General features: G+C 44.1%; 67 protein-coding genes and 3 pseudogenes (2 of these 70 running past the window's edge). 16 read left to right on the top strand and 54 right to left on the bottom strand.

The genetic code is table 11. The features are described 5' to 3' along the window. The 8 genes and pseudogenes from LRL21_RS45830 to LRL21_RS30165 all read right to left on the bottom strand — a co-directional run. Window positions 1-274, bottom strand: the 5' portion of a protein-coding gene (locus LRL21_RS45830; protein WP_275900979.1) for a hypothetical protein. Its footprint begins 11 nt before the window's first position; 274 of the gene's 285 nt are visible here — the first part of the coding sequence; the start codon lies at window positions 272-274; its stop codon lies off the left edge, out of view. 406 nt (window positions 275-680) lie between these two features. Beyond that, window positions 681-854, bottom strand: coding sequence for a dihydrofolate reductase family protein (locus LRL21_RS30195; RefSeq protein WP_240419473.1), 174 nt, complete (start codon window positions 852-854; stop codon window positions 681-683). 170 nt (window positions 855-1,024) lie between these two features. Continuing rightward, window positions 1,025-2,017, bottom strand: a complete 993-nt coding sequence (locus tag LRL21_RS30190) for a DUF3231 family protein (RefSeq protein ID WP_240419472.1) — start codon at window positions 2,015-2,017, stop codon at window positions 1,025-1,027. Window positions 2,018-2,402: 385 nt separating this feature from the next. Further along, a complete protein-coding gene (locus tag LRL21_RS30185) occupies window positions 2,403-2,939 on the bottom strand; it encodes a dihydrofolate reductase family protein (RefSeq protein ID WP_240419471.1) in 537 nt (178 codons plus the stop codon). Window positions 2,940-3,162: 223 nt separating this feature from the next. Next, the gene (locus LRL21_RS30180) at window positions 3,163-3,762 is read right to left on the bottom strand and encodes a methyltransferase domain-containing protein (protein ID WP_240419470.1); all 600 of its coding nucleotides are present in this window, start codon (window positions 3,760-3,762) and stop codon (window positions 3,163-3,165) included. A 280-nt stretch (window positions 3,763-4,042) separates the two neighbouring features. After that, window positions 4,043-4,453: pseudogene (locus tag LRL21_RS30175) on the bottom strand (serine hydrolase); the annotation flags it as partial. A gap of 92 nt (window positions 4,454-4,545) precedes the next feature. Then, window positions 4,546-4,935: a hypothetical protein gene (locus LRL21_RS30170; protein WP_240419469.1), complete on the bottom strand. Its 390-nt coding sequence runs from the start codon at window positions 4,933-4,935 to the stop codon at window positions 4,546-4,548. A gap of 62 nt (window positions 4,936-4,997) precedes the next feature. After that, complete coding sequence (locus LRL21_RS30165) at window positions 4,998-5,444, bottom strand: MBL fold metallo-hydrolase (RefSeq protein ID WP_240419468.1); 447 nt, start codon at window positions 5,442-5,444, stop codon at window positions 4,998-5,000. Window positions 5,445-5,497: 53 nt separating this feature from the next. Here LRL21_RS30165 and LRL21_RS30160 point away from each other — a divergent pair, with 53 nt between their 5' ends. Next, window positions 5,498-5,695 (top strand): hypothetical protein, encoded by a 198-nt coding sequence (locus LRL21_RS30160; protein WP_240419467.1) that lies wholly within the window; start codon window positions 5,498-5,500, stop codon window positions 5,693-5,695. A gap of 265 nt (window positions 5,696-5,960) precedes the next feature. On the opposite strand, the gene LRL21_RS30155 is transcribed toward LRL21_RS30160, so the two are convergent. Then, window positions 5,961-7,331, bottom strand: coding sequence for a DUF2334 domain-containing protein (locus LRL21_RS30155; RefSeq protein ID WP_240419572.1), 1,371 nt, complete (start codon window positions 7,329-7,331; stop codon window positions 5,961-5,963). A 392-nt stretch (window positions 7,332-7,723) separates the two neighbouring features. Here LRL21_RS30155 and LRL21_RS30150 point away from each other — a divergent pair, with 392 nt between their 5' ends. The 3 genes from LRL21_RS30150 to LRL21_RS30140 all read left to right on the top strand — a co-directional run bounded on the left by LRL21_RS30150 (window position 7,724) and on the right by LRL21_RS30140 (window position 11,087). Then, window positions 7,724-8,305: a C40 family peptidase gene (locus tag LRL21_RS30150; RefSeq protein WP_240419466.1), complete on the top strand. Its 582-nt coding sequence runs from the start codon at window positions 7,724-7,726 to the stop codon at window positions 8,303-8,305. Window positions 8,306-8,376: 71 nt separating this feature from the next. Continuing rightward, window positions 8,377-9,501 carry an amidase domain-containing protein gene (locus LRL21_RS30145; protein WP_275900978.1) on the top strand — a complete coding sequence of 375 codons (1,125 nt, stop codon included), beginning with the start codon at window positions 8,377-8,379 and terminating at the stop codon, window positions 9,499-9,501. Window positions 9,502-9,584: 83 nt separating this feature from the next. Next, entirely contained in the window at window positions 9,585-11,087 is a 1,503-nt protein-coding gene (locus LRL21_RS30140; protein WP_240419464.1) for an oligosaccharide flippase family protein, read from the top strand. A 269-nt stretch (window positions 11,088-11,356) separates the two neighbouring features. Here LRL21_RS30140 and LRL21_RS30135 read toward each other — a convergent pair whose 3' ends face one another. Then, window positions 11,357-11,518: a hypothetical protein gene (locus LRL21_RS30135; RefSeq protein ID WP_240419463.1), complete on the bottom strand. Its 162-nt coding sequence runs from the start codon at window positions 11,516-11,518 to the stop codon at window positions 11,357-11,359. Further along, entirely contained in the window at window positions 11,493-11,816 is a 324-nt protein-coding gene (locus tag LRL21_RS30130) for a hypothetical protein (protein ID WP_240419462.1), read from the bottom strand. The genes LRL21_RS30135 and LRL21_RS30130 overlap by 26 nt, the downstream gene beginning before the upstream one ends. Window positions 11,817-12,259: 443 nt before the next feature. Here LRL21_RS30130 and LRL21_RS30125 point away from each other — a divergent pair, with 443 nt between their 5' ends. Together LRL21_RS30125 and LRL21_RS30120 are read left to right on the top strand one after the other, a co-directional pair. Further along, a complete protein-coding gene (locus tag LRL21_RS30125) occupies window positions 12,260-13,594 on the top strand; it encodes a PepSY-associated TM helix domain-containing protein (RefSeq protein WP_240419461.1) in 1,335 nt (444 codons plus the stop codon). 14 nt (window positions 13,595-13,608) lie between these two features. After that, window positions 13,609-14,109 (top strand): FixH family protein, encoded by a 501-nt coding sequence (locus LRL21_RS30120; protein ID WP_240419460.1) that lies wholly within the window; start codon window positions 13,609-13,611, stop codon window positions 14,107-14,109. Between the two features lie 73 nt (window positions 14,110-14,182). On the opposite strand, the gene LRL21_RS30115 is transcribed toward LRL21_RS30120, so the two are convergent. The 11 genes from LRL21_RS30115 to LRL21_RS30065 form a co-directional block, all read right to left on the bottom strand. Continuing rightward, a complete protein-coding gene (locus tag LRL21_RS30115; protein ID WP_240419459.1) occupies window positions 14,183-14,704 on the bottom strand; it encodes a redoxin domain-containing protein in 522 nt (173 codons plus the stop codon). After that, on the bottom strand, window positions 14,701-15,456 hold the full coding sequence (locus LRL21_RS30110) for an ABC transporter ATP-binding protein (protein WP_240419458.1): 756 nt from the start codon (window positions 15,454-15,456) through the stop codon (window positions 14,701-14,703). Before LRL21_RS30110 ends, LRL21_RS30115 begins: the two co-directional genes overlap by 4 nt. Next, a complete protein-coding gene (locus LRL21_RS30105) occupies window positions 15,449-16,267 on the bottom strand; it encodes an ABC transporter permease (RefSeq protein WP_240419457.1) in 819 nt (272 codons plus the stop codon). The genes LRL21_RS30110 and LRL21_RS30105 overlap by 8 nt, the downstream gene beginning before the upstream one ends. After that, window positions 16,264-16,821 carry a nitrous oxide reductase accessory protein NosL gene (locus LRL21_RS30100; RefSeq protein WP_240419456.1) on the bottom strand — a complete coding sequence of 186 codons (558 nt, stop codon included), beginning with the start codon at window positions 16,819-16,821 and terminating at the stop codon, window positions 16,264-16,266. The genes LRL21_RS30105 and LRL21_RS30100 overlap by 4 nt, the downstream gene beginning before the upstream one ends. Next, window positions 16,818-18,116 carry a right-handed parallel beta-helix repeat-containing protein gene (locus LRL21_RS30095; protein WP_240419455.1) on the bottom strand — a complete coding sequence of 433 codons (1,299 nt, stop codon included), beginning with the start codon at window positions 18,114-18,116 and terminating at the stop codon, window positions 16,818-16,820. The genes LRL21_RS30100 and LRL21_RS30095 overlap by 4 nt, the downstream gene beginning before the upstream one ends. Before the next feature lie 50 nt (window positions 18,117-18,166). After that, window positions 18,167-18,565 carry a FixH family protein gene (locus tag LRL21_RS30090; protein WP_240419454.1) on the bottom strand — a complete coding sequence of 133 codons (399 nt, stop codon included), beginning with the start codon at window positions 18,563-18,565 and terminating at the stop codon, window positions 18,167-18,169. Between the two features lie 239 nt (window positions 18,566-18,804). Beyond that, window positions 18,805-20,352 (bottom strand): copper resistance D family protein, encoded by a 1,548-nt coding sequence (locus LRL21_RS30085; protein WP_240419453.1) that lies wholly within the window; start codon window positions 20,350-20,352, stop codon window positions 18,805-18,807. A gap of 51 nt (window positions 20,353-20,403) precedes the next feature. Then, a complete protein-coding gene (locus LRL21_RS30080) occupies window positions 20,404-20,613 on the bottom strand; it encodes a c-type cytochrome (RefSeq protein ID WP_240419452.1) in 210 nt (69 codons plus the stop codon). Continuing rightward, window positions 20,603-20,758 (bottom strand): hypothetical protein, encoded by a 156-nt coding sequence (locus LRL21_RS30075; RefSeq protein ID WP_240419451.1) that lies wholly within the window; start codon window positions 20,756-20,758, stop codon window positions 20,603-20,605. The genes LRL21_RS30080 and LRL21_RS30075 overlap by 11 nt, the downstream gene beginning before the upstream one ends. A gap of 19 nt (window positions 20,759-20,777) precedes the next feature. Next, window positions 20,778-21,410 (bottom strand): response regulator, encoded by a 633-nt coding sequence (locus LRL21_RS30070; protein WP_240419450.1) that lies wholly within the window; start codon window positions 21,408-21,410, stop codon window positions 20,778-20,780. Beyond that, window positions 21,302-22,258, bottom strand: coding sequence for a sensor histidine kinase (locus LRL21_RS30065; protein ID WP_240419449.1), 957 nt, complete (start codon window positions 22,256-22,258; stop codon window positions 21,302-21,304). The genes LRL21_RS30070 and LRL21_RS30065 overlap by 109 nt, the downstream gene beginning before the upstream one ends. Before the next feature lie 253 nt (window positions 22,259-22,511). On the opposite strand from LRL21_RS30065, the gene LRL21_RS30060 reads away from it, so the two are divergent. Then, window positions 22,512-22,877, top strand: coding sequence for a c-type cytochrome (locus LRL21_RS30060; protein WP_240419448.1), 366 nt, complete (start codon window positions 22,512-22,514; stop codon window positions 22,875-22,877). A 200-nt stretch (window positions 22,878-23,077) separates the two neighbouring features. On the opposite strand, the gene LRL21_RS30055 is transcribed toward LRL21_RS30060, so the two are convergent. Continuing rightward, the gene (locus LRL21_RS30055) at window positions 23,078-23,458 is read right to left on the bottom strand and encodes a DUF6262 family protein (RefSeq protein WP_240419570.1); all 381 of its coding nucleotides are present in this window, start codon (window positions 23,456-23,458) and stop codon (window positions 23,078-23,080) included. 262 nt (window positions 23,459-23,720) lie between these two features. Between LRL21_RS30055 and LRL21_RS30050 the strand changes: the two genes are divergently transcribed. Continuing rightward, entirely contained in the window at window positions 23,721-24,338 is a 618-nt protein-coding gene (locus LRL21_RS30050) for an SCO family protein (RefSeq protein ID WP_240419447.1), read from the top strand. Between the two features lie 98 nt (window positions 24,339-24,436). On the opposite strand, the gene LRL21_RS46400 is transcribed toward LRL21_RS30050, so the two are convergent. The 5 genes from LRL21_RS46400 to LRL21_RS30025 all read right to left on the bottom strand — a co-directional run bounded on the left by LRL21_RS46400 (window position 24,437) and on the right by LRL21_RS30025 (window position 27,064). Beyond that, the gene (locus LRL21_RS46400) at window positions 24,437-25,204 is read right to left on the bottom strand and encodes a YugN family protein (protein ID WP_338044697.1); all 768 of its coding nucleotides are present in this window, start codon (window positions 25,202-25,204) and stop codon (window positions 24,437-24,439) included. Window positions 25,205-25,275: 71 nt separating this feature from the next. Next, complete coding sequence (locus tag LRL21_RS30035; RefSeq protein WP_240419446.1) at window positions 25,276-26,136, bottom strand: cytochrome c oxidase assembly protein; 861 nt, start codon at window positions 26,134-26,136, stop codon at window positions 25,276-25,278. Between the two features lie 160 nt (window positions 26,137-26,296). Continuing rightward, on the bottom strand, window positions 26,297-26,578 hold the full coding sequence (locus LRL21_RS30030) for a response regulator (RefSeq protein WP_240419445.1): 282 nt from the start codon (window positions 26,576-26,578) through the stop codon (window positions 26,297-26,299). After that, window positions 26,575-26,892 carry a hypothetical protein gene (locus LRL21_RS46910; RefSeq protein ID WP_420832505.1) on the bottom strand — a complete coding sequence of 106 codons (318 nt, stop codon included), beginning with the start codon at window positions 26,890-26,892 and terminating at the stop codon, window positions 26,575-26,577. The genes LRL21_RS30030 and LRL21_RS46910 overlap by 4 nt, the downstream gene beginning before the upstream one ends. Beyond that, window positions 26,786-27,064 carry an ATP-binding cassette domain-containing protein gene (locus tag LRL21_RS30025; protein WP_240419444.1) on the bottom strand — a complete coding sequence of 93 codons (279 nt, stop codon included), beginning with the start codon at window positions 27,062-27,064 and terminating at the stop codon, window positions 26,786-26,788. Before LRL21_RS30025 ends, LRL21_RS46910 begins: the two co-directional genes overlap by 107 nt. Before the next feature lie 311 nt (window positions 27,065-27,375). Between LRL21_RS30025 and LRL21_RS30020 the strand changes: the two genes are divergently transcribed. Next, a complete protein-coding gene (locus tag LRL21_RS30020; protein WP_240419443.1) occupies window positions 27,376-27,780 on the top strand; it encodes a FixH family protein in 405 nt (134 codons plus the stop codon). Window positions 27,781-27,796: 16 nt separating this feature from the next. Here the strand turns inward: LRL21_RS30020 and LRL21_RS30015 are convergent, their stop codons facing one another. The 4 genes from LRL21_RS30015 to LRL21_RS30000 all read right to left on the bottom strand — a co-directional run bounded on the left by LRL21_RS30015 (window position 27,797) and on the right by LRL21_RS30000 (window position 31,250). Beyond that, on the bottom strand, window positions 27,797-28,534 hold the full coding sequence (locus LRL21_RS30015; protein WP_240419442.1) for a sulfite exporter TauE/SafE family protein: 738 nt from the start codon (window positions 28,532-28,534) through the stop codon (window positions 27,797-27,799). A 348-nt stretch (window positions 28,535-28,882) separates the two neighbouring features. Next, window positions 28,883-29,917 (bottom strand): cytochrome c class I, encoded by a 1,035-nt coding sequence (locus LRL21_RS30010; RefSeq protein WP_240419441.1) that lies wholly within the window; start codon window positions 29,915-29,917, stop codon window positions 28,883-28,885. Then, a complete protein-coding gene (locus tag LRL21_RS30005) occupies window positions 29,917-30,285 on the bottom strand; it encodes a c-type cytochrome (protein ID WP_240419440.1) in 369 nt (122 codons plus the stop codon). The genes LRL21_RS30010 and LRL21_RS30005 overlap by 1 nt, the downstream gene beginning before the upstream one ends. A gap of 11 nt (window positions 30,286-30,296) precedes the next feature. Continuing rightward, a complete protein-coding gene (locus LRL21_RS30000; protein ID WP_240419439.1) occupies window positions 30,297-31,250 on the bottom strand; it encodes a hypothetical protein in 954 nt (317 codons plus the stop codon). 240 nt (window positions 31,251-31,490) lie between these two features. Between LRL21_RS30000 and LRL21_RS29995 the strand changes: the two genes are divergently transcribed. After that, window positions 31,491-32,207, top strand: coding sequence for a response regulator transcription factor (locus LRL21_RS29995; protein ID WP_240419438.1), 717 nt, complete (start codon window positions 31,491-31,493; stop codon window positions 32,205-32,207). Between the two features lie 300 nt (window positions 32,208-32,507). On the opposite strand, the gene LRL21_RS46905 is transcribed toward LRL21_RS29995, so the two are convergent. The 4 genes from LRL21_RS46905 to LRL21_RS29975 all read right to left on the bottom strand — a co-directional run bounded on the left by LRL21_RS46905 (window position 32,508) and on the right by LRL21_RS29975 (window position 35,151). Continuing rightward, the gene (locus LRL21_RS46905; RefSeq protein WP_420832504.1) at window positions 32,508-32,870 is read right to left on the bottom strand and encodes a glycoside hydrolase family protein; all 363 of its coding nucleotides are present in this window, start codon (window positions 32,868-32,870) and stop codon (window positions 32,508-32,510) included. Window positions 32,871-33,603: 733 nt separating this feature from the next. Further along, complete coding sequence (locus tag LRL21_RS29985) at window positions 33,604-34,020, bottom strand: NUDIX domain-containing protein (RefSeq protein ID WP_240419437.1); 417 nt, start codon at window positions 34,018-34,020, stop codon at window positions 33,604-33,606. 22 nt (window positions 34,021-34,042) lie between these two features. Then, window positions 34,043-34,438: an HIT family protein gene (locus LRL21_RS29980; protein ID WP_240419436.1), complete on the bottom strand. Its 396-nt coding sequence runs from the start codon at window positions 34,436-34,438 to the stop codon at window positions 34,043-34,045. Between the two features lie 161 nt (window positions 34,439-34,599). Continuing rightward, window positions 34,600-35,151, bottom strand: a complete 552-nt coding sequence (locus LRL21_RS29975; RefSeq protein WP_240419435.1) for a hypothetical protein — start codon at window positions 35,149-35,151, stop codon at window positions 34,600-34,602. A 299-nt stretch (window positions 35,152-35,450) separates the two neighbouring features. Between LRL21_RS29975 and LRL21_RS29970 the strand changes: the two genes are divergently transcribed. From LRL21_RS29970 to LRL21_RS46900, 3 genes and pseudogenes are all read left to right on the top strand, one after another. After that, window positions 35,451-35,672 (top strand): IS110 family transposase, encoded by a 222-nt coding sequence (locus tag LRL21_RS29970; RefSeq protein ID WP_240419434.1) that lies wholly within the window; start codon window positions 35,451-35,453, stop codon window positions 35,670-35,672. A 459-nt stretch (window positions 35,673-36,131) separates the two neighbouring features. Continuing rightward, window positions 36,132-38,018, top strand: coding sequence for a PAS domain S-box protein (locus LRL21_RS29965; RefSeq protein WP_240419433.1), 1,887 nt, complete (start codon window positions 36,132-36,134; stop codon window positions 38,016-38,018). Window positions 38,019-38,437: 419 nt separating this feature from the next. Continuing rightward, window positions 38,438-38,554 (top strand): annotated as a pseudogene (locus LRL21_RS46900) (transposase); the annotation flags it as partial. 180 nt (window positions 38,555-38,734) lie between these two features. Here the strand turns inward: LRL21_RS46900 and LRL21_RS29960 are convergent. From LRL21_RS29960 to LRL21_RS29950, 3 genes are all read right to left on the bottom strand, one after another. Beyond that, a complete protein-coding gene (locus LRL21_RS29960) occupies window positions 38,735-38,893 on the bottom strand; it encodes a hypothetical protein (protein ID WP_240419432.1) in 159 nt (52 codons plus the stop codon). A gap of 66 nt (window positions 38,894-38,959) precedes the next feature. Continuing rightward, window positions 38,960-39,490, bottom strand: a complete 531-nt coding sequence (locus LRL21_RS29955) for a nucleoside-triphosphatase (RefSeq protein ID WP_240419431.1) — start codon at window positions 39,488-39,490, stop codon at window positions 38,960-38,962. A 140-nt stretch (window positions 39,491-39,630) separates the two neighbouring features. Continuing rightward, a complete protein-coding gene (locus tag LRL21_RS29950) occupies window positions 39,631-40,257 on the bottom strand; it encodes a zinc dependent phospholipase C family protein (RefSeq protein WP_240419430.1) in 627 nt (208 codons plus the stop codon). A 386-nt stretch (window positions 40,258-40,643) separates the two neighbouring features. Between LRL21_RS29950 and LRL21_RS29945 the strand changes: the two are divergent. Further along, a pseudogene (locus tag LRL21_RS29945) lies at window positions 40,644-40,754 on the top strand (DUF4023 domain-containing protein); the annotation flags it as partial. A 270-nt stretch (window positions 40,755-41,024) separates the two neighbouring features. Here LRL21_RS29945 and LRL21_RS29940 read toward each other — a convergent pair. Continuing rightward, on the bottom strand, window positions 41,025-41,861 hold the full coding sequence (locus tag LRL21_RS29940) for an N-acetylglucosamine-6-phosphate deacetylase (protein WP_338044696.1): 837 nt from the start codon (window positions 41,859-41,861) through the stop codon (window positions 41,025-41,027). A gap of 1,284 nt (window positions 41,862-43,145) precedes the next feature. On the opposite strand from LRL21_RS29940, the gene LRL21_RS29935 reads away from it, so the two are divergent. Both LRL21_RS29935 and LRL21_RS29930 read left to right on the top strand, forming a co-directional pair. Continuing rightward, complete coding sequence (locus LRL21_RS29935) at window positions 43,146-43,340, top strand: IS110 family transposase (protein WP_240419429.1); 195 nt, start codon at window positions 43,146-43,148, stop codon at window positions 43,338-43,340. 14 nt (window positions 43,341-43,354) lie between these two features. Further along, window positions 43,355-43,648 carry a hypothetical protein gene (locus LRL21_RS29930; protein ID WP_240419428.1) on the top strand — a complete coding sequence of 98 codons (294 nt, stop codon included), beginning with the start codon at window positions 43,355-43,357 and terminating at the stop codon, window positions 43,646-43,648. Window positions 43,649-44,006: 358 nt separating this feature from the next. Here the strand turns inward: LRL21_RS29930 and LRL21_RS29925 are convergent, their stop codons facing one another. The 14 genes from LRL21_RS29925 to LRL21_RS29870 form a co-directional block, all read right to left on the bottom strand. Beyond that, window positions 44,007-44,777: a glucosamine-6-phosphate deaminase gene (locus tag LRL21_RS29925; RefSeq protein WP_240419427.1), complete on the bottom strand. Its 771-nt coding sequence runs from the start codon at window positions 44,775-44,777 to the stop codon at window positions 44,007-44,009. 513 nt (window positions 44,778-45,290) lie between these two features. Then, window positions 45,291-46,202, bottom strand: a complete 912-nt coding sequence (locus tag LRL21_RS29920; RefSeq protein ID WP_240419426.1) for a Gfo/Idh/MocA family protein — start codon at window positions 46,200-46,202, stop codon at window positions 45,291-45,293. A gap of 55 nt (window positions 46,203-46,257) precedes the next feature. Further along, window positions 46,258-46,506 carry a GNAT family N-acetyltransferase gene (locus LRL21_RS46895; RefSeq protein ID WP_420832503.1) on the bottom strand — a complete coding sequence of 83 codons (249 nt, stop codon included), beginning with the start codon at window positions 46,504-46,506 and terminating at the stop codon, window positions 46,258-46,260. 20 nt (window positions 46,507-46,526) lie between these two features. Next, window positions 46,527-46,874: a GNAT family N-acetyltransferase gene (locus LRL21_RS29915; RefSeq protein WP_240419425.1), complete on the bottom strand. Its 348-nt coding sequence runs from the start codon at window positions 46,872-46,874 to the stop codon at window positions 46,527-46,529. 125 nt (window positions 46,875-46,999) lie between these two features. Beyond that, the gene (locus LRL21_RS45825) at window positions 47,000-47,254 is read right to left on the bottom strand and encodes a hypothetical protein (protein ID WP_275900968.1); all 255 of its coding nucleotides are present in this window, start codon (window positions 47,252-47,254) and stop codon (window positions 47,000-47,002) included. Next, window positions 47,161-47,760: a creatininase family protein gene (locus tag LRL21_RS29910; RefSeq protein WP_275900967.1), complete on the bottom strand. Its 600-nt coding sequence runs from the start codon at window positions 47,758-47,760 to the stop codon at window positions 47,161-47,163. Before LRL21_RS29910 ends, LRL21_RS45825 begins: the two co-directional genes overlap by 94 nt. Window positions 47,761-47,776: 16 nt before the next feature. Next, the gene (locus LRL21_RS29905) at window positions 47,777-48,802 is read right to left on the bottom strand and encodes a Gfo/Idh/MocA family protein (protein ID WP_240419424.1); all 1,026 of its coding nucleotides are present in this window, start codon (window positions 48,800-48,802) and stop codon (window positions 47,777-47,779) included. Window positions 48,803-48,852: 50 nt separating this feature from the next. Then, entirely contained in the window at window positions 48,853-50,391 is a 1,539-nt protein-coding gene (locus LRL21_RS29900) for an extracellular solute-binding protein (RefSeq protein ID WP_240419423.1), read from the bottom strand. Window positions 50,392-50,456: 65 nt separating this feature from the next. After that, window positions 50,457-51,332: a carbohydrate ABC transporter permease gene (locus LRL21_RS29895; RefSeq protein ID WP_240419422.1), complete on the bottom strand. Its 876-nt coding sequence runs from the start codon at window positions 51,330-51,332 to the stop codon at window positions 50,457-50,459. 8 nt (window positions 51,333-51,340) lie between these two features. Beyond that, window positions 51,341-52,324, bottom strand: a complete 984-nt coding sequence (locus tag LRL21_RS29890) for an ABC transporter permease (RefSeq protein WP_240419421.1) — start codon at window positions 52,322-52,324, stop codon at window positions 51,341-51,343. Window positions 52,325-52,738: 414 nt separating this feature from the next. Continuing rightward, window positions 52,739-53,830, bottom strand: coding sequence for a response regulator transcription factor (locus LRL21_RS29885; protein ID WP_240419420.1), 1,092 nt, complete (start codon window positions 53,828-53,830; stop codon window positions 52,739-52,741). After that, complete coding sequence (locus tag LRL21_RS29880; protein ID WP_240419419.1) at window positions 53,827-55,551, bottom strand: cache domain-containing sensor histidine kinase; 1,725 nt, start codon at window positions 55,549-55,551, stop codon at window positions 53,827-53,829. The genes LRL21_RS29885 and LRL21_RS29880 overlap by 4 nt, the downstream gene beginning before the upstream one ends. Before the next feature lie 177 nt (window positions 55,552-55,728). Beyond that, a complete protein-coding gene (locus LRL21_RS29875) occupies window positions 55,729-55,962 on the bottom strand; it encodes a hypothetical protein (protein WP_240419418.1) in 234 nt (77 codons plus the stop codon). After that, on the bottom strand, window positions 55,959-56,172 hold the 3' end of the coding sequence (locus LRL21_RS29870; RefSeq protein WP_240419417.1) for a Gfo/Idh/MocA family protein. Its footprint extends 311 nt past the window's final position; only the last 214 of its 525 coding nucleotides appear in the window; its start codon lies off the right edge, out of view; its stop codon occupies window positions 55,959-55,961. The genes LRL21_RS29875 and LRL21_RS29870 overlap by 4 nt, the downstream gene beginning before the upstream one ends.

Genomic DNA, 56,172 nt, shown 5'->3' with positions numbered 1-56,172 from the left:
ACGTACCCTTCGTAGACAGAATAACATCGCTTGTTATCCTAATTGCTTTCTTCAACGCATCGCCGAATGCCACGAAAATCGCCTCATTTATATGGTGTGTATTTCTGCCGTATTCCAAATTGATGTGCATCGTTACCCCACTATTATGCGCTACAGCGATAATTAAAACCACCCCTCCCACACCACAACTGTCGGCGCATGATGACAAGAACAGAGGAAATCTTGGGATGCGGCTAGTGTATACCGCACTGCTCCCGGATCTCGAAAGAAACATGCAAAACATAAACGCTTTTCGTTCCTCGGAAATAGGACCATGTTCTTGTCCAATATCGGAAAAGGGGTCAAGTTCTTGTCTTTGGGTTTGGACAAGAACCTGGCCCCTTAAAATGAAAAAACTGCGCTGGGCGTGGATCCTTATGGCACTATGTTCTTGTCCTCTTACATACACATTATATATGTTGTATTTTCGATCATCAAATAATAAGTTTCTAAAAACCCCTAACATAACAAACCAGCCCTCTCAAATAAGGACTGGTTTAAGCTGCTTTCATTGAGCCGTGCAGGTAAACGGAAGATTAGGCGCCAAACCAACAATAAATCTAACAGTTCTGACTACCGCTACAGCCGGAGAATCCCTATTAAAGTAACGTGCCCTTCAGGCCGCTGGGTCAACTGCACAATTAAGCTGGAACGTAGGTCAACCTGATCACCTTCTCGCCAATTCGATCGCTTGACACGAGGCGCAGCGGCGGCCGCGGACCGCCGAAGAACGGCTTGCCGTGACCCAGCACGACTGGATGGAGATAGAGTCGATACTCATCAACGAGACCGCGCTCCGTTAGACTGTGGGCCAACTCCGGCCCGGCAACTTCAATCTCCCTTCACTTTTGGGACACGAACTCGGTCCTCCGTGCTTTCTTTGTGAAATCTCGCGAATGAGTCAAAATATGTGGTAGCTACTGCTCCCTTATTTTAAATAACACGCTCCCTTTATTGGAACGAACATGGTTTTCTGGTTAAGAACTTATTTATTTAAAAATTTACTACGGTCAACTGCCTCTGGTGGTTTTTCTAACCATCCATTTTCAATCAAGAGATTTGCACCATCTTCCACATATAACATTACTTCCGCTTGGCATTTCAAAAATAAAGCACCAATATCTTTTCTACCGTCAAGCGATATGCCATTGGCATACTCCCTTATTTTCACATTAAACATGTCAACTTTATGAAAAACCATGATTTTGTCAGAAAATGGTGAAACTGTCGATGAAGTCACCAAATGATCTATTAGTGTCGGGGAGGGCAATCCATCCTGAGACAACTTTTCTGTTAATAATTCAATGTGCTTTTGATTAATATCTTTTCCGCGTTCTAGAAATGTTCTTACCTTGTTGTCATTTGCTACTTGAGCAAATCCAATAATAAGTGCTTTGCTTGTGATATCGTTATTTAGATTTCCGAAGATATGCGCAATTTCCAATCCTTGTAGGGGTCTGCTTTTTCCGAAAAAAGAGCCCAGAAACTTTTGACTATGTACAAAATCAACTTTTTCTGGGGGCTGAATAACAGGCGAATTCATAAGCTCATTTTTAGATTCTGAAATCACCGCAACCACGGACTGCAATTTCATTGTATCTTGGACGCATTTGATAAAAAAATCCCGAATATCTCTTCTTGTAACCAATGGAATAGCAATCGAGTAGAGACTCATACCAGCTTTGCTCGCATATTTCATATAATGAAGATAAAACTCATCAATAAACAAACGAGGCGCTTTGAAATTCACGTCACTATCAGTAAACCCAACAGGTATAGGAAAGTCTGCTTGATTAAAGAAAAACTCAATTGTTTGGATATTATTATTGCTTAACTCCAATGCATATTCTAAAGCCACTTTAATCTCGGGATCATCTACATTCTTTAGATAATAATTGAGCATGCACTTTCCCATTGAATTTCCGATATAAGTCGCCCAAAGTTTCCCCATTTCAGTTCCTGTTAGCATGGATTTCATAATACATAGTCCTCTTTTCTAAAGTTTAAAGGTGTAAAAGCATTATTAATCTTACCCAATAAGAAATTCAATATGTAAAATTTATTATTTATCATCAATCATCCCATATTTGTAATCAACCGATAAAAAACTTCAAATTTATCGAGGCAAACTTACGCTTTCAAAATTTAAAGTCCTTGATCTAAAAGACTTTTTCGAAATTGCTTTTTAAATTCCCCATTCAACTCGTTACCCGTTAGAGTTCAATCGTCAATTCCATAAATAACTATGTCATTTTGCATAACTGAACAAATTTTAAAGAATAAGGGATCCTCTGACTGCCGCTACAGCCGGAGAATCCCTATTAAAGTAACGTGCCCTTTAGGCCGCTGGGTCAACCGCACAACTAAGCTGGAACGTAGGTCAACCTGATCACATTCTCGCCAATTCGATCGCTTGCCACGAGGCGCAGCGGCGGCCGCGGACCGGCGAAGAACGGCTTGCCGTGACCCAGCACGACTGGATGGAGATAGAGTCGATACTCGTCAACGAGACCGAGCTCCGTTAGACTGTGGGCCAACTCCGGCCCGGCGACTTCAATCTCCCCTTCATGCTGAGCCTTCAGCCCACGTATGGCCGCTGCGAGGTCGCCCTCGATCAGAGAAGCGTTCGGACCGACGGACTTTAACGTCCTCGACACCACCCACTTCGGTTTGCTTTGCCACGCCGCTGCGTATTCCCGTTCTGGCGCATCCCATTCAAAATGGTCTCCGTCCCAATACCGCATGGTCTCATACATGCGGCGCCCGTACAGGCAGCCCGCCAGGCCGCGCACGTCGTCGATGAAATGACGGAATAGCACGGGGTCGGGCTGAAATGCCGTGTGGTCGTGGTCGACGAATCCGTCCAGAGACTGGTTCAATGCGAAAACGATCTTTGCCATGCGACTGACTCTCCTCCCTGGTTTTCTCGCACATTCATCATCAAGATTACACGTTCCATATGCAGCCTCCTTTATGTCTACATTTTATCATCCAACAGCATGTCCGGTTTCTCATGGATTGCTAATGTGCACAGTCCTTGCCTGACCGAATACAAATTTAATTTAACGAAGGATGGTAAATTAAACAATTCTCCCAATAGCGCAGTAATACAAAAGACTAGAGCTATTTATTGAAATAGAGAATTCTTCTTGCGACATTTATACTTTTATTATGTGACCTCTCAATATATCCCGAAGGGATGTAGCCCCATGACGACAATTGGCCTTCCAGTTCTCTAGACATTTTCTCTTCGCTGTAGGGCCCTAGAATTAATCTCCCTTCTTCAGCAACGTAATTATTAAACAGATGTTCAAAGAAAGACTCTTCCATTTTTTGTGGAACGTAACCTAACTCTTTCACACAAACAAAATCAAACTTATTTTCTGGAATCCATTTAAAGGCGTTACCTGTGTAGAGTTTGTCCTTCCAGTTCGGCAGTCTCTTTTTGGCAAGATGAATCAACTCATGAGATATATCCAACCCGTAAAAATCAACTTGTAACGTATTAATTCCATTTAACCATTTATTTAATGACTCGATTAAGTATCCATTTGCGTACCCGACATCAATGAATGAACCACTCTTAGTAATTATATCAAGAAGCATAAAGTGGTTATGGAAGTAATGTTGTTCGTCACCTCCATGACCGGATTGGGATCTTGGGTTATCAGCTGACAAGTAATGTTCAGTGAAATACGTCTTATTAATTTCGTACCATTCCATTTCTGTTATTACACCTTCATCTAACGCCTTCTGTTATTCTTCAGCAAAATAATACGCTCTGTCAATAATTCGTTTGGATTCCATATGGCACCTCCAGAAATTTCTTGTTTTAACCTTCTGGATTAATTCTATTCTTTAAGCACATATAATTCCCTCTTTTATCCTTTTAAAGGAATTATCTTGTCATTGAATTAACAATCTGCACGTTATCGTAGAAAAGGACTACCACTTGATAGCCCTCTCAGTATTGGACAATAGTATCCTTTAGTTCAATTATTTATTATTCATTACTTCTGGTCAATCCTCGTAAACCCGCATAAACAGCTTCGCATATATCCGTTGGGAAACTGCCTGACATCCCCTCTAGTGCCGTATTTGTGAATGCTACAACGCTAAGCTCTTCCCTTGGATCAACAAACCAAGAATGTCCATAAGTCCCACCCATCCGCCATGTACCCGGTGATTCCGAAGTAATCGCAGCTATAGGGTCTTTGAGTAGGAAAAAGCCTAAACCAAAACCTCTTCCCGGCCAATATGGCATCGTGATGTCGCCAATTTGATTGGTAGTCATTTCAGTGACAAGTGCTTCCGGAAGAATAGGATCTCCCCCTTGCCGTAAAGTTTCCAGTAAATTAAGGAAGTCCCCCGCACTTCCAACCATACCGGCACCACCGGAAGGATAAGCGGACTTTTTCAACTATAGCGACTTTTAGACGCTAATCTTGCATTAGCCGCCAATCGTTTCTAGGGTTAGCGATTCATAACAAGGAAATAAATGGTTACTTAGAAGGGTTTCCTAATAACTTTGATAATGCGTGCGCCACCTCGAATAAGCTGATCTGCTTTTTTTCGGTTAATTCTTACAAGTACAGAAATGTCAGTCGAGTTTTCAACATCGAAGACAGAAAAAATGCGCCCATTAGCGAACAGTACACCCTTCAGCTCAACTTTCTTTCCACGACTAGGTGTTGGAGGCGAATTTTGAAATATGGTACGTTTCACCCCTGCACGAATGAGACTTACTGCTTGTTGTGAAGTTGTCCGGACGGCGAATACCGGATCAATTTCAACTCCAGGTGATTTTGCTTCCACCTCAACAATCAGGAAAAAACGGTTACCGATCTTCGCTATAGAATTCGCTCCGATCGTTACTGGTTGCGATGTTTTTGCCATTTTTGAATCCTCCTCCTCACTTATCATATGAGGGATGGGATGTAATGGAGAGTGGTAATCGCCTATGATCCGTTTTTTTTGATCAGTATGCATAATCTTCGTCTAGCCCGGAGCTTCCTTTTAGTATGTATGGTTCTTCGGCTGTCGAGATGGATGTGTGTCAAATAGACACCCGCGATAGGCGCTCCCTCGGCTGCAATCACATCTTCAGTGCTTGGCTGGGCGTTCATATCGTTGATACCACCATATTTTCTAAGCACCCAGCCAACACCAACTCCACTTGGATCCTCAACAAGACGCTTGCTGACTCCTGTATCCACAAGGAAGAAACCTTTCTCAGGATGGCGAATAATGTGGATATAAATCTTAATAGGTTCTTTACGGTTTTGCAATCCAGCAACGACAGCTTTAGGGTCTTTTAAATTAAGCAAGCCAGAGAGGTCTGCTGCCCATTCAGTGGCAACAGTCTGGACCTCAATTGTTCCAGGAGTGTCAATGAGCGCTTCCATTATATCCCAACAACAGGTCTACCAAGGCGGATCTATATAAAATTGACATGCCAATGGAAATGCAGGTAAAGCAGAAAGAGAAAGCAATAAAACAAGCTTTGAAGCTTCTGATTTCCGATGGGCTAATTAAAGGCTGCGGCCTAAACTTGAATTTGTTTTTTAAAGGTTTTAAAAGACTTTTGTTTGCTATGCCTTTTTTTAGCGAGCATGAAGTATTTTTTACGCTAATAGCTCCATTTATAATAATTTGAACAAACACAGTTTGACTGCCATAAAATGACAAAAGGTAAGGCTCACCCTCGGCATATTCCGTTAGGGTTGCCTTTTCCCTTGTCTCACACCGTACGTGCCACTTTCGCGGCATACGGCGTTCCATCTTTATGTAACGATACTTATTGTTAGCTTTTCTCTAAAATCTGTGATCTTTCTCCAAACCTTAGTACCTAGATGGGAGTAGTCTTCGGTACTGTGAATAAGTGGGTGCAAATCTTTGTGTATGATCGCAAGGTTTCTCACTTACATATAGTATTCAAAGTTGAATTGATACGGGTTTAAAACTTTCAAGTTTCCCTCGTGAATTAGCCAACCGTGTAACTGCATCCGATCCTGCGTCAGTCCGGCTAGCAATATGTCGCCCCCGGGCAGTCGAAGCGTATATAGACTATTCCACATTCCGCCATCAATCTTCCAGCTTCTCACAAGGGAGAAATGATGTCCGTCCGATCCATATCGATCAAGTTGTCCCGAAGGGTGGATTGTCCAGAAGCTGCACGGACCGTCTGCGCTTTTCCCGCTGACAGCCGCAGTGGCGCCGTTGATATAATCGACGTGAGCCCAAACGGTGAACGGGGCTTGGGGCTCGTTTCGCAAACCTTGAAAATGGCCTTCCCTCACTGAGATGTCCCCAGTTTCAGGGTCCCAAAACATGAAATCTTTTTGCCCATCACCATTCGCGTCTTCGACGAGAAGTTTACTGCCACCAGAAGGCAAAGGTACGCTGTGGGCTGGTGTGAACGGCACATAATCCTGTATGGAATAGAACGAGTATCCCTTGGCTCGCAGGCTGAAAACCAGCTTTTGCAGCTGGCTTCTACTACTGTCGGGGTAGCGATATTCGGGTATACCGTCACGCAACATCGGCTCTCCGCTCCGGTCCGTTACGGGAACCAAATATTTGAATTCCATAAATGGATGATAATAAAATGAGGCAATGTTGTTCGATTTTCCGACTCGGTCGACAATCACCTTCTCGTCCTTATTATTAGGAATGTAATCAAACGGTGTCGGAACGTAAGCTGACCCGAGCGTTGAAGCGCCATAACCGTTGATGCGTCGGTTTACATATTGGGCCACAGGTGATTTACTTTTCGTTTGAACGTCGGCTTGATAGTTCAACCCAAAGTAAGAGCGGAACACCTCATCCTGCAGATGTGTGGAACGATAATGGGGCGCTTCCCAAAATTGCGGTTTGAGACCCGCATTATTCAGAATGGATAGCCCCTCCTTTAAACGCTTCTCGGCGTAGCTCACCGACATTGTCTCCTCTACCCCGGGAACATTGAATTCATTGCCTATGCCTGATTCATGCTGATCGTCGTCGCGACGGTCGTTACCCACTTGATGTGTATAGCCATGCATCCCGAGAATCGCTCTCGCTCTCACTGCCTGATGGAGCACCTTTTGATAAGCGGCAACGTAAGGATCCTCACTTTGGTCAAGCTGGACATCGTACCTTCCTCCATTGACCGGCAAATCAATCCATCTCGGCACGACCGCAAGATGGTAAGTCACGTGCTCATCACGCAAATATTCGAGAACTGCTCTTAGCTTCCCAAGCTGGTCCAGCGAAGCGTACTGCCCCCCAGGACCGATGTCCTCAAGTCTCATCAAAACAAATTTAGGTCCTCCTCCTTCTCCTCCCATCCCCGGAATGTGATAAGCGAAAAGAAGCAAAACCAGTAGTTTGGCGGAAAAAGCGTAACGAGTTAGCTTATATTTAAGAATTGGTGTCATTACCCGCATCAATTTTATTTTCCTTATGGATAACATAGATTACTTAGCTCCCATTAAAAAATTATGAAAGTTGTGTTATTTAAGCTACGGTCAATAGAGTTTCTCCCATGAACTAGGTTTTTATCATAATTTTATAAAACGATGTCGTAGCTAATCTTTGAAATAATAATAAACGGTATTCCTATTTACGGCTATAAAACCAATATTTATTCAGAATATATATTCTCATGAAATTTACACTAATACTATCTACAGGAGGTGGTCATATGAACAAAAAATTTTATAAAAATGTATTAAATACGCTATTAGTCCCTACCCTTATCTTTGGGGGATTGACCGCTTGTGGTTATAATAAAGGGTCTAACCCCTACACCACTAACGATACAAGACCCTATAGGGTAAATGAAGCGACTGATGCCGGTCAATGGAAGAAGACTGCTGATTCGATTATTGCAGAGGGGATTCGTTATATAGGGACACCTTATGTCTTTGGTACAGAGAGATTTAATGATAAAGCGTTTGATTGTTCTTCTTACGTACAATATCTTTACGCTAACCACGGTATTCAATTAGGTTATAACTCAAGAGAACAGGCAGTACAGGGAGAAGAAATACCGTTTATAAATTTACGCAAAGGAGATATAATGTTTTTTTCTGATGAAGATTTTCCAAACGAGACAGGATTAAATAAGGTGCGACATGTTGGTATTTATATGGGAGATGGGAAAATACTCCATACATATGAATCAGGAATTGGAGTAATCATTAGTAATATTCATAAGGATGAAAAAGAAGGGGAGTATTGGTATCAAAATTACTTGTTTGCTAGGAGAGTAATTCCAGGTTAACTCCAAAATTGAAGGGTCTACATGTTTTATATTCAATATCACGAACCCACCCGGAGGTATCTATATCAGTGATGAGTATTAAACGGTTGAGTTGGCTTCCGGTTATTCTGTGTATACTTCTTTGTCCAGTCCACGTTCTTGCTGCCGATACTGGTGATGAAACACAGGATATACGCTCTTTTTTAATAAAACTCTTCAATGAAAGAGCGCAGTTTTTAATCGATCAAAAACCGGAAGTTATTAATAAATTATATGATAAAACAGACAGATTTGGCCGGTATATGTATGAGCAGGAACTATTGAGGAGCAAATATATCAATACTTGGGCTGAAAAAAGAGCCATCGTTGTTTCCACCGTGGAAAGCAGCATCCGAATTATACGAATCAAAAAAGAAGGGGATCTGGCAAAAGTTTCGTTAAACCAAAGCTTAAAATTAAGCTATGTGTACAAAGTCGGTAACTACACCCCCCAGTCCTTAGGTATAGGAACTCGACATGGATTGACACTTAAAAAAATCAATGGCGAGTGGTTGGTACATCGTGAATGGTATGCCGACCCGCTTACTGAAAATCCGAATTGGATATCTGAATTCGATGGGTTCCCGAGTCCAACTTTCTTGAAGTCCGAAACAGATACTAAACAAACCGGCGATAAAACAAAGAAAAGATACAACAGAGAACAGGCAGTAAAATATGCCAATAAATATGCGGGGGTCGCATGGGGAGCGGGCAATAATCATCGCTACAACAAAAAGTATTTAGATTATACACATCTGGGGGGAGATTGTACTAACTTCGCTTCTCAAGTACTCGGAGATGAGAAGGAAGGCGGCGGATTGAAAATGATAATGGGATGGCATTACCGTTCATCGGGGAGCCAAACTTGGGTGCGGACGGATTCATTCAAAGACTTCGTATTAAATAGCGGGTACGGTAGACTCGTCGCCAAAGGCTATTTTACAGATGTAGTTAAGCCAACTGAAAAATATCCGAGCGGGGCCATTGCTACATTAAAGCCGGGAGATCTAATTGCTTACGAGATGGATGGGGATGTCGATCATTTTTCAATCTTGGTTGGATTTGACGACCACGGATACCCGCTTGTCAATTCCCATACAGCGGATCGGTACCACGTGCCTTTCGACCTCGGATGGGATAAAAACACAAAATATATATTGATTCACATTAATGACTAACTTGTCTTGCCTCGAATCATATCTGAATGGCTTGTGCAATATGATAATTAGGACAAAGCCCTACAGATATCTGAGGTGAAACTATGAGGTTACCCGAGCTGGCAAAACAGATGGCACTTCGTTCGGGTGCCATTTTCCTTGTAAAGGTAATAGGTTTTTTTGCTCGAATTGTGTTATTCAGGTTGCTCGGACCCGAAGGTATAGGGCTTTATCAAATGGCGTATTCCGTATACGCCCTAATCCTTACCATCATTACAGGAGGATTCCCAACGGCGCTTGCCCTTTCTACAGCGAGAGACTGTGAGCAAGGGTGGCGGTTATTTAATGGTACGGCCATTTTTCTTGCTATGTTTGGCATCATCTTGGGGTTTTATTGCTACACCTTTGCGTCCCCTATCTCTCTCCTGTTGGGTAATGCTCATCTTGAATTTGCCATTCAGTGTATTGCCCCCGCTGTAGCTATCGTACCATTCCTCAGTCTATTACGCGGGTTTCTGCAGGGAATGGAATATTACGGGTATATAGTGGTGTCAGAACTTATTGAACAACTCGTTCGCATTGCTGTGATGATCACTATAGCAACCACATGGTTGCGGTTCGGTATCTCGTATACGGTCGGCGGCTCTATGTTAGGAGCTCCTGCTGGGGCTCTTATATCCTTGATCTTTTTGCTAATCGTATTAATGAGTTCTACGGTTCACAAACTGACTTTTAATTATAAAAGAACTTTCCAGCAGTTGACTATGCCCGGTGTATTTTTGTTTATCCACACGGCATTTTCCATTCTTGCTACGCGATTTATTGTTCCCGTTTCTGATTTTCTCGATGCCCTCATTATTCCACAGCGGCTGCAAGCTGCAGGTTTGAGTGTTTCCGATGCGACTTCCGTTTACGGCATTATTACCGGCATGGCTACAACGATAGTATATATGCCTTCGCTAGTTACATCCGCTTTGGCCTATACGTTGTCGACCAAAGTTACAGCAGATTGGCAAGCAGGACTGCAGGACCGATTCGTTTGGCGTACGAAATCAGCGTTGGAAATCGTTTGGCTTTGGGGATGCGGTTCGGGTTTGGTTTTGTTCTTTTATGCCGGGGACCTTTCGAATTTGATATTTTCCAACGGTTCAGCGGAAATCGGTATTCGTTACTTGGCCTTAGCTCCTCTTCTGTCAGGAATCAGGGAACTTTCCACCATTGCTTTATGGGGAACCGGAGATAAAAACACACCTCTAATTGGGTTAATCATCGGCGCTGTTTGCTCGATAGCACTCAATTATTATTTAATCGCCATTCCAGGATTCACCTATGCGGGAGCTGCCATCGGTATCCTTTCCCTGGAATTGATTGCAGCCTTATGGAATATGAACACCCTAAGAACCTATACCAAAAGATTACTGACAGGGTTATCCTCCAGCACGTTCGTCATTATCTTACTATTTGCCGTGAGTTTATTATTGGCTAAACTGGCATCTCAAGCTTTTCATCTGCCCCACTATGTACAATCTATTGGTGAAATGACTCTCATAAATGGTTGCATGATCCTCTATATAATAATGCGGTTCCTAAAAAAGGAACGTCGTTGAGGACCCCAATACATCCCCCATATCTTTAGCAACGATGAGCTCGCGTTTTTCAAACATGCGGATACCTGTATTTCAGAAACATTGAATCTCAATGTTCGAGATGTTGATTTGCACGCCGGTGTACTGACGAGCATGGATGGGAATTCAGCAAGGACAGGCTGGTTCCTCTGTCCAATGAACTCCTTCATCGATGCCATGCTCTATGTGAAGCAAGTTCGTTTGTTTTCGGATGCAAATGGTTATTTCTTTCCTTCCCCGAAAGGACACGGTTACACGACTTTCGCCATTCCTTTGCTGTACACCCAATACTTGAGGCTTACCGCTGAACCCGTACCCAATTGGTAATCATATACGGCTTTTTTCTCTTCGCCCTTAGAGCTTGACTCTTTGACGGGATTATTCGTGTTATGAATTGAAATCGTTATCGACAATGCTGATCCCCTCCTCGTTTGGAGCAGGAGGAGTTACTGGCTCCTGTGGTTGCTGTCTTGCCCACTTATCCATCCATTGAATCACTTCCATGCGCTTAGACCATGAAGCCTTCAAACTTTTGAAAATGGATGAATGCATGCCTAACCGGATTTGACGGGCGGCAATCCACACCTCCCGTGGCAACCGAAACAAGGAAGCTATAATAAGACGTTCTTCCGGTGTTAACGGACATCGTTTTTCGTAACCGACAAGAAACCCATTCATGTTCGGTACAGAAAAATTTGTAGTGTTGTTCAAGGTTTTGGCGACTTCATAATAAGCTGAGCCACGTCCTCCTATATATTTAAATGTAATTATTACTATTATGTTATCCTCGATTTGAGATAGCGTCAATCACCATTCGCAATGCTACCTTAAAATTCAAAAAATCGTTCATGTTGACAAATCAGTCACTAACCTTTTAGTGAACATATTGTGAACACCGTACGATCGAAATGACTCTTTGTAGTCATTTTTTTTTGCCTATTTGGAAGCTATAATTACTCTGTTCCAAGCTTGGCAAAAGAATTTAAAACTGTTAATTGCCTTGGCTTGCTTCAACTTTTAATGAGAGGATGTCATAAACTTGTCAATGCCAGCTCCCAAGCTTCCAAAGACAATCCCAGATGAACCACAACCTATATTAATTCCCAAAGGAGGAAGAACAACAAGCCAAGACCGCCCGCCTCACCAAGGGCTCTATGTATGGCTTAGTATGGCGATGGCATTTTTTTGCCGGGATCATCTTCGCCCCCATCATTGCCTTACTCGCTATTAGTGGCGGTATTTATTTGTTCAAGACGCAAATTGAAAACCAGCTATACGAGCATTTATACCAGGTAAGTGCTGTTGGCTCCTCTACCCTTTCATTGACCGAGCAATCCAACCGCGTGAAGGAGGCTTTTCCCGATGCACAAATCAGCGCGGTAACGGTGTCGGATGATCCCAAACAATCCACAAGATTCAGCGCCACCGTCAACAAAGCAGCCTCTACCGTGTTTGTCGATCCTTACAAGGGTTCCATTATAGGGACGCAGAAGTCGGATGAAACTTTTATGGCTATAATAAAAAAGCTCCACAGCCAATTTGTTGTAGGTGGCGATGTAGCTAATCGGCTTGTGGAGCTTACCGCATGCTGGACACTTATTCTGCTCATTAGCGGACTTTATTTATGGTGGCCCAGAAATCGGGCTGACATTTGGGGAACCATACTGCCCAGACTGCGCGGCACCAATAAAAGAACATTCTGGCGGGATGTGCACGCTGTCCCTGCGTTTTGGCTGTCCCTGCTTATCGCGCTTATTATAATGGGCGGGCTTCCTTGGTCTGGCGTGCTAGGCAATCAGATCAGTAATTTTGCCGCCGCAACGAACACATCGACCCCTCCATTCGCCAACAACTTTATGGCGAAACCTTTATCTAATGCCCCAGTTACCAAGGATGTGGCTGAGAATGTACCTTGGGCTGCCGAGAATATTCCTGTTCCTTATTCTACAGCAGGACAAAGCACTGCCTTGGCTTTGGAGGATATAATAACAGTCGCCCAACTGAAGCGTGTAGCGCCACCTTATACCATATCCATGCCTAAAGGTGAAAAAGGCGTTTATACCCTATCAGTTTCAGCCTCGAACCCTGTCAACAATGTAACCATGCACATTGACCAATATTCGGGCCATGTGCTTTCTGATGTCCGCTTTACGGATTATGGTGCCACTGCCAAGTATATTTCCTTAGGGATTGCGTTTCATGAGGGGCACCTGTTTGGATGGCCTAACCAACTACTCGGATTAATTGCCTGCTTGGGATTGCTGCTAATTGTAATTAGCGCCTATACGATGTGGCTGAAGCGCAAGCCTGGAGGAAAGCTAGGTGCCCCGCCTAAAGCTAAAAACCCTAAGCTAGTCCGCAATTTGGGTATCATCATCATTGTGTTAGGGATCATCATGCCTCTTGTTGGTATTTCTATCATTATTGTTTTCTTGCTTGACCGATTTGTTCTAACACGAATTCCTGCATTGAAGTCATGGTACATGTAAAGGAGAGCTCGAGCATGAAATCGATATACACAAGTTTGGCTGTGGTTGTGCTGCTGCTGTCCGTAACGGGATGTTCACTTACACCTACCATCCGCAGCGGCACGGCGGATGGTATCAATCCACAGCATGTGAAAGCGGAGTTTGTTCTTCCGGAGCGCATAGCTCCGCATACGGAGGCTTCTCTACGTGTTAAGGTGACCGATAAGGGGGTTCAGGTCAATCAAGGAGCTCAAGTTGATTTTGAAATTTGGAAATCAGCCGAAGGCAACCCGTCCAAGCTGCGTCTGTCCCCAGTTTACGAAGGTGAGGGCGTTTTTAAAGCAGCCTATACCTTTGATCAGGATGGTATCTATTACTTACGAACCTATGTGACATCCGGCGACCAGAGTATTATGCCAGCCCAACGATTTATTGTAGGCAAACCAAGCGATGCAGAGCTTGCACAATTTGTGGGCAAATCGTCAAAGCCTGCCGATAAAACCAGCGAGAATGCTGGAGGCGGAAGTCACCATTAGCTAAACTTGATTTGGGATAAAAAAGAATCGGCCTCGCTCACTGTGATAGTGAGTTGGAGGCCGATTCTTGTATTCAGGGTTCAATCGATTTTAAATGCTCAACTATAATCTTGTCATTAGGCAGCTCGCCGGCAACTGCTTTAACTAGCCTACCTTGCTTGTCAATGAGAAATGTTGCAGGAAGTCCTGTTACTTTATAGCTTTGTGCAGCCTCACCACTTGGGTCCAACCAAACAGGAAAATCAATCCCTAGTGTTGTCAGAAACTCCCGCGCAGTCCCTCTGGACTCGCCTACATTTACCGCGATAATTTCTACATTCGACGTATTTAATCGATAAGCTTTGTTCATACGGGGCATCTCTTCAACACAGGGGGTACACCAGGAAGCCCAAAAATTCAGCAACACACCCTTTCCCCTATAATCGGACAGCTTTATACTGGCCCCATCCAATGTGATAGAGGTAAAGTCCGGAGCAGGGTCCCCCGGCTTGAGGCTATGAGCCAGTTTGGGCTGCGGCTGAAACAAGGTATATATCAAAGCAGCGCCGATAACAACGATCACCACCAAGGTAGTCCATTTACGCCATTCCTTCATGGCTGAACGACCTCTATTGCTGACACGGACGGATCGGGGTAAGCAAACAGCTTATCAAAGGCTGCAGTTAAACCATAAGAGCCGTAACGCTCGATTAACGAGGCTGTTGTTCCCTGCTCAGCGACCTTACCCTCCTTCAGGAAAATAACATAGTCGGAAATCGATTCGGCAATTTGCAGCTGGTGAGTAGAGAAAATAACTGCATGGCCTTCATTCTTGACGTACCGGATCAGCTCAACAAAGGATCCCATCCAGTAAGGATCCAGACCGTTTGTCGGTTCATCCATAATAAGCAATGACGGCTTAGCCAAAAGGGCTTGAGCAAATAACAGCCGCTGCCGCATTCCTTTAGAAAAGGAGCTTACTTTTGAGCGTCGTACTTCCAGAAGACCAACCAGCTTTAATACTTCGCTCACCCGTGTAGATGAAACCTTGCGCAAGGATGCCCAGAAAGCTAAGGTTTCCTCGGCGGACAAGCCTTGCCCAAACAAATATTCGTCCGGCATGTAGCCGATTTGCTGTGCATATCCCTTACGATCGTGCTTCCACGTCTTGCCTTTAATCCAAATCTCGCCTGCTGTGGGCTGCAGAATGCCTGCAACCATTCTGAGCAGCGTGCTTTTTCCAGCGCCATTGCCCCCGCATAAGGCAAGTACTTCCCCTTGACCCAGACGTAAGCTTGCATCATGGATGATCCACCGTCCTCCCAGCTCCTTGCGGATGCCAGCAAGCTCCAGCACATTATTATCCACGCGACCGACTCCTCTCCCAAATCAGGTTGGCAAAGCCAACCGAGAGCCCAATCCATACCAAACAGAGAAGAACGAATATCCAGGCACCTGCAGGATGCTTGATCCACTGAACCCATTGATAGTACTCGGGCCCCAGTACTGCCCCCCCGCCAAGCTTGATAACAACAAATAGTCTTACCAATTCAGCCGGGTTGATCATCGTGAGTGCGGTTAACGCTGGCTTGATCCAGATATAGGGCAGCAGTCCGAGCATAGCGATCAGAAGTGTCGGCCAACCGATGATGGCAAAAAACCAAACCGTGACAGCAAAGGTCAGCGCCTGCCAACGGTTGCGTGCCAGTGTATCAAGCACAAGGGCGATCGCCAAAAACAAAAGTACCAGGCCTGTAGTAAAAGAAAAGAACAGTCCGAAAGCATCCGCTGTCAGCCCTTTGCCAGTCATGAACCCAACTACTCCTGTAATTCCATAGCCAAATGCAACAATGCTCAGAAGAACTGTGCTCAGACCGATGTATTTGCCTACAACAAAAGACACGGTTGATATGGGATAGGTGGACAAGAGCTGCCAGCTTCCCTCCTCTTTTTCTGCTGTAAGTGAAAATGCCCCGAGCAGCAGCGTCATTAAAGGCAGTAAATACAGAGTTAAATTAAGCATAGAGGCCGTGGTACTTGAATAACCCCGGGAGAAATACTGGACATTAATGACAAGCAGCGACAGGCTGAACAAGGTAAACAAAACCATAAAGGAATAGGACCAGGGATTGCGAAAGCCAATTTTTACTTCCCGAAGCGCAATGTGAAGGGTGCTCATTTACCGTGCATTCCTTTATCGGCGTTCCCGGCTTCAGGCTTTTTTGTCGAGCTGTCTTGCATTTTATGGGCTCCATCCATATCCATGTGCATGGTATTGCTGCTTCTTTCCCAAGTGTGTGTGCTTAAATCGGCTGCAGTCATCAGCTTGCCTTTCTTTTGGCTGCCAATGAATGCTTCAGCATCACCCTTGCTCTTAAAAGAATAAATCCCATAGGCCATTGGCGTTTTAAACGAGGGATGAAATACGTAGCTGGCCTCTTCGAACTTGATCCAATCCTTGGTATTGTAATCTCTGACAAATTGGGCTCCAATACTGTCCACACTATTTTTTTGCTTCCATTCATTCATGCAGCCTAAATCATCAAATTTAAAGTTTTTGCCTTCCTTTGTCGTTAACTGAACGGCATAGGCATCATCTTTAACCTGCATATTACAAATGACACAAATGTCTACCTCTTCGTTAATGGGAAGAGCTTTATATTCGCTTTTGGCGCAAGCGGAGAGAAAGAGAACCATACATAGAAAAGCAGCTGTTGCAAATAAACGTTTCATCTTTGTTTAACCCCCAAAAAATAAATTGTACTTACAGAAAGAAGCAGAAGCAGCAAGGAGATGAGCAGCAGGGCACTAGAGCCTGAATCATCGTTATTCGCCATCATGGACTGAGCAGGCTTCATGAGAGGATTGAGATCAGATGACCAGTCGGAGTCCTCCATTACCGACATACTTTCGAGAAATTGCATGCCCGGAGATTGAAAAAAAAGCTGATAGGCGGCATTTTTGGAGGTCAAGGCTTGGAAAAACGGGTTGATTGGGTAGGGAAGTTCACTAATTCCATCTCCATTCGTATCGATTCCGCGAAATGCCTCCCAGAAGTTTCCCGAAAAGCTGTTATTTTGGCTGTCAGTTGCCTGGGCTTCAATCACATTGCCAATAAAATCATTCGCTGTAAATCGATTGGATTCGGATTCAATAAATTGAACTCCAACAAAGTTGTGGTGCACTTCATTATCCTCAAATTCATTATTAAAGGATTGTTCGATATACAATCCAACCCGGTTTCCCTCCACCTTGTTATTCCGTATACGTGAGCTTTGAACATCGAAAAACAGCAGACCCTGCGAGTTGACACTCTCATTTTGTTTAATAAACGTGTTGTCTCTGATTTCTGCCCCTTTGACTCCCATCACCATCGCACCTGTGATATTGAACATACCGGTATTGCCTTTGACGAAGGTTCCTTCGGTGTACATACAGTGAACACCATATCTGGAATGATCAACTTGATTTTGTTCAACACGATTTCGGTTGCTGCTTTCCAAGTAGATGCCGTCAAACATGGAAGAGATCGTATTTCCTATTATGAGATTGTCATGAGCGTTAAATAGATCAATTCCGTTACGCTTTTCTGTTAGCTTGCTGGTGCTGGAGTCCTGAGAGGAACGCTGGATTGTGGTATCCCTGATTTCATTAAAGCTACCATCCTGAATCATGATGCCAAACGCTTGCGTCTGAATATGTAACGAATCCAAGACATTTCGATTACTTGCCACTAATACAGCACTTGTTTCTCCCTGGCCCTCCTGAATAATGGATATCCCTTTTAGAAGAACATGATCGGCTTCAATCCGGATAGCTGGTCGATCTTTAGCTGAATTTACAAGAGTTGCCTGTGCTTCAGAGACAATAGAAATCGGTTTTTTCACAATGATGGCTTCATGGTAGGTATCTGAGGGAAGATTCAGTACCCCACCCGCTGTGGTAGCATCGATCAGTTGCTGCAGTCTCCCTGACGAAGGCGATTCTGCTGCATAGATGGAGTTCTTTGCAGAATCCCATCCCCACATGCAAACAAAAAGGGCTAAGAGTATAGGCAGTACTCTAATTAATGTCCTATTCATGTAACAACGAGCTGCTTTTTCTTGGTCACATGCATATCCTCCCGATACAAGTGAACATAAATGGTGTAGGTGCCTGGTTTATCGAAAGTCCACTCGGCTGTATAGCCCCCTTCGCCTATCGGTTTGGCTTCTAAATACTCTGGAAGCACGTTCGTCACAGGCGAGCGAATGTCGAACTGAACCGTTGCTCCATCTTGCTTCTCCAGTCCCGTGACCTTGGCTGTCAGGATCATCTTTTGCAATACGACCGCAGTTGCCGGCTCCGACACCAAATCGACTCTAATCGCTGACGGATCCTCTCCCTGAGATTGTGCTGATGAGCAGGCTGAAAGCATAAACAGCGCTAACAGGATCCACGTTGCACGTTTCATATAATTGAGCATAATTGCATCCATCCCTTAACCATCTGATATTGTCCAGATTCATAGAATTTGGAACGGTTAACTTCTTTTCGCCGTAACTACTCCACTCGGGCCCTGCAATTCATTATAACCATAATTTTCAATTGTAGCCTATGACTCTTAAGAGCCATCTGTGGTGTGATTTTGAACAACATTGTCACAAACCCTTCAAACTCGGTTAATATTATCCACCACCAGACTGATGCACTACATGAAAATGGAAGCTACACTTCCTAAGGAACCCTTATTATTTTGTCATAAGGATGAGTCTGCCCCTTTTCATCTTTAATGAGTATCGACAGGCTCCATTCTCCCTTCTCAGGCAGCATTTGACCATTGGCATCGTAGGTGTATTTATCAAACCCTTCGTAACCATAAGGATCAGGCCCCCCTGTTCGATAGTTAAAAGGTATAATCAAGCTAGTGTCCGTTTCAGCTTTCCTGGCCGTAACATTAACGTCAACCGGGGCACCCATTCCAGTTGGAAGCCACACGTCGAGTCGGAACGCTTGAGTATTCTTCTCATCAAAGCTGATTCGCATGGACATATGAGCTTTATCTCCCATCACATGCCAGTACACGGGTTCCGTAGCAGTCACTTTAGCAGGAGGTGACGTTGTAGAGAGCATTCCGGCACATACAATCACTGCCACTGCCAGCACAATTTCCAGACGAAGACCCCAAACGAATTTTTTGAGCACGTTCAAGTAATCTTCAGGCTTGGTATCCGCTGATTTCCTCATCATGGGCATTAACACCAGTCTGTGAAAGGCTCCAATAACAACGATCAATAACAATAGAACTGTTTTGGTAAGCACCAATAGTCCAAATTCAGTTTGAACAAGGGAATAAAAGGACGTTAATCGCATACAGGCAAGCGCGATCCCACTAATGGACACGATCAATATAGCTGGAAGCGCAATAGCGGAAAATCGCTGGATCAGGTTATTCACGTTTAAATAAGTAGCTTCGTAATAATCCAATTTACAGGTTGCAGACCATATTCCGACCAATCCGCCCAACCAGATTGCTGCTGTCATTATGTGCAAAGTATGGGACATGACCGCATACAGGACCCCCGATTCCGAACCATACGCATGACCGGTTAAAGGGTAGGTAATAATCAGAATCAAAGCGATGATAGCTTTCATACCCAGAGTTCCGATAGATTCACGTTTGGATGTATAGGTTACTACAATCAGCAACCCAGCCAATGCTGGACGTATCCAAGAAACACTGCCTATTAAGGTGGATGTCAGCAGCTTCCCAGCTGCGCATAGGATACTTTCATTTCCTAATCCGCTTAATTGTTCAGCCAGCATCCAGACATGCAGCACACCCGATACAGCAAATACGGCACCACCAAGAAGATACAGCTTAAGCTCATTATCTCTGGAAAATAAAAACGATGTATAGCTCCGGGCATATCCCCAAATTCCATAACGGAAAATAAGAAAACCAGATAAACACATTACAGCAAGCACCTCAAGGATTCGCAGCAGATGATAGACTGGTGTCCGCCACTCGCCAATATGTACTCCGGTATCGTGATGACTATGGTCATGAGCTGAAGCTTTAGCTGTTTCCAGATGCTGACGCAGTTCAGGAGTTGGGGTCCCGAGCGTATTGCTTATGGAGGGTGTATTCGGGATCGTCTCGATTGTGAGCACAGCGTCCTCTAAAGGACAGGAGCGCTCCATATTGGCATGCCCATAAGCAAACGAGGGCAGTATCAATAGTAATAACATGAATCCGCCCAACCATTTCAACCTTTTTAGCATTCTGGTTCCTTCCTTTCAAACAAACAGAGCCACCTACTCGATGTTATATCTTTATTTTTTAATGGATAGCCACTCGACAAGGGATTCCACATCCGCGTCCTTCAGCTTTCCTTTGAAAGCCGGCATGCTGCCACCGCCATTTTGTACTTTGGCTGCGATTTGCTCTTTGCTCAGCCTGGGCCCAACCTGCTGCAAATTGGGCCCAAGGGTACCCTCCAGCTTATCCCCATGACAGGAAATACAATTGGCTTTATATAGCACCGCCTTTGTCACCTGCTCCTGTTGCAGCTTGGGCCGATTGCTTTGTATCCGTCGTAGGCCCATTAGGACTATTTGTGCTTTGGCAGGCAGATAAGCCATTTATCAGTAGGAAGCCCGCAATCAGTAAACTCCATAGCTTTGCCATGGATGCTCCCCCTCTCCATTTATAATCTCCCCTTAAACCAGCCCTTGTCATAGGCATATCTCATCAATTGAACACGATTGTCCAGATGAAGCTTGTGCAATATATTTTTTAGATGATTTTTGACAGTATGCTCCGATATGCCCAAAGACACGGAGATGTCCCGATTGCTGCTCCCTCTGGCTACATATTCGAGGATTTCCTTTTCGCGCCCGGTAAGTGGGGATTTCTCTGGGATCGTATCTTTGATGGTAGAGAACTCTTTAAGCAGCCGAAGCGCCACTTCTCGAGACATCGGGGCTTCATCAATAACGACAGCATGCAGATATTCATGCCAAGAGGCCGGATTCAAATTTTTTAATAAATAGCCCTGAGCTCCTTTTTTTATGGCCTCGAATAAATCGGTAATGCCATCCGAAACCGTGACCATCACAATTTTCACATACGGAAATTTTTCTTTAATCAGCTTGGTTGCTTCAAGACCGCCCAGCTTGGGCATGTTAATATCCATCAAAATCAGATCAGGCATCCAGGTTTCGGCAAGAGCTACCGCTTCCTCTCCATTGCTGGCCTCACAGACAATTTCAAATTTGGGATCCACCTGAATGATCCCCTGCATGGCCTGCCGTGCATGTTTATGGTCATCAACCAGCATAATGCGAATCGGCTGTGTCGTAGAGCCTCCCTCTTTCCTACTTCCATGATGGTATAACCATGTTCCTGTTTAAATTCCAGATACCAGCCCATTTCGTGTGCCCGTTCCTTCATGATGGTAATTCCAAAGCCTTTCAAGCTATCCAGGCTGTCCGAAACAAAGCCTTGTCCATCGTCTTTAACTCTACAGGTCCATCCCCCTGGCTTTTCTTCCCCTGTGATCCAAGCCTGCTTGGCATTTGCATGTTTGTATACATTGATCAATGCTTCCCTCAGTGTTGCATAAAGCTCCACTTTTTCTTTCAAGGAGAGCTTTTCGTCATGAAGACGCCAATCCAGCTTAGCTGTAATGCTCGTGTCGTTCTTGAACTCCTTCACCAGATTGTGAAGCGATTCCATCCAAGGCAACGATTTCAGTACGGGTGGATAACGTAAATTGGCTATCGCTTGGCGCACATATTCATTGATCTGATGCACGGTTTTTCGAAAGCTCTGGTAAGGCTCCTGTCGATCCTTAGTATCATCCTGTTCCAATCGGTCAACTTTGACGGCGAGTAAAAATAACGACTGAGCAATCCCATTATGCAATTCCTTGGCAATTTGCTCGCGTTCTTCCAGAGCTGCCTTAGCTGCTTGCTCATGCTGCAGCTGCTCTTGCAAAAATTCCATCATGAGGAAAAGCTGTCGGAGTAAGGTCATGGTCACTAAAAAAACGATCAGTGGAGCCAACCAATTTCCAAGCTCCATGGATATATAGGGAAGAAGATACGCGTGACGGATGTATTCCCATAACCCAATCGTCAATGTGGGTATAATTAAAATCAAGCTCTTGATGTTTTTGTACAACATATGCAGACCTCCTGAAAATTTTGCGGAGCATGTATCCACCCCTACCTACCCTGAATCGGATGGCAGGAGCTCGTATCTACCTCATTCATTCATCTAAACATATTTTCCCTTAAAAACCTATGACCCGGAAGGGTCATTTGGCAACAAGCAGGTTGGGTTTTGCAATCCCATATGACTATAAAGTGCTATATACAAGCATTTCAACGACATGCTAGAATACCCGTGAAAAACTTGTCCTAAGGAGGCGTCAAACATGTATAAATGGACAATGGCAGGGATTTTAGGAATTGCTTGTTTATTAGGTGTGGGTGTGCTGTTCTCGGAGATTAATAATCGTCAAGGGGAAGCCAAGCAACAGGCTGCCGCCCCCAAGATGCCAGAAGCTCCGCTCAATGCACAAGCGGCCGAGACTATTTACAAGCAGTCGTGCATTGCCTGTCATGGAACCGATTTGGAAGGAAAAGTAGGACCTAATTTGCAAAAGGTTGGCGGCAAGTTGACGGATCAACAGCTCTATAAATTGGTGCAGAACGGAAAAGGCGGTATGCCTGCATTTAAAAGTTCACTGAAGGATGACGAAATCGCTAATCTTGCTCGCTGGTTAGCAGAGAAAAAATAATGAATTCATGGACTGCTGACATAGGCAGTCTTTTTTTATGTAAATGATCAATACCAGTCACGATTTGGACAAATTCATAAGGCAGTCACCTTACTGCAGGTGAAGATCTCCAGCTTCAATAAGACGCTCCTGCCCGACAAGAAAAGGCTGAGGTTTAAACCAACCAACAGCCTTTTTTGAATGCTATTATTTATCCAAGATTAAGAGGTAACACTATTTGATGAACAGAGCAATAGTTCCCTTAGCTTCTGTATTTCCTTCCAGAGCCGTTCATTTTCTTGCTTTAAGCTCTTATACAGTGTCCCCTCTGTCTGCTGCTCTTCCGTCTGCCAACGTAGACTTTCGATTTTATGTCTAAGCTCTGTATGTGTGTATAAAAAGGGTTTGGACACGCCTGCTTCAATCGAAACGGTATTAAAGTTTACGGTTTCTTTTTCCTGAACTAACCGATCAATCGCAGCTTCAGCCTTTTGAAAGGCTAGTAAGGTTTTTTGTTCACTGAATTTTTTGATGCCGTCTGTATTTCGATGGCTCTGCCTTGCCCTTCGGGCAGGCTTCTGCTGAGCATTTTGCAAGCTCATGCTATTCAAGATAACCATCCTCCCTCATGTTCTGTCATTCTTCACTCTCCTCTCTTTATTATAGCCAGTACACCCATGAATAAAATGGCTACAAAGAGTCAAGTTTCCATGAATTTTGACAAAAGTGTGGACTATGAAGCAAAAACGTCAGCTCTCTACCGATCATCTAGCCCTTTGGAGTCATGGGTTGAGGCGCACCCCTCATGCTATAATGAGAGCATTTCAAGGATCTACCTATATGACTGAAGAAAAGAGGAAGCTCATGAAAGTATTTTTTGAAAAGTATGGCTTTAAAATGTTTGTCACGCTTCTGCTCGCCGGTCTGGTCGTCTCCGTTTTTTTTTGGATTAATCAAAGTCCGACCCTGCCTGTACTCAAGCAGGCTCCCAATTTTACATTGAACGACCTGGAGGGAAAAAACGTTCAATTAAGCGATTCCAACGGAAAGGTTCGATTAGTGGAGTTCATGTTCACCAGCTGTCCGGACATTTGTCCGATGACGACTTTCAATATGGTAAAGCTTCAGGATGAGCTCAAAAAAAGCAGTCAGTGGGGAAGTCAAGTGCAATTCTTGTCCGTCACCTTCGACCCTCTCAAGGATACACCCCAAGTGTTTAAGAAGTACGGAGACCGCATGCGAATCGATTATAGTGGATGGACCTTACTGACCGGAACTGAAGCCGAGACAGCGGAGGTTGCCAAAAGCTTTGGCGTGCTTGTACAAAAAATGCCCGATGGCCAGTTTGTCCATACGGTAACCTCTCTATTTTTAATTGATGGCAGTGGTAAAATTCGTAAAATATTTGCAATGGGAGATCAGATGGACAATCAGGAAATATTAAAATCGATCCGACAAATAGCCGATCCAGCATCTAAATAGCCTGAACTCGATTGCAAAAAGCCGGATAAACGATAATGAGTTCGTTTATCCGGCTTTTTGCATTTAATTTCTAGAGAGCTATTGTATATCGTTGTACCTTAGTTTCGAGTATAGTGCGCATGCTGTCCTAACGCTTCACCAAGCTCATAATCAAAATGATTCCTTGCAGATAAATCATCAAGCGTTATGATCCCCAAAAGCTCACCATTTTCTACAACGGGAAGTCCTCGCAATTGTTCTTTCACCATAAGCTTGATGGCTTCTTCCAAGGGAAAGTTTGGCTGAACACTTCTCACTTTTTTTGAAATAATTGCTTCTACTGTGGTCATCCCCGATTGCTGCTCCGCATAACCACGAATTGCCAAATCACGTTCAGTCACCACACCAACCCATTCCTTCCCATCCACGACCGGAATAAAGCCTGTATGATACTCTTTCATCTTGTGGGCTGCATCAAATAGTGTTGCCTCTCGTGTCACGGTAACATAATCCGTCGTCATCATTTCCGCAACATGCTGTTCCGTCTTTAACAGCTTATAAAGCTCATACAATTTGCGTCTGGACATCTTGAGGATAGATTCAGGTATCGGTGATTGGTAATCAAGTCCATGAGGAAAAACCGTTTTTCCGATATAGGCATCTTCCAATACCAAGATCGCATAGGGTGACTCCAGCTTGCCCTCAATCGCCCTTGTATTCAATCTCAAAAAATAAGTGCCGTCCACAGCTTTCTCCTCCAGCTTACAATCGTAGGTCGCTCGAGTGTACTCCCATTGCCAGCGAATAAATCCGAGACTTGTCGTAACTTCATCCAAATAAGCGAGATCGCTTTGAATCCCTTTTATTCCTGCATCCTCAATAATCATAGGTTCAGCTCCTCGTATGAATAGCATCAACAATTCACAGTAGTTCAACTACCGTTCCAAATAAACGCGCCTTAAGCACTTGGCTCCAGCAGAGGATCATCATGGTCCTCTTCCTTGTCTTTTTCCTGCGCGTACCATCCATAAAATACGTAGCCTAATATACATCCGTAAGCCAATTCCTGAATAATTTTCATGACGACTCCGCCCAGCTGTTGATCCATAAGTGGGGTCAGCCAGGAAATATTAATAATGGGCTTCTCCACGACTAATGAGTAGAAGGGAAGACACAGCAAATGCGAGGACCCCGTATAGGTAGAATAAATCAGCTCATCGGCAAAAATAATTAATGCACAGGCGGGTGTCAACAAAAAACCATTTATGAAAATATACCCCATTTTCTTGAGATTGCTCATGTAGTTGATAACTCCCTCAGGACAAAACACTGACCACCACATGCAAAAAGATGAAAAGAAAATAAGCAGATGCAGCACATTATGAAGAGCATAATTAGACATCGTAGCATCAAAAATGATCGGAATATGGTAAAACGAAAAGGAACCGTTAAACAAGATAATCGCAATAATCGGATGACTGAAAAAGCTAATAATCCGATGCAACACGATGGGTTCGGTTAATTTGGCAAAGACATGTTTGGGTAAACCTCTGTACAACAGAGGTGGGACGATTAAGTATAAAACAGACTGCTGCAGCATATGGCTGCTAAACCAAAAATGACCCAGCAAATTAAGCGGTCCGCCAAGGGCGAAATAAAAACAAAAAAGCCCGGACAAAAAGCTCAACCGACTTTTGAAGCTCACTTGATTACCCAAGAATCGTAAATAAAAGGTAACAAGGATTACCATGATAATGAATAACTCGGGGCTGAACATAGCACGAAATCCATAGGTCTCCAACAACTGCCTAATATCCATGTGTATCTGATCTCCTTTTGGTTGATCATTATGACCATGGTTTATTTTACACGTTTTACACCATCCTTCCTATGGCTCTAAAGTGCTATACACCGGGCATAATCACTTTAAGGCCTATTTTTCGCTCAATTCAACCGGTAGGAAAACGCTTTGAAATTGCCTATAGCACGATAATACCCAGTTTTTTGGCGTTATCCTTCCAAATATCCTGCAGTGTTTTTTGCGAGGTATCAGGATAGGTTCGTAGCTCAATTCTTGTGCTTTTAGCGATGGCAGCAATTCCCTGTCCTTGTGGCATATGAAGATTGTCAATAATCAGATCCGGTTTGAGCGCAGCCAATTCTGCCACCTTTGTCGGAGTTAACTCTTCCGGACCGTATTCACCGATAACCTGATAACCCAACCATTTGGCAACGGGAGTCATATATATCTGTGCAATCACTTTTTTTCGGAAACGTTTTGTTTCATGTCGGCCTCTTTAATGGTATTGAGACGCTGCTTCTGTCCACCTGACAGGTATCTGCAATCGGAATGTAGTTGACCAGCCAACCCTACTGTTTCAAGCATGCTTAAGGTTAAATTCTTGTCTTCTTGAGTCGGCCGATGCATGTAGGCGAATGAGGTTACCCATCTTCCAAGCAGTACGGCCTCAAACACCGAAATTGGAAATTGCCCTTTCCCCTGATTTTGCGGCACATATCCCATCTGTGATCGTGCCCATCTTTTGTCCTTCTGCGAATGGATTTCGCGACCCAAAATACGGATGAAGCCAGTTTGTACTGGAAGGGAGCTGCATGAGCGAACGAAAAAACGTCGTCTTCCCTGCCCCATTTGCGCCTAATAGCGCCACCATTTCGCCCGCATAGGCTTGAAATTGCAGCTGCTCCAAAATCATCTTTTTTCCATAACCTGCATGAAAATGTTCCATCTCAACAGTCAGTTGCTTGATAACCCCAGCCTCCCTAAACTACTTTTCAAAAGTTTAAACACTCGAGTACTACTCTACTAGAAATAGAAAATGAGGAGTATGACTATTAAGTGCTATTTGCCTGCATAAATAAATCTAAACTGTGAAATTTGAGCACTCTTCATGTGGCCTGCTCTTAAACCCGCATTTCATATGACTACAAAGAGCTATTCTATTGAATATTTCGTGAATTGAAGTAACCATTATCTTGTATGTTCTTACTGTTCACCTCATAGGTATGAAAGAACAGCACATTGGAAAGAAGGGCTAACATGAACAAAGCTTTAGTCGTAACTTTACTTATCTGTATAGTTATTGCCGTTATGCTGTTTCAATCTGGACGTGACATGACCATGGCAAAAGACACCTATCAAGACGAATTCATCCGAATGGACATTGCTTCGGAGCAGGCTTCTGCTCATACTATGAAAGAAAGTTCCTTTACCCTAACGATTACCAATATGACGGGAGAACCCTTCAGCGGAGCCAATCTGGAAGTCGTGCTGTCCATGCCCGGTATGTTTTGTGGATCATTTCCGGCGAAGGTCACTGAGGCGAAGCCCGGATCGTATGTCGCAGTCGGGATTCCTGTTATGCGTGGAGAATGGCAGGCTGAAGCACGCCTTCAAACAGATGACAAAACAAGGCGTGTGATTTACCCCTTCATAGTCGATTAAGCTCATTTTACATATATTACCATATCCATGGATGCACGGTAGGAATCCAGCCATTCGCACTGATGCCTTTCATAAATGACAAGAAACCCATGAGAAAAGCGAGGAAAAGACCAGCCTTTCCCATGCTTTTCCGCCACTTCTTGCGAATACTGCCAGCTGAAATAGTTGTCAGCAGCAATATGGGAAAGGTAGACAAACCAAAAACAAGCATGATAATAAAGCCATCTATCCATGAACCGGAGGCTGCTGCGTTCATTTGCATGGCGTAGGTTAAACCACATGGAAGGAATCCAAGCATCAGGCCAGTGAGAAATACAGCAGAAAGCTCATAGCGCAGGCGCAGTCGAGCGATCTTTTCTTGGAAATAAGTCTGTCCCGGCAAGTTTTTGGGATGAGTAAACAGCGTGTAGCGTCGGAAAGTCCACAGCAAAATAAGAATTCCACCGAGCATGCTCGCGATACCCTGAATGCCGACGAATTTTCCGGCAATATTCACGAAAGAGCCAGCCAAACCCATTCCACACCCTATCAGCGCGTAAGTCGTGACTCTTCCGGCATTGTAGGCCAACACGGATTTCATAGGGGAGCCTTTTGCATTAAGAGCAAATGAAGCAACGATACCACCGCACATGATAAGACAATGAGGTGCACCCATAAACCCTGAGAGGGCAACCATCACTATAGAATTAGCAGACAAAGTCAAGATATCTTCCTCCCTAATTAAAACGTTAAATTTCCAGACATTGTTCGCCATGCGTAATAGATTCGCATATACAGATTTCGCTTGTCCATTCATTCTATGAGTGCATAAGTAAGATCAGAATGACTCGAAAGGGCTAACCATGTGTTTGCTACCATTAGATCCGTTGCATTTTTTCCGAAGCAAACATTAAAAACAACCCCTTTCATCTCGTGTAAGGGATTGTTTTAAGTTTTAATTATTTAATTTTTGACTATACTCCCTAAATTGGACTCGGACTTTTGGCGTCATACGACGGTAATTGTTCTGTAATACATATACATTCCACAGTGGAATTTGTATGTTCCTAATTCATAATTTCACTTTGTCTAAGTTACCTGTAAAATCCTTGATCTTGCCCACTCACTTGCTGAGTGTACGAGGTGCTACCTCCATGTATGGAGCCAAATACAGCTCCCTGACCTCATGTCGGATCCAACTCATTAATGAAACTACAATCAGAAGAATCGTTAGCGATGTAACAAATACTCTTTTGTTATCTTTTTTGATAAGCTTCAGCAGCAGCCAGCATAGAACCATAGCTAGCAGTATGGACAACAGCAGTAGACAGGTATGAAATAACGAGCCACCCATGAACATACTACGTACGTGTTTGTCCATACTGACCAGGAGCAGCGGACCGGCAGCCAATTGCAGTACTGTAAACAGTGCAGCCATCTTTTTGCCGTACAAGGCGTATTCAAACCAGACGGGATTATTGCCTTTGTCTTCAGCCTGCTTTCTGCTTCCCCAGCCATACATGAACATCCCCATAACCGCAAAGCTTGCCGCGATAAAATGCATATACCGCTGCCAAATTGTCGGGATCGTAAACAAGGAGCTCCAGAAGCCGCGTGACTGAGTCCACAGCTCAGGCTGCAGCATCGACGCCACATTAGTGATGAACAGCAGTGGCACAAATAATAGTATGACCATGCCAAGCAGACCGAAGGCCAGATGTAATTTTTTGCGATTTCTCCAACGCTCCCAGGTGAATTTATACACATATAAAGATAGAAAAGCAATGATAAGCAGAGGAATAAGCGCCAGCCACATTTTACCGATCAATATCGTAGAAGGGTAAAAGAATTGGGTATAGATGGCGCTTATAATCAAGAGTGGAGCAACTCCGAGAACCACTGCCATACTTTTGAAAATCGAAATTTGGGTAGCCAGTTTAGACGCCAATTTATCGTATACTATATTTTTCCTGAGGATTCCTTTCACTTCGTTGAACACAGCCGATACCGTACCTGCTACCATGATATTGACAAAAATAATATGAAGAATGAATCCGACCACGATCAAGACTTCAAATAAAGGAAGATCCCCCGGCAGCGCAAGCCCGAGATCATTAGGAACTGGAGATTTGGCGTTTATCCAAGCATGGGTATTCATCACTCTATTCCTCCTTCTTTATCTTTATTGCTTTCTGCTACCATTTTATGGATATAGGCAGCTAGAGCTTTTGCTTCTGCATCATTCCCTGCAAAAGGCGGCATTACCGGACGAACCTCGCTCAAGTGCGGTATAAATGCGGCAAGCGCATCCTCGCTCCATCCTTTAGCTTTAACTGTCATGGCACGAGAACGGCGTACGCCATCGATACTGTGACATACAATACACTGCATACGAAACAGCTCTTCTCCCGCCTGAATTTTATTTTCTTCCGTAACTTCTTTTACCTTTGAAAAAGCGGAGTTCTTCAACACGCCTTCTTTCTTGAGAGTCTCAACCTCCGATTTTAATATCCCATTGGCATACATGTAATTATAGATCACATAAGGCTTGCGGATATTTTCCCTGACGATTCGAATTCAGCCAGAAGCATTAGCGAGAACAGTGCGGTGAATACCGTTAGAGCAACAGACATTTTTGATTTTCCTTCGAGCAAAAGAACACCTAGAAAAAACATCAGCAGCAGGCCCAGCAGGTTGATGAAATTAAAGGTGATATCGCTGAGTCCGGAGCCCCAGACCACCAGATCCTTGGCCTTTTCAGGCAGGCTGTTCAAATACCAGATACCAAAGATCAGCATGAGCGGAACAGACAAGATCAGCCATTTCCCATAGATTTTCAGCGCGATATGACGATCCTGCTCTTGCTTGACAAACCACCGGGTTAGAGGTGTAAGCAGCGCCACACCTAAAGTAATCGCAGCAAAGGTTCGAAATAAAGTTGAGGGGACCCAGGTCGGATTAAAGAATGCACTCCAAAATGATAAGGTTTCAGCCCAATCGCCGGGGTTAATCTGCGCAGCCAAAATCCCAGTAATGAGCACTAGAGTAAGCCATGACATCACACATAGGGCAACACCCGTGCGTATATGCAGCTTTTTCTTCTCCCCACGCCAACGATCCCATGTATAAAAATACATCAAAATCAGAACAACCTCGGAAACGAAAACCAACCATTCCGTAAACCAGGCCCAATGGAAAATGCGAATCAATGCTCCAATGGCATCAGGCTCAATGATGGTTGTGGTAAACCATATGCCCACTCCTGTCATTGCACCAGCCGTTGTCGTAATAATCAAAATCCATTTACTCAGTCTTCTTGCAAAAGCCTCCAGCCGTTCGTTGCCTCTCTTAAATGCAACAAATTCAATCGAGACCATCAGGATCGATCCGCCAATTGCAACGGCATGATTAATCATAACGTGAAGCACAGCCATCATCCCGATCAGGTTTCCATTCCCCAGCCATCCAAAATCAATCGTCGGAAAATTCATTACTCCCACCCCTTATAAAAAAATCAACCCTGTGCCGTAATTCGACAAGGTTGATTATAAGCGGTTCAGTTTTAATCAAAATGACTCCTTAGTGCTATGATTTCGAAATCTGAGTGAACAATTGATACTGTTCACAAAGCTTCCACCCTTTGTTCAAACTTTTGACTAAGAAGTAACTCGTTTGAGTCATGTGAAATATCTATGTTCAGGATAAAATAAATCCCATCGTGAGGTGAAAAGATGACGCAAATGACGTATAAAGTACTGATTGCCGATGATGAAGAACGGATACGTAAAATAATTCGTATGTACATGGAGCTAGAACAAGCAATCGTTGAAGAAACACATAATGGAGAGCAAGCGCTGATAATGGCAATAGATACCGACTATGATCTCATTATTATGGACAGGTTGATGTCCGGTCTTAGCGGCTTGGAGGTCTGTCATATGTTGAAGAGTATCAAAAATACACCCATCATCCTACTGACAGAAAGAAGTGATGAAGCAGATCGTATTTTAGGTTTCCAAGCTGGTGCAGATGATTGTGTTTGCAAACCGTTTAGCCCCAGGGAATTGCTTCTCCGAGCCAAAGCTATTTTAAAACGAACGATTCCAGAACAATTTTGGCTGCCCGCTCCCTTCCCCAGTGGCCAGATCGTCTTTCCTAATCTGGTCATCGATCACCATGCACGTCGGGTACTCGTAGAAGGCGAAGAAATTTATCTCACTTTAAAAGAATACGAACTGTTACGATACTTTTCACTCCATGTAGGAAAAATATGTACACGAGAACTGCTGCTAATGGAGATTTGGAACTATGAGGAAAATGGGGATCATCGAACTGTAGATACACATGTGAAGCGATTAAGGGATAAGATGCATAAAGTATCACCAACTGCGGCTTCTATGATTCGAACCGTTTGGGGCACTGGCTATCGTATGGATGACATTACATGATTATACTTAGCACCGATCCTCTGTAATTATCTGCAATCGGACTATATTCTTGTCACCCGACAAATATTAATTCTTTCATCACAGTATGCTTATTTTTTCTACCATGATTCCTCTCACCACAACTACTAATGAATCCATGTTCGAATTCATGAACAGCAAGCATATATGGTACGCGAGCATAAGTATGACTTATCATAAGACTTCTGCAGCTTCTCCGCAAGCGGCAAGGGTGCGACAGGCGCAACGACAACACAGCTCTTTCATTCACAGAGGAAAGAGCCGTGGAGTCCAGCCGCTGGATTATCTGGTGAAGACTGCCCCGTGACGCACTCCTTTGGGAAGTGATACTTCTTCGCTTACGTTCTGCCATGTCTTCAGATCATAGGATCGGTATGCCCCATAGTAGTGGTCCTGGAAACCGTCAACCAGCATCATCCACTCCGTTGCGCCGTCCCGTTCGATGGCATAGAGCGTTGGTCCTTCGGTTAGTGGAGCCGTGAGCAGTCCGGGTGCATCCTGGACATCCGGACGATCACTGCCGTCCTTGGCGAACAGGCAGGATCGGATCGCCTTGAAATCAGTGCCAGGCTCATTCACCCCGCGCTCATCCTTGAAGAGCATAAGATAAGACTCGCCAAGATCCGCAACGCAGGCATCGATCACATTGTAGCCGGGATCAAAGAACAGTGACGCCTCGGAGAACTTTTCAAAATCAGTTGTTGTGACCGACCAGATCCGATGATTGCGCGGTCCTTCGCCAACGGTGGAAGACCAGATTACTCGGTATGCCTCAGCCCCTTCATCGTAGAACACCTCCGGCGCCCATGTGTTTTGGGTCTGTGGGAGCTGCTCCATCACCGGGATCAGCTTCGTGTCCTTCCAATTCAAAAGATCTGTGGATCGCGCATAACCGATACTACGGCTCCGCCAGCCGTCGGTCCAGACGAGGTGATAAATACCGTCACGTTTTAGCCAACATAACCAGAAGCTTCCCGTTGAGAACGCTCAAGGCACGCAAAATCAATCTCCTTCGTCGCTTGATGTCCTCGAAACGGTTCAAGCGGCGCCCAAACGAAAAACGTATCCCGTGGCAAATGGAATATCCAGAGATACAGCCGGGAACGAATGGAAGCTGACTGTGAGCTGGAAAGATCCGGCGCTTGAAAGGTCGAAGAATGCTACAGTACTTGAATGGAACGAGCGGGAGTACATAAAGAAAAAAAGTACTCCTGTAATCGCCTTTAAATATTGTGCAAATTTTGAACAAAATGAGCCCGTTGAGTTTTACCATATAAATCGACAGGTACCAGGGTTTGTAGCCGACAAAGTGCGACAATTTATTTGTCGGAAGTCAACATCATTATTACATTGAAAGTCGCTTAAATTGCGGCTTTTTTTAGTTATGTAATAAGGCGTGATAGGGGGCTTCAGAGACAGACTCACGCCAAGATGATCCGTCGCGCGCCCTGGCGAGATTGGCGATCAGCTCAGCACGGGTCTGGTGTGCGTGCGCAGCCCAAGCTGGCTGTCCGGGACCGCTGTGCCATGACTCGCTCAACTGTTGTCGATAGTATCGAAACCGTACTGGTCGTACAGCCGCGTCACGTTTCGTGCCGGTCGCTTTCGATACCCCATCGGCGTTAATATTTAATTCTTCATTGCATTCGCGTAGAATAGTATCTTCAATTGTCTCACCTGATTCTTGCCCACCACCTGGCAAAGTATAATAAATGCCTACTTTATCAAGTTTTTTCTTAATAAAAAGTAGCTTATTATCATATTCAATAATTGCTTTTGCTGTATTCCTAACCAAAATGTTCCCTCCTGTATCGAAGTCACTCAACTATCACATATCTAGGGTAAACATGGAGATGATAATGACACACGTCTTGATTACCAGCAGGCTCATTATGTTGCCGCGTAGAAATCCCATCACATCTAAATGTACTTTTCATTGCAAACGCTGTAAGCTGAGCCGCACGATGAATTTCAACAGCGTAATCCGCAGGGAGTTCAAAGATGTTCTCGAAATGTTGATTAGGAACAACAAGTACATGTCCTTTATTGTTTGGCCACCATTTGCTAGCTATAAATGCCGTTACCTTTTCATTCTGATAGATGATATCCCTTTGTTTTGTTCCCTGATGAGGTCGCTCGATACCCCAAACACGACAAAATGGACACTCGTATCCTTCGGGCCTATGTGAAAATGATGCTGTCATCTTTCTCATTCAACTCCATCCATATTTATCCAATAAGTTATTAGATGCAGACAACTTCTGTTCGTTGCGTTATTCTGCCCTTTTTACTTTAATATACAAATGAGGAGCTGCCGCGAAGCAAGCCCCTCAACTATAGTGCCCGTTCGTAATAGTGGGGGATAATTACTTGGTTATTTTTTTCTTGCTCGGTTATGATGAACTTCATTGTGGTAATTCGAATCTTCTCGCTTGTAACCTTGTTCGCGCGCGTGCCGGACGGCCAGTTTAAGCGAGCCGCGCAGCATGGTCCGCTTGTCGATCGCCATCGTTTCGGTCACGGCAATCACGTACAGCTCAGGCGCTTGACCCCGACCCAGCATTTCGTAAGGCAGTTCGCCGTCTTTAGTGACGTGACGGCAGCGAAGCGTGCGGGTTTCGTCGTTATACCCATAAATGACGCCGAAGTCAGGTACGAACAGATCCCATGCCATTACAGGAATGCCGTGATCCAGACTCCACTGGATCAACTCGAGCGCACGTTCCAGCTGCTCCGGTGACGGTGGCATCGATGTCGGGCCTCCCTCATATCGGGTAATTACCTTTAGGGACATACCCACATACAATACATTTGCATTCTCAAAAACTATATATATTCCAGTAACATCATGATCTATATGTCCAAGACAACTTTTCAGGGTGAAGCTGTATTTTTCTAAATAAAGTGGGAAAAAGTATCGTTGCATCTAAATAATCACCTTAAAGGTTTTAGTATTGAAAGTTTCTCGAATATTTTTTGTTGTTTTGTTTTCATCCTTCGGGTTATTGAAAATCATAATAGTTACTTTCTTCATAACGCTTACCTTGTAACTTGATGATGTTCGGGACCATGATCCCGAATCGCATGCGATAATGTGGACGACAAGAAGGTTAGGGGTTCCCGGTGAAAAATATAATGGGAGTGATTATGTGAACCCTGTCATTGGTTTGGATGTGTCCAAAGGGGTAAGTCACGCGCAAGCTTTTGCAGACAGAGGAACGCCCTATGGAAAGATTTTTCGTTTTAATCATGATTCTTGGTGGACTTGCGTCTTTTCTTCGTTATGCTCAAGATTTAGAATCTTTTACTGGGAAACGTGCGGCAGTCGTATTAGAGGCAACGGGTCGTTATCATAGTCCAGTTGTTCAATTCTTGGATGAGCATCAGTTTGTGCATATCGTCATTAATCCGTTACTTTCACACCAACTGAATGTTAGAAACGGTTAGGCTGTTTGCAGCCAGGAGGCATAAAGCTTCCAGCGACAAGATCATGCTTACAAGCTGAGGTTTAGAAAATTCCAGCTTCAAGGCTAAAATGAACTTGACGATCGGTAGGTAGAGGGATACCATAATAGTGGGACATCTCCTTTATCCGGAAATTGTGGCATCGCAACCAACAATTTCTTCATTAAAGGCGGATCTCCTCTTTATGTTTAGTCATTCGACGAAGCTTCTAAAAACTTTGCCTTAACTCGTTTTTGTCGACAACATGATTTTTGCAACACTCAAGTATATAAGTTTGAAAGTAATACTCAATTATTAGGACCTGTTTCGATAAGCAATAAAGTGGGTAAATAATATTGAAGTTATATTCATTTATTTTTTTTATTTTACGATATTGATAAGACCTTCAAAATAGGAGGTCTATTTTTCGCGAAAACATTACCTTACACTATGGAGGCCGCCATGCATCGCGTTAACCTGAACCAGGTTCAATTCAACCAACAAGTGTTTGATCATGCTTCCTTCGGGATCGCACTTGTTACACCAGACGGTATGATTTTAACAGTAAACTCCGCCATGGAACGGATCTTTGGCTATTCCAAAGCAGAGTTTAACGGCATGAGGTTAGAAGACCTCTCCCACGATAATGATGATATCAGAAATATTCACGATTTTAAGGCACTTATGGGTGAAAAAACGGAAGTACAGGTCGAAAAGCGGTTTCTCACAAGGATGAGCGACTACATGTGGGGATTGCTCTCTCTCAAGCTTTTCATCGACGAGGCGAACCAACCGACGTATTACATCTGCCAAATCATTGAAATCACAAAGAAAAAGGAATCCGAGCAACGTCTTCAGGAATCCGTTGAGCGGTATACGTCTCTCAAAAAATACAACCATGACAGCGTCATCTCCTTTGGCCTTGACGGCCGAATCATTAACGCCAACAGTATGTCGGAAAAGATAACAGGCTACTCCATCGAATCCGAGTTGATCGGTATGAAGCTTGCAATTCTAATTGGACAGGAAAACGTCCAGAACATTCTGGATAGGGCGCTGTACGATAATTCGGTTGAGCAGCACATAAACACGCTTGTCGCCAAAGACGGTGAAGTCATCGAAGTGCTTACCAGTATTGCACCGATTTTTGTGAACAATCAAAATATCGGATTCTATCTCATATGCAAGGACATCTCCGAGCAGAAACAGTTGATGCTTGCGAAGGAGACCGCCGAGTCCACGAACAAAGCTAAAAGTGAGTTTCTGGCCATGATGAGCCATGAAATCCGAACCCCCATGAACGGGGTGATCGGCATGACGGATATTCTGCTTGACACCACGGAGCTCAATGAAGAGCAACGAGGCTATGTGGAGATCATCCGCAAAAGCGGGGATACTCTGCTCAATATTATCAACGACATCCTTGATCTTTCTAAGATCGAGGCAGGCCGAACAGAGCTGCAAGAGGATACATTCGAACTGCGCAAATGCATCCAGGAGAGCTTCGCCGTCATTTCCATGAGAGCCGAGCAAAAACACTTGGAGCTCTCCAGCACTATAAATCACGGTGTTCCTGACTATATTTACGGTGACGCCGAACGCTTAAAACAAGTGCTCCTAAACCTGCTCGGCAATGCAGTAAAATTCACGCCCAAGGGAAGCATATCGGTAAAGGTAAAGCTTGGAAAGGAAGATCCCTCCCTGTTGACATTTACGGTAACTGATACGGGCATTGGGATTGATCCCGCGCAGCTCAACGAGATTTTTGAACCGTTTGCGCAGATTGACAGTTTTATGATGCGCAGGCACGAAGGCACTGGCCTTGGGCTTGCCATCAGCCGCAGAATTATCGGCATGATGGGCGGCGAGATTTACGCGGAGAGTGACGGTAAGAACGGCTCGTCGTTTACTTTCACTATCAGGCTTAAGAAAGCAGTGGCACCTCCCAACCAAGAGGTTCACATGGACAAGAGTCATACGGCACGAGAGGCGAGCATTTTGCTTGCTGAAGACAATCATATCAACCAGCTGGTGCTGACCAAAATACTTGAAAAAATGGGTCATAAGGTTACCACCGTCACAAACGGCTTAGACGCGGTTCAAGCAACGCGCAAAGAGCCGTTTGATCTCATTTTAATGGATCTGCACATGCCGATTATGAACGGCTTCGATGCGATGAAGATGATAAAAGAAGAGCTCAAGGAGAAAAGTCCGCCCATCATCGCGGTCACGGCCAATGCTTTGAAGGGTGATCGTGAAAAGTGTCTCACTTATGGGATGGATGAGTATATCAGTAAGCCTGTAAAGCGTGAAGTTGTCCAAAAGCTATTAAACCAGTTTGTGAAGTAATATAAAAAGGCATAACGTCTCAGGCGTTATGCCTCTTTATATTACTTCCACCGTTAATTAATATTTGGATAAAATAATTCTGCCAGTCTGTTTTTCCAGATACATGGAAATATCCACTTTTCCATCAGTTGACCGCAATTGTACTATGCTGCCAGTTACTTCAATGAAAACCAGAGAGCAGCTGCCGCGGCGATCTGCTCCCTGGTTATTTCACTATCGTATTCGTTCGTATAGCTTAGCGAGTACGACAACATAAGTATACATAATAATTAATTACATAACTAAAAAAAAGCCACAACTTAAGCGACTTTTAATGTATCAATGATGTTGACTTCCGACAGTTGTCGCACTTTGTCGGCTGACAAGAACTTTATCCGATAACTGACAAGAACATTGTCCGATTAGTCCTCAATGTAGATAAAGCTGTCGTCATAGATTTGGCTCAAGCCTATCACACTTGGATCAGCGAATGCTTTCCCAAGGCCATACGGATTGCCGATCGGTTCCATGTCCATGGTTATATCATTGAGGCCTTATAGGAGGTTCGTAAATCGCTCTATGAGGGTGCCCAAGCGTGGCAACCTCATAGAGCCGCTAACACTTCCATAATATGGTCTTTGATTACCTTGGAATTGGTCCAATCCACTTCTGTAAGTGCTGTCGAACAAAAAATTTTCGTTGCATTTTCTAACCAGCGTGCTTGTTCAACATGGTATCTAGACCCCAGCAGACTTTCCGGCAATTTTGTCCAAAATCCCATGCCACTCCCCTGCACCTTCTAGACCTTTCACTGAACGAGGCATTTTTTCATAAGCCGAGCGAAAATGCTCATCATCCGTCTCACCATTTATTAAATGCATCAACCGCGAACCCATAAAAAAACCTCCATTGCACCATATTCTGTGGTTGTGCTACTGAGCACTCGATACAGATAAATTTATTCACTTGAAAAACTTAAGAATATCACTTGCTATTATTTCTGTTGTCAACTCACGATTTTCTTCACTCAGATGATAAAGTCTTATCCCAGATCGTTTCTTTATCTTGTCAATGCTCGGATGGCTATCCACACAAATTGTCCCTAAAATCATATGTTTAGAACTCGAAATAACTTCATAGATCATTTCTTCAAATGGAGCGGATAACATTTGCATGAAACCGATCTCGTCAATGACTGTAATCTTCTTTGTATTTAACGATAGGCTCACTGCCTTTAAAGCAATATTTTCAAAAGCATCTATATCAACCCCATATCTCCCTACTCTTACCGAACTTTCACTATCAACACTTGCAATACATACAGTCTCACCATTAAGCGTTATGCAATTAAATCCAGTACGATTTGTAGAGTTACGTATTTCTTCAGTGTAAAAACCACCAAAATATTCGTGACCAATTTGTTGAATGATTCGCTTTATTGCTGTTGTTTTTCCTATTCGAGGTTTCCCGGTTAACAAAAAACAAGCTTCCAACTCTTCACTCCCCCTATATATAAATAAGATAAGGAAAAAATATAAAATATCAGTACAAGAAGATATTAAATTATTAATGATTAAATTATTCTGCCAGTTACTTTAATGAAAAAGCAGACCACCTCCGCAGTCTGCTCTGTTCAACTATAGTTCCCGTTCGTAAATAGCATATTGGACAAAAACACCATACTCTCGTCAACCGACCTGTTAATATAGTCAATGATTTCAAAGTTATTGTCATTAAACAGCTCCAGCGTTTCATTCATAAGGTCTTCATCAATTGTAAAGTCCTTTCTCAGCAAATCTAGTAAGGCAGGTAAGTATTCGCTGTTATATCCGTCAATATTCACGGTAGGCAGTACATGCTGATGAAGTTTCAGAGAATATTGTTTTGTAATTCTTCCGTTTAGTCTTGTAAAATCACGATATGCGACTAGTGCTTTATCCTTCAATTGCTGAGGAGATGCGAATCCTACGATTTTTAAATATAGTTCCAACCAAACTACATCCGAAATTAAGTGACATAAATAGCCAAGGTAAAAGGGTTTATTCATAGTATCCTTGTAAGTATCATAAAAGCGAAAGTAGTTGATACGACTTTTTCCACTTGCATCAATATTCTTAAAATGTGTTACTCCTTTTGCCACACCCATGAGCCCATGTATATCAGGTGCTATCCCCCCGAGCATAAACTCGTTCCTGTTCTCAATACCTAACCTATCAGCTAATAGAGATGAAATACAATAGTGCATGATTCTTGAACCCATCTGTATGCCCCCTTCTTAAGCTATAGACACTGTATTTATTTGTCTTATCCATATTCTGATAAACATGGATATATTTCAATAGTCGTAAACTAACATGTTAATGACAATAAGATAATAAATTGTGTTGTATCTAGGTCCATCACAGTTGAGCGACTATTGCTCCATTAAACTGCCCAATAGCTTAATCCCGTAGGGAGTTTTCGTATACCTCCTTTTCACTTCAAAGTAGACTCGTCGGGAATGAGATAATGTTCTTGTCAAAATCGGGAATGGGATCAAGTTCTTGTCATTTGGTTTTGACAAGAACTTGATCCCATAAAATAAAAAAACCGCGATTTACGCGGCAACTAATGAGATAATGTTCTTGTCACCCGACTCACGATTTCGTCGAGAAGCTGCACGAAACACAGAAAAAAGCGGAACAAAACAAAAAACACCAAGGTAAAGGAACCCTTGGTGACAAGCTGCCCAATAAACAGCACAGTACTAATAAATAGTTCTGTACGAAGCCGCGAACCTGCAGGGTCGCGGCTTTCTTTATAACATAAGCGTATTTATAAGTTTTCAGCGGAGCTGAAGGATTCTTATGTTTCAAGAAAACCTACATCTGAAACGCGGTCGCTCATCATCGAAAGGCCTTGATAGAGGTTTTCTTATCATATACAAGTTATATACTGCCAACGAAAGACTTTATTCGAGTAGGCTTGGGCTGGGCGGATGCTTTTCTTGTATCCCATCATGAACGGAGCATCCTATGGCACAGCCAGTCAGTTAGCTTCAGATGCAGCGCCGTCATATACAAGACGCCCCTGCTTATAGGTTTTGATGATCTCGATACGGTCGTCATTTTGCCGGAAAATAGCCAGATCCGCCGGCGCTCCGGGCTGTAAACCAGCCGAAGCCTGGAGGCTCATCGCCGTGGCCGGACGCACGGAGGCCATGTCCCATGCATCGGCCAACGAGGCCAATCCGCTGCGGGTCACATGCTCAATCCCCCAGGCGAGCAGTTGCGCCGATCCGGCGAGCAGCTGCGGATTGGCAGCCAGGTGAAGCCGCCCCTCCGGTGTCAGAATCACCTGACCGCCAACATGCGTTTCATACTCACCCGGCGGCATACCGCACAAATAGACGGCATCACTGACGATCAATGCCCGTTCGCCCTTGACGCGGAAAGCCGATTTCAATACGGAATCCGGCAGATGAAAGCCATCGGCGACTACACATGTCCACAGACTGTCGCAGGCGAGCTGCTCCCACAAATAGTTGGGATGCCGGGGCAGCATAAGGTGCGCGCCGTTGCCCCAATGAGTGGACATCCGTGCTCCAGCGTCCGCTGCCGCAAGGATTTGCTCGTTGGAAGCCGATGTATGACCGATAGACACCGTTACTCCCGATGCCGCGCATTTGGCGATAAAATCAGGCGCTTTCGGCCATTCGGGGGATAAGGTAATGATCCTGATTCGGCCGTCAGCCGCTTCCTGCCAGCGCTGAAACAGCTCCCAATTCGGCGCTTTCACATAAGCTTTGCCGTGAGCGCCGCGCGGACCGTCATGCGGTGAAATAAACGGTCCTTCGAGATGGATGCCTCCTACAGACAGATCCACCAGCGTACTGCGCCTGCACGCTTCGGAAATCGATCGGACGGCCTGCTCGATCTCCGCGTCGCCGTTTGTAATCACGGTCGGATAATAGGACGTCACTCCCTGACGCCATAGTGCCTCAGAAATGCGCTCCGTGACATCGGCCGGAATTGGCGACTGATTGAAATCCAACCCCATGCAGCCGTTAAGCTGCAAATCGACTAAGCCCGGTGCGATTCGAGGCAGGTCGGTGTCGGTTTCCTCGACCTCACTGCTTTCTGTCTCACGGACAGCTGAGATCACGCCGTTTTCAACCGCTAACTCTATAGAAAGTCCGGTCCGGTAATGACGGCCGCGGACTGTAAAAATTTCGCTCATCATGTTCCCTCCTAAACTAAACGCCCTATCGGGCTCAAACTTTATTGAAAAAAAAAACCTAGTTTATTTCGATCTTAACCTGTCAACAAAGATAAGAGCAGGACAGGAAAAGTCGATAAGCTCAATGTGGTACGACCGCGACACCTAAACTGAAATACATCGCCTTGAGATCAAACTAGTGTGAGCTATGAGCCACACCCATCAAATTAAAGGCTTTAGTCAGGCGATTGTAGCCCTGCGGAAAGGATGCCTAGATCGGTGCAGTTCACTTTTGGAAAATTAACTTTTTAATCTAAGGAGACTTGGGGCTGTTCCTCGATACCCATTACAGGTACTTCACAGGTCGTTACCCTACTCTCACAAGGATAAATGCATTTCGGCAAATTGCCTTATAGCAACCGTCGTGAATGGCATTCACAAAACTGACGGTCCTTGCTTTCTTTGTTCCTTGTAACCTAGCTATTCATATAATCATTAGTTGCTTCCTCTGAGCCTGTGGGCTGGATACCGCCATCGTTCGGTATAGCGACTTTCCTATGGGACAATTGTACTTCTCGCCACCCACTCCAACGTTTGTTGGACCATATGTTTCCATATGTTAAGTCTATAGACTCGTACATTCGGTAGTTCGTCAGACCTTTTGATCATTCTCACCGTAGATTATTTTTCAGCCGTCCGGCATATCATTTGGCGTACCTTCTCTTTACGAGTGGCTTTGGCCTACTTTCTGCCGACTTCACCTGGCTTCATACGATTGCCGTTGCCGCGCCAAACGCATGCAGGAGTATTAACGAGATTGTTTCAGGAAACAAGGATCCTTCATTCCAATCTTCGGTTACAAAGTTAGGCTCTTGAAAGCCCCTGCATTTCCGTTTTATAACACTTTGAGCGTTACTACGTTATAGCAGAACAAATCGCACATCCCTTACTTTGAACCCTATCAAGAAACAACTGGCCAATTTGGATACCATTCCCGGCGTCGCTCTGAAAACTGCCCAAATGATCGTCGCTGAAATCGGAGTGGACATGTCTATCTTCCCCACAGAGGCTCACCTTTCATCGTGGGCTGGTTTAAGTCCGGGCAATAATGAGAGTGCCGGTAAAAAAAAAGTTCACACATCTTAAAAGGTAATGCCGCTTTGAAAGCTGCGCTAGTCGAAGCTGCATGGTCAGCCAGTAAAACTCGAAGCTTTTTAGGTTCAACGTTCTGGTCTATTGCCTCAAGACACGGGAAAAATAAAGCTGTTGTTGCGATTGCTCATAAAATGCTCGTGATTGCCTACCACATCTTAAAGACGGGTGAACCCTACAAAGAACTCGGTGCCGATTTCCAAGCCAAACGCAGATCCGTTACTCATGAAGAACTTATGATCAAACGACTTCAGAAGCTCGGGTACTTGATACAAAAGTCGGAAGATCCGTCATCAGCTTAAAGTGAGCACTTAAAACTCTTCATGCTGTAAGCTTGATTTTTAGCTTGCCGGGTATGTCTTTGTCTTTTTTCTACCTGGTACTTTTATACGACCATGCTAACAAGTAAAACCCAGTTAATGTAACTGTCGCGCATGCTCTTGCTCTATCTATCCATAACCGGCTGCTGCACTTCCTGCTCCGTACCCGTTTCAGCTGAGCGATACACATGCTCCAGCGCGGCAATCACACTGCGTATCGCGGATCGCTTCAAAATGCCGGTCCGAAATAATACCCGCGCCAATGACGGCTGTTCTCAAACTCTTCATTTCCATGAGGTCCGCGCTCCTTTCAGGCTCCATCATTCCAATCCAACACAAGTTACACACCGTAGGAATCCTTATCCGCATACAGCGTGCAATCATCATGTTGGCGAAGGATGCTGGCCGGACACGCTGTTGAGATCGGGCCGTGCAGCGTCTGTTTCACCGCTTCTCTTTTCAATGGACCCGGCACGGAGCAAAATAAATGCTTGCCTGAGGACAGCGCTGGAATCGTCAGCGTCAAGGCATGCGTCGGCACCTGATCCAGCCCGGCAAAACAGCCGTCATTCACCTGCTGCTGGCGGCACTCCAGATCCAGCTCAACCGGCTTCACCAGCAAAGGATCCTGAAAATCGGCAAACGGAGGATCATTGAAGGCGATATGCCCATTTTCCCCGATGCCGAGGCAGACGATATCAATCGGCGCTTCTGCAAGCAGGCGGCTGTAGCGCTCCGCTTCCTGAGCAATGTCCCCCGCGCTGTTAATAATATGAACCTCGTCCGGCTGTACCCGATCGAATAAACGATCTTTCAGAAATTTGCCGAACGCCTGTGGGGCGTCACCCGAAAGCCCGATATATTCATCCATATGAAAAACCGTAACACGGCTCCAATCGAGTCCGTCCATCACCGCCAGTCCGGCGAGCACTTCATTCTGCGACGGGGCTGCCGCAAAAATCATCCGCAGTCTGGGCTGGCTGCCTAGCAGTTGTTTCATTTTTCCAGCGACATCCAGAGCGGCCTGCTGCCCCATAGCTGCTCTGGTATCGAACACTTTTACTTTCAACTGATCCGCGTTCGTTTCTATGATCATATTTGGCCTGCTCATGTGACGATCTCCTCCCGAATTTGAAAAAATATCAATCTATGAAATCATGCGTCCGGCCACCGCCCGCCGTACTTTGCTTAAGGCCATTATACGTTTTTCCGCAGCCATTTATATGACGAGATCGTTCGTTACAATACGTTGAGGTTGTAAACACGAAACGATGTAAATTCGATGTAAAAGGTGCGAACGTGGTCATCGTTACTTAGAGGAGATGTCCCATCCTGGTGCGGCCTACAGAGGAGTTACAAGTAGGTTAACAAGAGGAAGAGTATACTTGTAAACGAAAATCACAATCAACCATATATTTCCATTTAAAATTTAATTAGCCATTCTACATCAGAGAGGACAGGTGAATTATTTTCGACCTGCCCCGTTTTAACGGGGCTCTGAACTAAAACATGCTCAAAACGAATTCATAATACGAATTATCCGAGATCGTTAGAATAATCCCTTCAACTTTCCAGCACATTATCAATCTAATTAGCTGAATGCAAGTTGTCGCTTAATTAGTCTTTATAAGCTTACTGTCTTACCCGTTGCCCGGCTATCATTGGCCGCTTCCAAAAAGCGAATAATTTCTAATGTTTCTTCCGGATCGACTGGAGAAGTCCCACTGTGAAACATGGCGACAGCCATTTCTAATAAACTTGCATAAACGGGCTTAGGATACTTGCTGCAGTCGACGAACTCCGATTCCTTGGTACGATGGATGGCGGCTCCCATCGTCATATTTCCAAGCCGATTACCACGAATGGTTCCAATCCGTCCATCTGACCATTGGCCAACAACAAACTCATGGCTCTCATTCGTAGCTGCTGTTACCTGCACGCAGCCTTTACCCAATATACGATACAGCATTTCAACTGTATGGATGCCATACCAGAACAGCCCTGGCTGTGTCGGCTGAAGCTCTGTTGGTCCGTAACAATCGGCCCCGATAATAACATCGTCTGTATTTCCGTTTAAGGCATCAGCTATCCCAGTGGAGTAACGCAGCGAAGACGAGCTCATGATCGGCAGCTTGTATTCAGCTGCAAGACGCATGATTTCCTTTGCCTCTGCCGTTGTCGTTGCAAAAGGCTTATCAACAAATACCGGTTTGCCATAAGTTGCAATCCGGCGGAACTGCTCCAAATGAACACGCCCATCGACAGAGGTGAGCAATACCGCATCCGAACGTTCTGCCACTTCCTCAGGGCTATTTAAGATTTGTACCCCATATTCATCACGAAGTGTGCTTGTAAACCCTTCGACTCGGGAATAGCTTAGCTCAAAATCTGGCGATCCCCCAGGAAATGCATAAGTAACTCTACCACCTGGAATATGGTACTCCGTATTCGGATCATTTAAAAGCCTCGTAAAAATACTACTGTGGGAAGTATCCAATCCGATCATTCCGATAATCAAGGATTTTGTTACGGTCATATCGCCCATCCTTTCCGAATCCATTTATAGTTATTTAGCTTTGTTGAGCACGGGATTAACCTTTTTCAGCACCTGATGTACCATAAATTCCTTGTGGAAATCCTGGACATCGATTTTCACCCAAGTACATTCGCGTGAAGCCACGCTGCACTGTAAAGCCATGCTTTAATAAGAGAACTTTACCAAAGTCATTCAAGCATGGCATATCAAGCAATATGGTTTTGCCAGCTACCTCGCACATAAAAGCTTCAAATAAGACTTCAGCTGCCTGCTCGCTGCTTGCTATCCAAGGACCCGCTTGCACTGCATTGTAGCCTTGATGTGCTAACAGATATCCTCAGTAATTGGGATAACATCCGCTTTTGTGAGTTGTTTTACTATGCCTGCCACGCCTTGATAACGCTCCAGCTCATACTCTTCCGCGAAGCCGAGTGGCACATAAACGGTTTTGCCCATAGGTGTGGCACCAAGCTTTATGCAAGTTACCCCGAGACCCTGTAAATACGCAATAGTCCGTTTCAGTATTGCTTTGCCGATCCCATAACGGCGCAGATCGGGATGGACTAATACCTTCCCAATCCATCCGAGTTTAGTTCCGTAGCGGATCGCCGTAGCTGTTCCTGCAGCGCGACCATTGATTTCTGCAAGGAAGCAACCAGGCTCATATGTCAAATACCCCTGGCAATCGGCTTATACCTGGTGGTTCCAGCCTGCGATATTCTTCAATTCCATCGCAAAAGGAATATCAGCTTCTGTCAGTTGGCGAATGACTAGCTCGTTTATTTGCGCTGCCTGCTTCACCCCTGGCCATCCGCTCCTTTAGACAAGGACTTATGATGCTGTTCTATCCGCTCCAAGTATTGGAGGGCACTTTCGACCATAATGTCCAATAGCTTGGCGCCCTTGGCGGCTGTACCGCTTTCCGGGAAACCCCAATACCCGTCTTCCGACAAATCCATCACGTCAAAATAGTCCATGAAATCCTGGGGATGGAATTCCTTATCGGGAAGCTCACGAATCGTGCCCACATATTCGGGGTGCAGGTGCGGCATGATAGAGGTTTCTTTCTCCCCGGCATGAATACGTGCTGCTTGTGTGTGAACACTTCATTTTGCCGGTCAGCTCCAACTGTGGTATGGATCAGAATCGTTTCCATACCCATTCCGCTATGGTGGCGATCATTCAAATCGCGGTTAAGCTGTCGAATGGTTGGCTTCAGAATCCAATTACCGCCATGCCCATTAATGAGAATATACTTTTTGAATCCTGCTTCGTGAAGCGATTCAGCGATGTCTTTTACTACAAGGGCAAGTGTGGTTGCTTTTAAATACACGGTGACTAGTGCTTTTTTGTGTTCAATGGAGGAAGTCACTGCAAGCACTGGCAGCAAGTAAGCGTCCAGTTTCTCAGCCAATCGGGATGCAAATTCAGATGAAATGATCATATCCATGCCTACAGGAAGATGACTTCCATGCTGCTCCACGGCTCCAATCGGCAGCACCGCTATCGTCGGATTGTCTCGTTCAAAATCAATACGATTGTTATATACGGTTAGCATTGCTGTCCTACCTGCTTTATACCAAGCTAATTTCTTTGCCCGTACGCGCGGATTCATAGATAGCCAGAATGAGGTCTACGGATTTCCGCCCTTCCTCGCCTGTTATCAGCGGATCCCGATTCTCGCGAATCGCTTGAATTAAATCGTCTACAAGCAGAAAGTGACCGTGATTGGCTATTTGTTTCGGGTCATCCTTTGAGCTTAATGTGGAAGGTACCTGTGGCATTTCTTCCTCGCTATCGGCAAATTTCCATTGTTTGAAGCCCAAATCGTCAAAAATGATCGTTCCATTTTCGCCGTGCAGCTCAAACCGTATTTCCTGCGCAGGATACACCGAAGTCGTCCCCTGGATGACGCCAAAAGCTCCATTTTTGTACTTCACAACGGCTACGGCTGTATCCTCAACTTCGATCTCACGAACCAAGGCGGATGAATAGGCAAAGACGGATTGTACATCTCCCATCAGCCATTGAATCAAGTCAATACCGTGTACGCCTTGATTCATTAGCGCCCCTCCACCGTCAAGCGCCCAAGTACCCCGCCAACCCGCACTTTTGTAATATTCAGGGCTGCGATAATATTTCTGGTAGGCATCACCGAGCACCAGCTTGCCTAACTTACCGTCATCCATCGCTTTTTTCGTAATGATTGCTGCAGGACTCACCCGGCGCTGGAATACACAACCAAGCTTTACTCCTGCCTTACGGCAAGCAGCTGTCATTCGCGTCATATTGTCCGCTGTAATTTCCAGCGGTTTCTCGCAGAGCACGTGCTTACCGGCTTCAGCAGCCGCAATTACGACCTCGGCATGATAGCCGCTCGGAACGGCAACAGTGATGGCATCGATATCATCACGCTTAAGCAATTCCTGGTAATCCTCATATACGTGGGGAATGGCGTAATCAACGGCCATCCGCTCAGCCTTTTCCAATTCAACATCCGCAATGGCCACAAGCTCCGCTTCGGAATTGCCTGTAATCGCTTGAGCGTGAGTTGGGGCAATAACACCACCGCCAATAATACCGAACCTCATTTTATTCATTTTCTTTTTCTCCTCTATTTCACAAATTGGATTCATCTATACCCCTACTATTACTTTTTCACATTCTGGTTATACCATTCCGTTAATTCCTTGATATATTGATCTCCACCCTGCTTGCGCCAAGTGGCTACAAATGTGTCAAAGGATTCGAGCGGTGCACTGCCGAGTAAAATTTTAGCTGCTGCTTCCTGGAACAGATTTCCGTTATAATCGATATCAGGATTTTGTTGAAGGGCTGGCAATTGCGGTATGATCGAGAACGGATTCGGCAGGCCTTCTTTGGCGGCTGTAGCTAATGTTGCCTGCAGGAAATCATACCCTTCTTTGCCAAGCTTCGCCTGATTTATGGGTGCAAAGCTTTCCAGATAGTACATCGTACTCAATCTCCAAAGTAAAGTCTTATCATCCGTATCCTTTTGTTTATCATATTTGTACTCATTTCCTTCTTTTGTATACGTTACTCCTGGGATGCCAAGGTTTGCGAACGCTTGACCCTCTTCGCTGGCCAACCAATCAAACATCTTAATGATGGCCTCCGCATTTTTGGAGGAGTTCATAATGAAGTATACTCTGCCTACCGGACTCTCTGATACGCCAACCTTTCCTGTATACCCTGTCGCCCGCGGAGTGGGAATCGCGACCAGCTTAGCGCCTTGTCCCGGATTCGCTGCTTCCAGCTTAGCTTGCCATGAGGTCCACGCTTCTCCAGGTACATGCACGAATAATCCTGCAATATTGCCCATTACCTTGGGAGGTGTTTGTTTGTTAACGAACATTTCATTGTCTAATAGCTTCTCATCCAGCATGGTTTTCATGAAAGACAACGCCTTCTTCATATCCGGATGAATGAAATCAGGAATGATTTCCCCATTGACTTCATGGAAGTTATTAGGGGATAGCCCATACATACCGAATATGTTATCTCCCCAAGACAGTTTTTCTCTCATAATGAAGGGGATTTCGTCTTTCTTTCCGTTTCCATTAGGGTCTTTATCCCGAAATGCACGTAACATGTCTAACAATTCCAGCTCATTTTTGGGGTTTTCCTTGATTCCGACTTTATCCATCCAATCCTTACGGGCGTAAAGTATTTTACTGGAGCCCAGCGAGCTTGGCATCGGTATTCCCAATATTTTCCCTTTTTTGGATACGCCAGCCCAGGCAGCAGCTGGAATTACCTTTTTTAAATTCGGTCCGAACTTATCTAATAAATCATTTAATTCCATGGCTTGGCCGCCCGTTATCGAATCCATCTCTGCGATCGTATTCAGCAGGATGATATCAGGGATTTGGCCGCTCGCCACTCGAATGCGAAGCTGATCTTTATACTGGGCGTGAGGCAGGAAGGTCCAATCGAGAATGGTGTTTGTTTTATCTGCCAAGTACTTGAAGGTAGGTATGTTCATCGTTTTTTCTGCGGGTAGTGGAGAATTATTGTCCGAGCTGAACATGGTAATCGTTGGTTTAGTGACAGGTGCTGGCGCATTACCTGTTTGCTTCGTGTCCTTTTCAGTCCCCGTTGAACAAGCTGACAATGCCGCCATAATGAGTGCTGTGCTCAGCAAACTGATTGTTTTAAACTTTCTCATTCTTGTCGCCTCCCTATTTGTATTGTTTGTTATATTTTAACAGGCTTTGACCCCTGGAATAACAGTTATTCCTTGACAGAACCTAACAAGGCTCCCTTAATAAAATGTTTTTGCAAGAAGGGATACAACAAAACAATAGGCAAGGTTGCCAGAACGATGGTTGACATTTGTACGGCTTCAGGTAAAATACGCAAGTTGGTATCTGCCGTTGCGGCAACGGATTCCGTATTCGATTGAGATATCAAATTGTAGATGTAAACCTGTAAAGTATGCTTAGTTCTATCCGTTATATATAGCAGAGGAACCATGATGCTGTTCCAGTGGCTAACGGCGTAAAATAGCAACATGGTAGCCATAACGGGCTTGGATATCGGTAAGGCAATCTTCCACAAGCTTCCATACTCAGAAAGCCCATCGATTTTGGCGGCATCAAACAATTCTTCGGGTAAATTTCTAAAGAAGGTCAGGCATATGATCATATTAAATGCATTTACTGCCACTGGAATGATCAAAGCTGCATAAGTATCAAGCAGCCCTAAGCTTTTGACCACAAGATATGTGGGGATGATGGGCGCCTGGAAAACCATTGTAAATATAATAAACAATAGAATCCCTTTGCGGCCCTTAAGGAATGGCTTTGACAACGGATACGCTGTAAGCACAGTTAAAATTAAATTGACAGCGGTACCTACAGTGACGATTATTATGGAGACTCTCAAGCCACTCCAAAACGCGTCATTCTGCAAAACAAGCTGAAGGTTGTACAACGTCCATTCTTTGGGCCAGAAGTAAACTTCCCTCCGCGTCAGCGCATTGACTGAGCTTAGCGATCCCGCTACAACATGGAGTAAAGGTGATATTACCGATAAACAGATGGCCAACAGCAAGGAAGTGTTAAAGATATCAAAACTTTTTTCGCCTAACGTTGACTTATATTTCATAGCTCCTCCTAATATAAACCTTCTCCTGATATGGCTTTGCTGATTTTATTGGCAGTTACTAAAAGGATAAAACCAATTACCGATTTGAAAAGTCCGATTGCTGTGGTCAAGCTGTATTGGCCTTGTATAATGCCTGCCCTGTAAGCATACGTATCAAGAATGTCGCCTGTCTCGTAAGTAATAGGATTGAGAAATACATAAATGTGTTCAAAGCCAAGGTCCAATACATGGCCAATTTTGAGAAGCAATAAAATGACTATGGCAGGAAGCAATCCGGGAAGCGTAACATGGACAAATTGTTTCCAACGGTTCGCACCATCCATTCTTGCAGCTTCATAAAGGGAGGGGCTAATTCCGGCCAGGGCTGCCAAAAAAATAATGGCACTCCACCCCATCTCCTTCCACATGCCCGAAAGAACAATTAAGGTGCGGAAATATTCAGCCTTCTGCATAAATTGAATGGGCTCCATGCCCAAGCTTACAATGATTTGATTGATGATACCGGTTTGTGTAGAGAACATCATATAGGACAAGCCGAATATCAAGGTCCATGATAAGAAATGGGGTAGATAGAGAATCGTCTGAACCGTTCGTTTGAAAAACATATTTCTTAACTCGTTTAACAAGCAAGCAATAATTATGGGTGCCGGAAAGGCAAACACAATTTGATACAGGCTGATTAATAAGGTATTCCTAAGCAATCTGCCAAATTGCGGGTAGGTGAAGATCTGGTTAAACCATCGCAGACCCGCCCAGTCACTACCCAAAATACCTTTAAAAATTTTATAATCCTGAAAAGCAATTACACTGCCTAAAAGCGGGACATATTTAAATATTAAAAAATAGACGAGTCCCGGAATTAACATGATGTACAAGGCACGATGCCGCGAAAGTGACTTAACCCATGAGTTTTCCGGGGTTAGCCTTTTTGTCGGTTCCTTGTTAACCTGTTTGCTAACCTGTTTGTGAACCGCTGTTAAAGTATTCCCCAACTGTAACTTCCCCCTTGTTAGATTCATTTAAATTCCCTTGCAAAACCATGTTATTCAGGATAAATCCTCATCCGTTTACTTAATCTTATTATAAATCCTGCTTATTTGAAGCACTACCCAGAGATCTTCCGATTTAGCTGGGTAATATTCAGATTATTAAAAAAATTCGGGATGCGGGAGATTTCCTTACATTAAAAGAAGTTAAAATCGTTTTGTAATCGCATACAATCAAAAGAGGAATACCCAACTGAACTTGTGACGCCGCTTTCAAAGAAATAAAAAGAGCGAGTGTCAACAATTTCATGTCAGGATAGTTTTCACGAATAATCTTTTCGGAAGGTATATCGAGGTGAAGAGACACGTGCTACAATGATGGAAAGATTTATAAACGGGGCGGTTATTGGGTTCCTGGATTTATCTTTTATCCATTCTTTTTTTGAATTCCATTGGACTCATCGAATAATATTTTTTGAATAATTCTGTAAAGTATTCGGTATTATCGTAGCCGATTTGGTTGGCGATTTCGTAGTTTTTTAAGGAAGTATTCAATAATAAACTGCGTGCCATCTTCATTCGTACGGCTACAATGTAATTTAAAATGGTCATACCGGTTTCTTGTCTAAATACGCTGCACATATAATTTTTACTCATATCCACTACGGCAGCCAACTCCTGAAGGCTGATTTTTTTGGCAAAATGCTCCTCAATATACGCTTTAATTTGGACGACGCATCTGCTCGTTTGATCATTGCGGCAATTTTTCATGGCCCCCATTAACAAGAAGGCGCCCTCCTCTAATCTTCTTACGGCACAAAGCCGAAAATATCCTCGTACTTTGTCTAAGGATAACGTCTTGTCTCCAATCCCCAAATCATCTCCTTCATCCAGGATGACATCACTATTAGTTTTGAAGAGTTCCTCAATTAATGTTCTTAACCACACGTTGGATAAGGAGTTAAGTAGGTGGTTGTCGTTGCCCACCCATTTCTCAAATACTTCGACGGTTTCCACGATAAGAAGGGGCATCGTTTCCATGTTTATGGTTTGCACTTGTTCGATCCACCGATCAATCCATTGCCGGAAATAGGGCAGCTTTTCTATAAGCAGTTGGGTGGAATCACGATGTCTTACCTGAGCTTGTTTCTCTACAGCCTTCTGTAAGCACGATATAAATTGCTGTTCATCTATAGGCTTTAATATATAGTCAAGCGCTTGGAGTTGAATAGCCAGTTTGGCATATTCGAAGTCATCATAACTGGAAATAACGATATTTATCATCCATGGACAATGCTCATTTATATATTTAATTAGTTCTAAACCATTGATGACCGGCATTCTGACATCGGTAATACATATATCAGCAAAGTTGGATTGTAACCATTCAATGGCTTTTTGTCCGTTGGCAACGGCACCGCTTACGACCATGGTCTCACTGAATTGTTCGACAGATTTGGTGATGCTTTTGCGAATAATTGGGCTGTCATCCGCAATAAGAACCCGGTTCATAATCTATGCACCTCCTTAGGGGACCCTTGTCTGTAGGGAAATATAATATTTACAAGCACTCCACTTTGGCCAGGTCTATTTTCCACCCATACCCCTGTTTCTGCGTCCGAATAATACATCTTCAGTCGATACTGGACATTCAGTAAACCAACGCTTGTTAATTGCTTATATTGATTTTCAGAAGGTGAATCAGAGAGAAGCCTTTGTAGTTCCTCAAGCTTATTTGGTGTAAAGCCTGCGCCATTATCGGTAATAACAATTTTAATATAAGCCTCTTTCCATATTTGAGCGGTAACACTGATCATGACGGGCTCCCCAATGACTTCGTACCCATGCTTAATGCTATTTTCAACGATAGGTTGAATGATTGCCTTTAAGCACGATATCTGCTCTAAGAATTCAGGATGTTCAATAACGAACTTAATATCATCCCCATATATGATTTGAATGATGTGAAGGTAATTCCGTAAATGGTTGCATTCATCTTTTAAATTCACAACGGTTTCGGAGTAGTTAGAGGTATATCGCAGCATGTTAGATAAAGCGACTGTTGTTTGCCTGATTTCCAGGTGATCGACTAAATTAGCCATGGCATTAATCGATTCAAGAGCATTATATAAAAAGTGAGAATGGATTTGCGACTGCATGGCTGAGAAGGCGGCTTCCATCTGTAAGATGCGGGCTGATGCCAGGTCTTGAATCGAAGTTTCTATCTGTTGCAATAACTGATTGTAGGAAATGGCCAGGTCAGCGACCTCATCGTTTCCTTCCACTTTTACACGCAGGTCAAATCTACCAATTTGAGTCATTTTAAACATTAAACGAAGGGTTTGCAATCGCCTTGTAATCGACGTGGAAACGATAACGGTCAAACAAATTCCAAAAAACAAGCCTATTAGGGCTATATAAACCGTGGCATTACCTATCCTATCGATAGCTTGTGCCATATCTCGGTATGGAACCAATACGATAAGCTTCCAGTTCGAATAAGGAATTGTACGAAAAACCGCCATTTCTCCGGTTGATGCAATGAAAAAATTGCCTGAGGGTGACTGACTTAAACGTTCAGATATTTCCGTCCCAAGCTTATTGGTAATTTGAACAGAATCAGGATGGGCAATAATCGTACCTGAATCGTCAACAATGAGTCCCACCCCATTATTTCCGAGGCGAATCTCGTTTAATATTCTTTGCGTTGGGGAAATGGAAATATCAATGGCTAAGTAACCTTCATTTCCATTGAACTGGTATTTTTGAATTTGGGTCATAATCGGAACATGAAGGGATTTTCCCATGGCATCATCATAATTATCACTTTGTGTGATAATTTTCTCTATTTTTCCAGAAAGGGTAACGGAAGCTAGCCAGCTTTCGTCTCGTAAGGAGTAATTTTTTTTGAGTAACATGGGAAAATCATGATTGTAGTTCCGATAGATAAGTTGATTCCCATTGGAGTTGTATAACGTTATGGATAACATTTCGGGATGAAGGGTGATAAAGGGCTCAATGTACCGATTGGAGATTTGCTGATAATTTTGCAATAAATCAAATTGATCCCCTTTCTGTGCCTGTAACCATCTTCTGAATTCCGGACTGCCCGCTATCAATACAAAAAACTGTTCATATTCGCGGTAATAACGGCTTAAATTCAAGTTAGCCTGAATCAATATTTGATCACTCGAAACTTCTATATCCGCCTGGATGGTTCGGGAAGTTTCCACATAACTAAATATGCCCGTTACTGCAATCGTGATAATAATAATGACGGAGATCAGACTAATTAACTTCCATTTAAGCGAACCTGTGATAGCCTTTATTAGCATATTATGCTCCCCCTGTGGTGCATCCCTAACAAGCCTATATTGTTTAATTGTAAGGCAATAATAGACCATTAACCACTACAGAATCTTCCAAAGGGTGAAATGGCCATCCTCTGCATCATACTCAACTATGGCATCTTCAAACTCGAAGCATAAGAGGGTTTGCTCCCTTACAACTGCATGTGAAGCATAAGGCATGGCACTAGAGTCATAGGTCTCCCCAAGTAGAAAGAACATAATATGCAAAAAATGCTCATTGGCATTGTTGGCTACAGAGTCCAACACCCACATATCGCTCACTTCATCCTTCATCTTCCCCGCCCAACGGTTTCTTCTGAAATAACTCCAACTTCGCGGCAGCAATAGGATCCTTTCATCCTGAGCGGCTTGCCATATTCTCCTTGGGCAATGTCTGTCTTCAATTCATGAATCACGGGGGCAAATGCCAACTGATAGCCTACTGCTATAAGCTTTCCATATTTGTCTCTTGCCGCACGCATTTCATGAACTTGCTGAGTGGTT

It is taken from the genome of Paenibacillus periandrae (genome assembly GCF_022458865.1).
In the GTDB taxonomy this organism is placed as follows: domain Bacteria; phylum Bacillota; class Bacilli; order Paenibacillales; family NBRC-103111; genus Paenibacillus_S; species Paenibacillus_S periandrae.
Note: the sequence above shows the minus strand (reverse complement) of the source record. Positions and strands in the feature narration are given on the sequence as shown.

Coding starts and splice junctions, on each gene's coding strand:
- LRL21_RS30190 (WP_240419472.1), bottom strand. CDS start 2,017: ATGAAATCCATGCTAACAGGAACTGAAATGGGGAAACTTTGGGCGACT.
- LRL21_RS30185 (WP_240419471.1), bottom strand. CDS start 2,939: ATGGCAAAGATCGTTTTCGCATTGAACCAGTCTCTGGACGGATTCGTC.
- LRL21_RS30180 (WP_240419470.1), bottom strand. CDS start 3,762: ATGGAATGGTACGAAATTAATAAGACGTATTTCACTGAACATTACTTG.
- LRL21_RS30170 (WP_240419469.1), bottom strand. CDS start 4,935: ATGGCAAAAACATCGCAACCAGTAACGATCGGAGCGAATTCTATAGCG.
- LRL21_RS30165 (WP_240419468.1), bottom strand. CDS start 5,444: ATGGAAGCGCTCATTGACACTCCTGGAACAATTGAGGTCCAGACTGTT.
- LRL21_RS30160 (WP_240419467.1), top strand. CDS start 5,498: ATGGAAATGCAGGTAAAGCAGAAAGAGAAAGCAATAAAACAAGCTTTG.
- LRL21_RS30155 (WP_240419572.1), bottom strand. CDS start 7,331: ATGAGACTTGAGGACATCGGTCCTGGGGGGCAGTACGCTTCGCTGGAC.
- LRL21_RS30150 (WP_240419466.1), top strand. CDS start 7,724: ATGAACAAAAAATTTTATAAAAATGTATTAAATACGCTATTAGTCCCT.
- LRL21_RS30145 (WP_275900978.1), top strand. CDS start 8,377: ATGAGTATTAAACGGTTGAGTTGGCTTCCGGTTATTCTGTGTATACTT.
- LRL21_RS30140 (WP_240419464.1), top strand. CDS start 9,585: ATGAGGTTACCCGAGCTGGCAAAACAGATGGCACTTCGTTCGGGTGCC.
- LRL21_RS30125 (WP_240419461.1), top strand. CDS start 12,260: ATGTATGGCTTAGTATGGCGATGGCATTTTTTTGCCGGGATCATCTTC.
- LRL21_RS30120 (WP_240419460.1), top strand. CDS start 13,609: ATGAAATCGATATACACAAGTTTGGCTGTGGTTGTGCTGCTGCTGTCC.
- LRL21_RS30115 (WP_240419459.1), bottom strand. CDS start 14,704: ATGAAGGAATGGCGTAAATGGACTACCTTGGTGGTGATCGTTGTTATC.
- LRL21_RS30105 (WP_240419457.1), bottom strand. CDS start 16,267: ATGAGCACCCTTCACATTGCGCTTCGGGAAGTAAAAATTGGCTTTCGC.
- LRL21_RS30100 (WP_240419456.1), bottom strand. CDS start 16,821: ATGAAACGTTTATTTGCAACAGCTGCTTTTCTATGTATGGTTCTCTTT.
- LRL21_RS30095 (WP_240419455.1), bottom strand. CDS start 18,116: ATGTGGGGATGGGATTCTGCAAAGAACTCCATCTATGCAGCAGAATCG.
- LRL21_RS30090 (WP_240419454.1), bottom strand. CDS start 18,565: ATGGATGCAATTATGCTCAATTATATGAAACGTGCAACGTGGATCCTG.
- LRL21_RS30085 (WP_240419453.1), bottom strand. CDS start 20,352: ATGCTAAAAAGGTTGAAATGGTTGGGCGGATTCATGTTATTACTATTG.
- LRL21_RS30075 (WP_240419451.1), bottom strand. CDS start 20,758: ATGGCAAAGCTATGGAGTTTACTGATTGCGGGCTTCCTACTGATAAAT.
- LRL21_RS30070 (WP_240419450.1), bottom strand. CDS start 21,410: ATGCTGGTTGATGACCATAAACATGCACGGCAGGCCATGCAGGGGATC.
- LRL21_RS30065 (WP_240419449.1), bottom strand. CDS start 22,258: ATGTTGTACAAAAACATCAAGAGCTTGATTTTAATTATACCCACATTG.
- LRL21_RS30060 (WP_240419448.1), top strand. CDS start 22,512: ATGTATAAATGGACAATGGCAGGGATTTTAGGAATTGCTTGTTTATTA.
- LRL21_RS30055 (WP_240419570.1), bottom strand. CDS start 23,458: ATGAGCTTGCAAAATGCTCAGCAGAAGCCTGCCCGAAGGGCAAGGCAG.
- LRL21_RS30050 (WP_240419447.1), top strand. CDS start 23,721: ATGAAAGTATTTTTTGAAAAGTATGGCTTTAAAATGTTTGTCACGCTT.
- LRL21_RS46400 (WP_338044697.1), bottom strand. CDS start 25,204: ATGATTATTGAGGATGCAGGAATAAAAGGGATTCAAAGCGATCTCGCT.
- LRL21_RS30035 (WP_240419446.1), bottom strand. CDS start 26,136: ATGGATATTAGGCAGTTGTTGGAGACCTATGGATTTCGTGCTATGTTC.
- LRL21_RS30025 (WP_240419444.1), bottom strand. CDS start 27,064: ATGGAACATTTTCATGCAGGTTATGGAAAAAAGATGATTTTGGAGCAG.
- LRL21_RS30020 (WP_240419443.1), top strand. CDS start 27,376: ATGAACAAAGCTTTAGTCGTAACTTTACTTATCTGTATAGTTATTGCC.
- LRL21_RS30015 (WP_240419442.1), bottom strand. CDS start 28,534: ATGGCGAACAATGTCTGGAAATTTAACGTTTTAATTAGGGAGGAAGAT.
- LRL21_RS30010 (WP_240419441.1), bottom strand. CDS start 29,917: ATGAATACCCATGCTTGGATAAACGCCAAATCTCCAGTTCCTAATGAT.
- LRL21_RS30005 (WP_240419440.1), bottom strand. CDS start 30,285: ATGTATGCCAATGGGATATTAAAATCGGAGGTTGAGACTCTCAAGAAA.
- LRL21_RS30000 (WP_240419439.1), bottom strand. CDS start 31,250: ATGAATTTTCCGACGATTGATTTTGGATGGCTGGGGAATGGAAACCTG.
- LRL21_RS29995 (WP_240419438.1), top strand. CDS start 31,491: ATGACGCAAATGACGTATAAAGTACTGATTGCCGATGATGAAGAACGG.
- LRL21_RS29980 (WP_240419436.1), bottom strand. CDS start 34,438: ATGAGAAAGATGACAGCATCATTTTCACATAGGCCCGAAGGATACGAG.
- LRL21_RS29975 (WP_240419435.1), bottom strand. CDS start 35,151: ATGCAACGATACTTTTTCCCACTTTATTTAGAAAAATACAGCTTCACC.
- LRL21_RS29970 (WP_240419434.1), top strand. CDS start 35,451: ATGGAAAGATTTTTCGTTTTAATCATGATTCTTGGTGGACTTGCGTCT.
- LRL21_RS29965 (WP_240419433.1), top strand. CDS start 36,132: ATGCATCGCGTTAACCTGAACCAGGTTCAATTCAACCAACAAGTGTTT.
- LRL21_RS29960 (WP_240419432.1), bottom strand. CDS start 38,893: ATGGGTTCGCGGTTGATGCATTTAATAAATGGTGAGACGGATGATGAG.
- LRL21_RS29950 (WP_240419430.1), bottom strand. CDS start 40,257: ATGGGTTCAAGAATCATGCACTATTGTATTTCATCTCTATTAGCTGAT.
- LRL21_RS29925 (WP_240419427.1), bottom strand. CDS start 44,777: ATGAGCAGGCCAAATATGATCATAGAAACGAACGCGGATCAGTTGAAA.
- LRL21_RS29920 (WP_240419426.1), bottom strand. CDS start 46,202: ATGACCGTAACAAAATCCTTGATTATCGGAATGATCGGATTGGATACT.
- LRL21_RS45825 (WP_275900968.1), bottom strand. CDS start 47,254: ATGCCGCACCTGCACCCCGAATATGTGGGCACGATTCGTGAGCTTCCC.
- LRL21_RS29910 (WP_275900967.1), bottom strand. CDS start 47,760: ATGCTAACCGTATATAACAATCGTATTGATTTTGAACGAGACAATCCG.
- LRL21_RS29905 (WP_240419424.1), bottom strand. CDS start 48,802: ATGAATAAAATGAGGTTCGGTATTATTGGCGGTGGTGTTATTGCCCCA.
- LRL21_RS29900 (WP_240419423.1), bottom strand. CDS start 50,391: ATGAGAAAGTTTAAAACAATCAGTTTGCTGAGCACAGCACTCATTATG.
- LRL21_RS29895 (WP_240419422.1), bottom strand. CDS start 51,332: ATGAAATATAAGTCAACGTTAGGCGAAAAAAGTTTTGATATCTTTAAC.
- LRL21_RS29885 (WP_240419420.1), bottom strand. CDS start 53,830: ATGAACCGGGTTCTTATTGCGGATGACAGCCCAATTATTCGCAAAAGC.
- LRL21_RS29875 (WP_240419418.1), bottom strand. CDS start 55,962: ATGAAGGATGAAGTGAGCGATATGTGGGTGTTGGACTCTGTAGCCAAC.